The sequence below is a fragment of the Salinispora pacifica CNR114 genome, from assembly GCF_000514775.1.
Taxonomy (GTDB): domain Bacteria; phylum Actinomycetota; class Actinomycetes; order Mycobacteriales; family Micromonosporaceae; genus Micromonospora; species Micromonospora pacifica.
Map to the genome: position 1 here is coordinate 1 of NZ_AZWO01000041.1, position 42299 is coordinate 42299.

Consider the following 42299-nt stretch of genomic DNA (forward strand, 5'->3'; position numbering starts at 1 on the left):
GACTGTCGCTGGACCACTGGAGCACATCAACTCCACCAGCCTTGCCGGTCTGCCCAGTGCCGTGGGCACCGCCGGTTCCGTGCTGGCAGCCAATGCCGTCGGACGCATCTCCCAAACCCGTGGCCGCCACCCTGGCCTCGCCGCCGGCTATCTGGCCGGTGCCGTCGGTAGCGCGGGCGTCATCGCTGCCACCGTGGCTGGCGCTCCCATCCTGCTGTCCTGGCGAGAGCAGCCCGAACCTCTGGCGCGGCAACTTCAACAAGCTGGTCAAGTGGCCTGAGGCGGTCGCTGCCGTGGGTGTTCTGAACTGTACTTTCACGACCCTGCGGCACACCGGCAACACGCTCGCGTCGCGAGCGCCAGGCATGAGCCTGCGCGACATCATGGCGCGGATGGGTCACGACAGCCCCCGCGCCGCGCTGATCTACCAGCACGCCAACAGGGAGGCCGACCAGGGCATCGCCGACGCGATCGACCAGGCCGTCAAGGCGGCCCGGCGCAAGCCGAGCAAGCGCCGGGTCAAGCGGGCTACCGAGGGCGACGGACCGGCCACCCCGGCAAGCTAGTGGCCCATTCTTGTTTCAGCAGGACCTAGAACGACGGAAGCCCTGGCGGGACATCTGCCCTGACCAGGGCTTTCGTGCGTGGAGCGGGTGACGGGAATCGAACCCGCACTGTCAGCTTGGGAACAACGCGACAACCGTCCCACTTGATCTTGCACAGTTCCGGATGAGTACCGCTGAAATGCCCATACGTCTCAGCGGTATCCCAGCGCGTCCCGGACTCGGGCAGCCGATGCCGGACGGTTCCCCAACAAGTTAGCCAACGCAGGCGCACCTGATGTCGGATCGTCCTACTGCGACCAACGCTTAGACGGGCGGCAATCAACCGGCCAGCAGGGCGCGTGCCGCACCTATCACCCGATTCGTAGATCCGATGCTTCCGGTGTTGGATGTGGAGGGCCAGGTGACTCCTTGGGCGGCCAGCGTCAGGGGGTGTCGGCGCACCGCTGGAGGGCAGCGGCGTCGCGTACCAGCATCCGGCGGTAGCCGGTGGCGACGATGCCGGCCTTTCGCAAGTCGCGCAGGGCCTTCTGCAGCGTGATCTCAGCGGCGCCGCACATGGTCGCCAGCTCGTCCTGGGTCAGGTGGATGTCGACGACGATGCCGTCGCGGTCGCGATAGCCGTAGGCCGCAGCAATCTCCCAGAGGACCCGGGCCAGACGGATCTTGACAGGGTGGGCGGCGAAATCGACGCGGCGGCGGTTCGCGGAGCGAAGGCGGTTCGCGACGATGCCGGCCAGTTCCATGGCCGCGTCCGGGTATCCGCGCAGGAAGGCTCGGAGTTCGCTGCGCTGGATGATCCGGATCTTCGAGGTCCGGCACGTGGTCACGGTTGCCGAGCGCGGCTCGCCGTTGAGGGCGGACATCTCGCCGATCATGTCGCCCGAAACCCGGACGTCGATGAGGGCCTGGCGGCCGTCGGTCATCGCCACGGTGACCTTCGCAAGGGCGTCTTCCAAGAGGATCACGTGTGACTCCTGGACGCCCTCGCTCAGCAGCACCCGGGACGCCGTCGCGGTCCGCTCGACTCCCAGCCGGAGCAGCGCGCGGCGACTCGTTTCGTCGATGCGGCGCAATAGCGTGCCGGGTAGCCAGGGGGTGTCGGTCACGCTCCGCCTCCGCGCGGTCCAGGGTGCTGACTTTCTGAGCAGACCTGACTACAGCACGCCGTCCGCGTCCGCGCTACATGGCGATCGCCACGATGGTGGTAAGCGCCGTCAATATCCCGGCCGCGAACATGGCGACCGCCAGGGCGAGGCGGGCCCGCCGCACCAGGGAATGCTTGTCCACGGCGATACCGGCTAGGGCCGATACCAGGTCCCAGGCATCGTTGCGCTGCTCACGGACGCCGGTCGTCGCGGGTCGCGTGGCCGGGAAGGCGAAACGGTTGGCGCGGCCGGCCGGGGACAGGCGCGGCGACACCGCCGCCACCAGATGCCAGCCGCCGGCGGCCAGGGCGGCGAGCCAGACCACGGCCGCGACGGCGGTGACCGTCAGCAGGGGAGCACTGTCGCATCGGGCCAGGGTCGGTGCCTGCTGCAGGACGACGACAACCGAGCCGCCCAGCAGGCCAAGCATGATCCGTGCCTTGGCATCGGCGTGGCGGATGGTGGTCTGCAACGACGTAGCGGTGTACAGGGCGGAGTGGAGGTCGAGGTGGACGTCGGACTGATCGGCAACGGTCATGCCGTTAGTGCATCCTGCGACGCCGGAGAAGAAGGCATCTTCCTATGTCGTTGGGCCGAAGATCGGGTTCCGGACAACCCATAGAAGTACGTAGTTGGCTGGTGGCCACGTCGGTAGGAAGGAGGGCGACCGCATCCGTCATCGAAGGGCCCGTCATGCAGGATCCGCACCGCCGAGTCGTTGTCGCCGTTGACATGGAGAGCTACAGCAAGCGCAGCAACGTACTGCAACATCGCGCCCAGGTAGCGTTCAAGCAAATCATGGAAGAGGCCTGCGCCGAGGCCGGACTCGACCGCGACAGCTGGCGCGTCCAGCCGGGCGGCGACGGCGAGTTGGCCATCCTGCCGCCTCAGGTCAGCGAGCGCGCGGTCGTCGGGAGGCTCGCGCCGGTCGTCGATCGGCTGTTACGGGAACACAATCAAGGACTAGCGCCCGAGGCGAAAATCCGGCTGCGTCTCGCGGTCCACCAGGGACTCGTACATCTGGACGGCGCCAACGGCTTTCCCAGCGACGCGGTCGTGCATGTTTGCCGGTTGAACGACTCGCCGCAGCTCAAGCAGGCGCTACGGACGCACCGGGGCGCTAACGCCGCGCTGATCGTCTCAGACTCGGTGTACCACGACGTCATCGTGCACTACCAGGACCTTCGCCCGGACCAGTTCGCCAAGGTCACGGCCGAGATACCGGAGAACAACTTCGAAGCCACGGCGTGGATCCATGTGCCCGGCGAAACCACGGGCAACGGCGGTCCCCGGGCAGACGAGCCGCGCCCGGGGTCGCAGGTCCCGGTCCCCGCCGGCCAGGTCTTTCACGGCGTCACCACCCACGGGCCCACCCAGTTTGGCAACCACAACACCATGGGGAATCCCCGTGGATGACGAGCAAGCGCAGGAGCCGCCCGTCGCGTCGGAGTCTCCGCCGAAGCCCGAGGTACCGAAGGAGGACGACGCCCCTATCGACCCCGACGTGCTGAGAGCCGACCCAGACGTCACCGAGGAGTTGTTCGGGGCGCGCTACACCGGCCCGACCACCGTCGGGCCCACGCAGTCAGGCATGCGCTTCACCGATACAACCCCCTTCGGGCCGACGCAGTTCGGCACGCACAACACGATGAACAACTACAACTGGGAGAAGCCGCTCGATCCGATCATCGGCGAGCTTCCCGGCGTCGACAGTCTGCTGAAGGTCTATGCACCAGCCGACGCCGACGAGATGCTCGATTCCCTGCTGGCGGAGCGGTCGACGGTCTGCTTGCTCGGGCCCCGAAATTCGGGTCGATTCAGTACGGCTCGAGCCGCGCTCGCCCGCCGGTACGGATCCGACCACGTGCACGAGGTGGTGCTGCCCACCGGCGTACCGCCCGAGAGACTGACCGGGACGCCGGATCTGGTGGCGGTGGACAGCGGATTCGTGCTGAGGCTTGCGGAGGACGATCACCTCGCCGCAATGCGCAGGCTCGCGCCCCTGTTCCGCAGCCACAATTCGAGCCTCCTGCTGATCAAAGAAGGTCGGCTGCGGCAGTGGGACCAGCACGGTGGTGAGGTGCCGCACAGGGCACCCGATCCGATCGCCGTCTTCAACAACCATCTCGGTACGCAGCCGCCGGCCGTGCACCTGACGGTGGAGGAGTGCCGGGGCGCGGTGGACACAGAGCTCAAAGCGACTTACGGGCCCAAAGAGTGTGTCGCCCTCGCGGCGGCGATCACCGTCAAGCAGCCGTCGAACCCGGAGGCCTTGCACGCCATCCTCCAGCGTTCCCAGCCGAAGCGCCGGGAACGCGCCTCGGACATCATGCTGCCCAAGCCGGACGGGTCTACGGGGCGGCGCCGGGCGAGCCAGCACGAACGGGCCTTCCGATTGGCGTACGCGGTCTTCCGACGCCGCCCGTTGCACTACGTTTTCGAAGCCGCTGACCTGCTCCTTCAGGAGATTGACACCGCGGCACTTCGCCCGGACTGGGGCAACATGGCACTACAACATCCGGTCCAGCAGTTGCTCGGCGCGGAACTGGAGGACGACTGGCTGGCCGCCTGCGAACCGGGCACCGAGCGCACCGGGTCGTCCCGCACCGCGTGGATTCGCGATCCCGGACTGCGCGGCGCGATCATCGATGTGGCTTGGCACGACTTCGACGGCACCCGCCGATCTCTGCTGAGATGGCTCGATCGGCTGGGTAGAGACAATGACGAGGTCATGCAGCGAGCGGCCGCAGAGGCCGCCGGCCTGCTTGCGGATCTCGACTTCGTCCGGGTGTACAAGGATCTGATCGACGACTGGGCGAAGTCGCCAAGGAGAGCGGTCCGTCAGGCCGCGGCGTGGGCCCTGACTTACTCGGCGAAGGGTGGCGACGCAGCGCCGAAGGTGCGCGCCAAGCTCCGCGAGTGGTGTTCCGGGAATTACAAGTACCAGCACGACACGGCCGCGCGGGTCTACGCGAGCGGCCTCGAGCAGACGTTCCTGGCGTGGAGCATGTTGGACCTGTTGCGAATCGCCGAGGATCCGATGCAGGTGCCCCGCCATGCGGTTGCGGCGGCGGTGAATCAGCTCTACCGCCCCGAGCGGGCTGGCTGGATCATTGACGAGTTGGCTGGTTGGCCACTCGCCGCGCCATTCCGGGTGCATGTCGCGCGGGCTGTTGTGGCGCTGACCGCCCGGATCGAGGCGACGTCCCTCGACGGCCGGCCCGACCTGCTGCAACGGATCGTCGAAGGGCAGGTAGATCCAGAGGCACTCGGTCACCTCTGGCGCGGCGGGTTCTTCGACTCGGACTGCGCGCCGGTGTCCGCGACCACGCTCGCTTCGTGGATTCGCTACGCGGACGGCAATGACGACGTACGGATACATGTCGGCGCGCTGCTAGACGCGATCATCACGACCCCCGCGAACCGTCGGCGGGTCACCTTCTACCTAACTAGAACCCCCGAACTCGGCAACGGCATCCCGGAGTGGGTACGACTGGAAGGACGAACGACCCGTGAGCGTTGAGACCGGCCCGGTGGGGCCTTCAGTTAGTCGGTGGCTGCGCTTCAGTGCCTGGCTTGGCCGGATCTGGCGGGCGTTCATCCGCGCGTTGAGCCCGCCGGAGCCGTTGCCTCCGACACCGGTCTCACCCCCACCTCCTCCCCCGCAGGTGCGCGGACAGCGCACGTTACAGACACCCCTGGTGGTCCCGGCGAGTGGTTACGTCTTCACCTTTCGGGTGCACGCCACCTTTCACTGGTCGGCCGAGGGCGTCTACCAGGAGCAGTTGTCGAGTCTCATGGACGCCCTTGCGCCGTACCCGATCAGACGGCTGAAGGCGCTCGCGGCGCGACATGCGCGTAACCACGCACCCCACCACGCCCGGGAAATGGAACAGGAACTGCAGCAGGCGCTCATCGAGGGCGGCCCCTGGCCATTCGCCTTGCGGGGAATAGCGGCGACCTGCCGGCCGTACGTATGGGTGGAACTGGACGAGCAGGTCAAGGAGGCGGTCCGGCCGTACTGGGAGCAGTTGATCAGGCTGGATTGCGAGCATGATGTGCGGGTACGTCGCGCCGAGTACACCGAGCGGCTCAGCCGGCAGTGGACAGATATCCTGGCCGACCTGCTGGGCAGCCCTGCCGCCGCGGGTGCCGCTGAGATGACTGAGAAGGAGCTCGCCGAGGTGGTGGGTCGGATCGTCGCGGAGCAGCGGGCGGCCGGGGAGAAGCTCGAGGACATGATGGCGGAGAAGGCCAACAGCAGTGACATGCAAGAGCGTTCTGAGCATTTCGAGCAGCTGCGTGAGCGGTTGGAGCGCCGCGCCGACGGAGTCGTCCAGCCAGCCTCGACCACCCCAGCCGGCGATGGAGGCGGCCCGGTGTGAGTCAGGCTGGAAAGTCGACCCGACATGAGACGTCCGATCGGCGGGAAAGGGTCAGCACGCCGAGCGACATGTTGGGTAGTTCGTCCGGTAAGTGGCGTGAGCTCTAGCTCGCCAACCAAGCCGAGGTATAAGTGGCCGGCAAGTGGAGGTGCACTGAACGACGCCACGATCACACCGTCAGACTTCCGATCTGACGGTGGCACCCTTGGACTTCCGTCCGACCGCTTTGTCCGAATACCACACGGGTTGTGCGCCGCCGCTGGCCGGAATCTCGCAGCGGAACGAACAGCAATCGCGACTCATTCCTCAACAAGCGATCATCGCATATCGGTGGACACCGATTGTTCGGCCCGCAGAATCGAGTCCTGAGCAGGTAAACGTTGGAGCGGGTGACGGGAATCGAACCCGCACTGTCAGCTTGGGAACCATACAAGGACCCCTGATCACCGCTATCCGGCCGAGCTGAACCCTGCGGTGAGTGGCCTGGAGTGACCCCAGCCGGCCTGAGCTAATGGCACGCTAATGGCACGACTTGGAATCCACACAGTCCGAACTGAAACAGAGGGTGTGTGTCGAGCCGCCCCGCTCGCCCCGGTCGTGGGGGACACCTATCGCAGGTACTGTCCCCCATGTTTTCGCTGGTCAAGGCGGGTTGGGGGACACCAGGGACAGGAGGGACACCGGGGACTCGGGTGCCGGTGTCGGTGCTAGGTCGACCCCTCGTGGCGGAGACGTCTGCGCTGGTCACAGCACCGCATCCCGCAAGTGAGACACAGCCCCTGAAGCGCCACCATCAGAAACCAGTGCGACGGAGCACGCCACCGCCGGAGCCTAACCGGGCGCAACCGGAGCGTTTCAGGCTAGATCGGCTTCTCCCCCTTAAGCGCCGGTCCGACGTCAACCAGGTGAGCGTTCGGAATGAAGCCGCAGCTTCCCTGGTCTGCGAAGTTGAGCCCGGTTAGCTGAACTGCCTTGGCTCGTTGAAGCGCGAGACGGCGGCAATCCTCGCTCAGGTGCCGCGTTGCCCCTGATCTCGTGATCTGCTGCGGATGCTGACGATACAGCCAGGTCACCTTATCGACATTGCAACCATCTGCAATTTCAGACAAGGCGGCAAACATTGCGATATCCTCATCACCCGGCAACCCAACCCATCCGCCAATGGCGCGAAGCGATAGCGCTCGAAGCATTAGCCCAGCACAATGGATCGGCCAGTTTCCGCCATGCGACTCGGCCCAACGATTCACGCTTCCCGCTCTCACCGTGCCGTAGTCAAGAGCGGAATCCCATGGAACCCTGGAACCATCTGGCATCAGGTCATCGGCTTGCCCAACTGCCCAATGAATGCGATTGTCATCAAAAGCCGGTATGAGTGTGCCGAGCGCGCCAGGTAGCAGAACATCGTCCGAATCCAGTACCTGAATCAGATCCCCTGAAGCCCGGGAGAGGGCAAGGTTTCGCGTTGCCGCTGCACCCAGTTGCGCGCCGTTTGCCTCATACAGAACTGACTTTACGTTTGCGAACTTATGTGCCAGAGATGGCGCTGCGCCGTCTTCCTGGACGACCCACTCAAGCTGCCAACCAGTAGGAAGTTCCTGCTGCTCAACACCTGCGACCGTTTCCTTCAGATACGCCGCACCCGGCGCGTAAGCGGCTGTAATAATCGATAGGGTCGGCACGCTATTCCCACCTTTTGAGTTGATGGCTATACCGGATAGCCGTACGGTCGGCCGGATAGGTTGAGTCGGCAACCTCCACTACCCGTCCAAGAGTATCCACGGATCGGCTACGCAGACAGAGTAGCGGCACCCCAGGGTCCATGCCCCAATCCTGACGCTGACGGGTAGTTGGCTGAAGCGCAATTATTGAGTTGTCGAGCCGATCTATTTCTATGCCAACCGTGTGTAGTTGATGCCAGTGCCCACCGGGCCACGGCTCATTCTTCTCGTCTAGCAGCTCTGGGTTTTGCTCGACTAGCGAAACGGGCACGTGTGAAACACTTGAAAGGATTAAGCGACCGCCGTCTCTGTTTACGGTTCGATAGGAACGCCTGAGTAGCTCCGTGCCAACCTTCACATCGAATTCTGTCGCCAACTCCTGATCCGCCTGCACTCTTGAATACGTTGCAGTGAATCTAGTTTGGTTGATCGGCACACCGAGCGCCAACTCCACGGCACCTGTCGCTGCGCGCTCCTCTTCCGACTGAAGCGCCAGATCTTTCTGCGTTTGGGCGGCTTCCGGGCTGATCGATATAGCAAGTTCACTGCGGGTGGGTGGAATTCGCACCCGAGCTCGCGCCCCTCGGCTACTGGTAATGCGACCTTCACCTAGCAAAATTGCGATTGCTTCGCGGACTGTCCCGTCAGCGCAGCCCCAGCGCTCCTGAAGCTGCCGAACCGACGGCAAGGACTGCCCTGGCGCGTACTCACCGGACGCGATCCGCGCTCGAAGGTCGTCGGCGATCTGATCATGCAAGGGGACGGTGCCCAGCGTTCGGTCTGGCTCCATTTGTCGGATGCTACCAGCAGCTTCGGAACCTCGGTAGCGAAGTACTTGCGCGCTGAGCCAACATGCCCTAGCGTGCTTTTCACCTCGGTACCGAAGTACAGAGGTGCCAAGCCGGTCGGTGGCTCGGGGAACGGCGGCACGCGTTGCCGTACGCCCATGAGACGCCGGGTTCGGTTGATCTTTGACAACTCCACAGCGACTGGAACAAGTGCGCGTAGCTCGCTGAGCAGGAACTTTGCATTGAGCCGCATGGCGGTCGATCTCGGTAGGTCCCGGGTGAGCGGAGCGAGTGAGGCGGGTTGCGCGCACTGCACAACGACACCTGTACCTGCTGCTTCGAGCTGTACCGGAGGTTCCCGTGTTTGCAGAACCGTCTGCCGCTGACCTGGCGGCTATTGATCGTGAGTGGCCGTTGATCGCGGCCGAGCTGGACGTGCTCGACGCCGAGATCACGATGCTCTACGCCGAGGACCACGGCGGCCCGTCGCCGCTGGACTGGCGTCGGTTGCGCCGGGCCGAGGCTCGCGTGACCCGCGCCGCCGCCGACCTGAACGCCCGCACCGACGCGCACCGCGCGGCCTGATGTCGCGCATCCGCGCCGCCTACTGGGATCCGGACGGGGCACGGTACGGCATCCCCACCTACTGGTGGCGGGGTGCACCACCCGGCTACGCCACCCGCCGCCAACTACGCTCCGCCGGCCTACGCCCCGGTGGTCAGCCGGTCGCCGCTCAGGTGCTGTGGCGCGGCGTCGGCGGTACTCGCGTCGCGCATTTGTACCGACTCGACCTGGCCCGGCCCAAGCGCACTGCGTCGCCGGCCGTCCTGGCGGCGCTCGCCAAGGCGCTGACCGCCCGCCGCACCTGCCCCACCTGCCGGACCGTCCGCCCCTACTGCATCCCGCTCTCGCTCGGCGAGTGCGTCGACTGTGCCTACCCCATGGAGGAAGCAGCATGAACCGCACCTACACCCACCCCAGTGTCCTGAACGGCATCGCTGCCGGGGCGTCGTGGGCCGACCCGGAGATGGACCCGACCCGTATCGACTGGACCGCCCGCCGGGCTGTCGCAGCGATTCCGTTTCCCCTGGTCGACGGACGGCCGGTCAACCCGCACGCACCGACCGGCATCCGCTACGGCCGCAACGAGCTCGGCCACTGGGGAGAGGCTCAGGCCGCCGACGCGATCGTCACCGCAACGGATTCCGACGGTGACCGGTGGTTGCTGCTGATCGAGCGCGACGACAACCACGGATGGGCGCTGCCCGGCGGCCACGTCGACCCCGGCGAGACCCCCACCGCCGCCGCGTTTCGCGAGCTGACCGAGGAAACCGGACTTGTCGCCGACCCCACCGACCCGCGGATTACGACGCTGCCCGCCCGGTACGTGCCCGACCCGAGGGCCTCGGATGAGGCGTGGATGGTCACCACCCCTGTCCACATCGACCTCCGGTGCGGTTTCCGCATCCTGCCGGACGTGACCGGCGCCGACGACGCCCGCCGCGCCGACTGGCTCCCCGCCGACGACTACGACTGCCTACTGACCCACCTCGACGTGCTACACGGCGGCCGGCTGTTCCCAGCCCACCGCGACCTGATCGCGGACGCCCTCACTCACTGATCGGAGGTTTCCCCGATGACTGCCCCCACGCTGTCCGCGTACCCGAAACCGGTAAAAGACCTGGTGCCCGCCGCGCGGGACCTGGCCGCGCAGCTCGGCACGGTCCCGTCTCGCAACCGCATCAAAAAGGAGCTGCACGTAGGCGGGCCGAAAGCCGACGCGATCCTCGCTGAGCTGACCCGCACCCCACTGCCCGCGCCGCCGGCCGACAACGAGCCCACCCCGGAGCCCACCGACACGAGATCAGATCCGACCGAGCCCACCCCACCCGCCACGACCGACCCCGCCCCGACGGTGGAGCCAACACCGGCCGCCAATGACGCCCCAGAACCGGACATTACGCAGCCCACACCCGTCGCAGACCTGGGCACCAACATCACGCCCCGAACCGATCGCCGACCGATGGTGTGGCCGGTCGTGCTGATGGCCCTCGGCGCGTTCGTGGCCGTCTGGTCCGGATGGGTGGGGCTCGGCAAGCTCACCGGGTTCGGAAAGGTGGACCTGCTACCCGGGATCGTGGAACCGGGTTCGTGGGCCACCATCGACAGCGCGATCACGCTGCCGATCGGGGTGGAGGCGTACGCCGCGTACGCGCTGTACGTGTGGCTGTCCGGCCGAGTACCGCCCCGGGCACGGACATTCGCGAAGTGGTCCGCGCTCGGCTCCCTCGCGATCGGCGCGCTCGGCCAGGTCGCCTACCACCTTCTTGTCGCGGCCGGTGTCGAGTCCGCCCCGTGGTGGATCACCACCCTCGTGTCCTGCCTGCCCGTTGCTGTGCTCGGAATGGGTGCCGCCCTGGCGCACCTCGTTCGCTCGCACGACTGACCCCGCCCGGCGGCACAGCCCAAACGGCCTCAGAAACCAGTGCTGTGCCGCCGGCGCCCTTCACGGACAGGAGTCCGATCCGAATGGCCAAGCGTACCCGCCCTCCGGCTTGCACCTGCCAGAACACCGGCCGCTGCGGCTACTGCCCCTCCATCGCAGTCACGGCAACCCGTGAGGCCCGCCTCCCCGCCGGCAGCCGCGGCCAGGTCGCCGCTGACCGGATCGCCCGCCGCCACCGCCGATAGCCCCTGACCGCCTCCGTCCCCACCGGACCATCGCCGGTCCGGTGGGGCGCGGTGGCCGCCAGACCGCCTGGACGGCACAACCCAGAAGGGAACCACCGTGGGACGCATCAACCGCGCTTCCGGCAACGACCGCATCGATTGTCAGGTCGGTGAGGTCAAGGGCCGCAAAACCCCCAAGCCCCCCAAGCCCACCAAGCCCAGCACCGGGCGCGTCGAGAACATCCGCTCCGGCGGCGCCCGAGTCGGCTGGCAGGCCGACGAGATCCATGGCGACCTCACCATCCGCTAGCCCACCCTGCGTCGAAAGGACCCCTCACGTGTTCGGCACCAAGAAGGAGTACGGCCACCAGATCACCAAGTCGGGGCGGGTGGAGGTGGTCGAGACGACTCTGCCGCGGCACCTCCGCGGCTACGACGAGTACACCACTCAAACGATCACCGAAGGCCCCCTAACCCGCCTCCTGACCCGCCGCCGCCGATAGCCACTGACCGCCTCCGTCCAGCACCAGCCCCCCGCCCGGGGCTGGTGCTGGGTGGTGGCCGCCAGACCGTCTGGACGGCCGGAAGGGAGCGCCAGCGATGGCGAAGAAGGACTCGTACTACGTAGTCGCGACGGAGAACCACCCGGGCCGCAAGTGCCGATGGGCCACGGATGCACGCGACCTGAACGACGCCGAGCGGATCAAGGACAGCGTGGAGAAGACGGGCGGGTACCCCAAGGGGTCGACCGCACGGATCGTGAAGCGATGACCGGCGTACGCCGCCCGGCCAACTAACCCCACCCGGCGGCACAGCACTGGTTTCCATGCCTGTGGGCTGTGCCGCCGGCCCTCACCCCTGAGCCGCACCTACCGACCCCGGGGAGATGCCCCTCATGTTCGCAGACCCGACCGGCGCGCACGCCGCCGTGTTCGCAGCCGTGTTCGTTGCTCTCTATGTTGCTCACCAGGTGGGCGACCACTGGGTCCAGTCGCAGCGCCAGGCCGACCGTAAGGGCATGCCCGGGTGGCCGGGCCGCATCGCCTGCGCCACCCACGTCGCCACCTACACCCTCACGGCCCTGGTAGCGCTGGCGGTCCTGGCCGCCGGCACCGGGCTGCGCCTGGATCCGTGGGCGGTCAGCGTCGGACTGACCGTCTCGGCGGTGTCGCACTACGCCGCCGACCGGCGTACCCCGCTCAAGCGAATCGCCGACGCGCTCGGCTCGGCCCGCTTCTACGCCCTCGGCGCACCCCGCCCCGGCCGTGACGACAAGCCCTGCCTGGGAACCGGCGCCCACGCCTTGGACCAGTCCTGGCACATCGGGTTTCTGTTCGTATCCGCGCTGCTCATCGCGGCCTGACCGTCTCCGTCACCACCGGTCCTCACCCGGTGGTGTGCGGTGGCCGCCAGACCCTCTGGCCGCCGGAAGGGAACCGCAATGTTCGGTCGTACGACACCGCCGGCGGCGTCTGCTGCCGTGCATGTCCTGAACCCCCGCAAGAAAGCGCTGCGTGGGCTGTGTGGTGTGGACCTCACCGGCGAGGTGGAAATGCCGCCGGGAACCACGATCACCTGCCCGGTCTGCGCCCGCAAACACAAGTCCTGACCCCGCCCGGCGGCGCGGCCCTGGCCTCGCAAACCGCGCCGCGCCGCCGGCCCCCTACCGATCCCCTGACCTGTTGGAGGTTCCCCCATCATGACGTCCCCCCAAGACGAGCGTTTCGACTGGCAGGCCGCTGAGGCGGACCTGACCGACCCCACCACCACCGGCGGCGTGGATGCCGAGGTGGTGAACCTGGATGCCGCCCGGTCCCGCCGGCAGGCACCCACCCCGCCCGACGACGGCGACCTGGGCGAGACCGGCCCGCGTCTGGTGGATTCGCCGGCCGCGCAGCGGTCGCCGCGGTTCACGGTGGCGGGGTTGCAGGACGCGAAGCGTCGGCCGATTGTGCCGGCGTGGCTGCGCTCGCGTGCCGAGCTGCGCGACGCCGCCCGTTGGACGGTCGGGCACCTGTTCCACGCCGGAACGTTCCACCTGACCCGCACCCCCAAGTACGCCGGCAAGCTGGCATGGCGTGCCCCGCGCGGCGCGGGCCGACTGCTCGGCGGGTGGGGGCGCTGGCTGTTTGACCTGCAAGGTGAGCACGTGCGCCAGTTGACGGCGGACAAGGGCGACGCGGAGATGTACCTCAAGGTGTCGCGGCTGCGGGACCGGCGCGTCCGGTGGCGCGGCTTCATCACCGCCGCCGTCGTGCTGGGCGTGCTGCCCGCGCTGGGTATCGCCTACGCCCTCGCCCCGGCCGAGGCCCGTTACGCCACCCTCGCCGCACTGCTCGCCGCCCTCGGTGCGCTCGGCCGCCCGGCGGATAAGCCCCTGCTCGACACCGCCGTGGTCGTGCCCCGCGTGCAGAAACTCACCTCGGATGTGGTGGTACGGGCGTTGGGCAACCTCGGCATCACCGGCATCAACCAGGCGCTGTCCAAGGGCGACCGGGGCAAGGACTGGTTCCCCGCCCCGATCACCCGCGACGGCCCCGGCTGGCGCGCCGATGTGGAGCTGCCGAACGGGGTCACCGCGACCGAGGTCATCGAGAAGCGGGAAAAGCTCGCCGCCGGCCTCTCCCGCCCGCTCGGGTGTGTGTGGCCGGAGGGGCAGCCCGAGGTGCACCCCGGCCGACTTGTGCTCTGGGTTGGGGATCAGGACATGTCCAAGGCCCGGAAGCCGGTGTGGCCGCTGCTCAAGGCCGGCAGCGTGGACCTGTTCCGGCCGCAGCCGTTCGGCACCGACCCGCGCGGCCGATGGGTTGACCTCACGCTGATGTTCATGGCCATGGTCATCGGTTCCATCCCCCGCATGGGAAAGACCTTCACCCTGCGGGAGGTGCTGTTGATCGCGGCGTTGGACCCGCGTGCGGAGATCCACGCCTACGACCTCAAGGGCACCGGTGACCTGTCGGCGTTGGAGCAGGTCGCGCACCGCTACCGCGCCGGGGAGGAAGACGAGGACATCGAGTACGCGGTGGCCGGCATGCGGGAGCTGCGCGACGAGCTGCGCCGACGCGCCAAGGTGATCCGCGGCCTGCCCCGCGACCTCTGCCCCGAGAACAAGGTCACGCCTGAACTGGCCTCGAAGAAGTCGCTTGGCCTGCATCCGCTGGTCGTCGGGGTGGACGAGTGTCAGAAGTGGTTCGAGCACCCCGAGTACGGCAAGGAGTTGGAGGCCATCTCCACCGACCTTGTGAAGCGAGGGCCGGCGCTCGGGATCATCCCCGTGTTCGCCACCCAGCGGCCGGACGCCAAGAGCCTCCCGACCGGGATCAGCGCGAACGCATCGACGCGGTTCTGTCTCAAGGTGATGGGGCAGACCGAGAACGACATGGTGCTCGGTACCTCGCAGTACAAGCAGGGCATCCGCGCCACGATGTTCGCCTGGACGGACAAGGGCACGGGCTACTTCGTCGGTGAGGGCGCCGACGCCCGGATCACCACCACCGTCAACATCGACGGCCCCCTAGCCGAGAAGATCGCGGCTCGCGCCCGCATCGCTCGGGAGGCCGCCGGGCGGTTAACCGGGCACGCCCTCGGTGAGCAGCCCGCCAAGGTCCAGGCGCTGTCCTACAACCTGCTCGACGACATCACCGCCGTGGTGCCCGCCAGTGAGGCCAAGGTGTGGTGCCGCACCGTCGCGGCTCGGCTGGCCGAGCTGCGGCCCGAGGTCTACACCGGCTGGGACGGCGAGCAGGTGACCGTGGCGCTCAAGCCGTTCGGGGTGAAGGTCGGGCAGACGTGGGGCACCGACCCAGACACCGGCAAGGGTGCGAACCGGGGCGGTTTCGAACGCGCCGCGATCATCGCGACGATAGCCGAGCGTAACCGGAAGCGGGACGCGAGCTAACCCGGGTTTGGTCCTAGGTCTAGGAGCAGGCACCTCCTAGACCTAGGACCACCCCTAGGACGGCATCCGATACCTGATCAGGACGCTAGGAATCTAGCGGCCTCCCCCAACCACACCCGAAAACCGGCCCTGGAGGCTGTCATGACCCCCCGCACCCTGCTAACCACCGCCCCCTGCCTCACCCTCGCCGCGCTCACGCTCGGTTACCTCGCGCTGTGCGTGGCTGCGCCGTTCGGACGTTGCCGCACCTGCAAGGGCACCGGCCGCAAGCTGTCCGCGTTCGGCCGGCTGCGGCGGGAGTGCCGCCGCTGCGCCGGAACCGGGCTACGGCTGCGCGTCGGCCGACACGCCATCAACCACATCAAAGACGAGTACCAAGCGGCCAAGCGATGAGCCGTCGACCGCACGACGGGCACACCGAGTGGTGCGGCAAGGATCACCGCTGCGGCCTCGGTGAGCACCGGTCGGAAGAGATCGTGATCGACATCGCCGCCCGCGCCCGCGCCGTACTCGTACGAGTTCGCACCGCCGCCGGCCGGGAGCACGCCGAGGTTCGCGTCAGGGTCGCACTCGCCTCCGGTGAGGTGGCCGCACGGCGGCAGTTGGTGGGCTTGCTCGGCGACGTGCGCCAGGCCGTCACCCGCGCCGCGATCACCGGCCGATGACCGGCGGGCACTGGATCGGGGCGAGCAAAGCCCTCGGTCGTTTCGTATCAGTCGATCTGCCGTACCCGCACATCTGCGAACGAACCGTCGCCGCCGAAGACACCGCCTCCGGCCTGCCGTTGCAGGTCGCCCGGTGGGAGAAGGCCCGCTACTGCGCTGCGTGCGCCCACGAAAAGTACCAACGCCATCGCCGACCGATACCCGACATCCCACCTGCTGTCATGGAGAGGACCCGCACCATGTCGGACAACCCGCTGTTGACCGCCGCCCTCGGCCACGCCGAACGCGGCTGGCACGTCCTTCCGCTCCGTCCCGACGACAAGCGACCCGCGTTCCCCAACCACACCGCCGACGACTGCACCGGCCGCGACCCACGCTGCCGCGCCGGGCACGTCGGATGGGAGCCCCGCGCCACCACCGACCCCGACCGCATCCGCCGAGCCTGGACCGCCCGCCCCTACGGCATTGGCCTGGCGTGCGGGCCGTCCCACCTCGTGGTGGTCGATCTCGACACGCCGAAGGACGGCAGCGCCGGCCCGACCGGGCTGGATACCCTTACCGACCTCGCCCGGCAGCACGGGACCGGCATCGACGCCACGTACACCGTGACCACCGGACGAGGCGGCACCCACCTCTACTACCGGCACCCCGACGACGGCCCCGTCCTGCGCAACACCGCCGGAGAGCGTGGCAACGGCCTCGGCCCGATGGTCGACACCCGCGCCCACGGCGGCTACGTCGTCGCCGCCGGCTCCACCGTTGCCGGACGGCCCTACACCGTCGACCTAGACACCGACCCCGCACCGCTACCGGACTGGCTGGCCGGACTGCTCACCCCGGCTCCGCTGCCGCCGCAACGCCCGGTGGTGGTGGCACTGCCGAACGGGCGGGGACGGGCATTCGTGCGATCCGCTGTCGAACGGGAGTGCGCGCGGATCACCACCGCCCCGGACCACCACAACGACGCCCTGTACCTCGCCTCGGTGGCGCTCGGTCAGCTTGTCGCGGGCGGTTCCCTGTCCACCGACGAGGCGTCTACTGCGCTGGAACACGCGGGGATTTCCGCCGGACTGCGACACCGAGCGGTGCTGGCCACCATCGCCTCCGGATTCCGGGCAGGTGCCCGCCGCCCCCGGACGGTGGCCGCATGAGCGCCGAACCGAATGAGCGACCGAACCTGCACGTCGCTGGGCCGGACGATGCCGCCGAAGTGCTGTCGGCCGAGCAGGCGCGGCCAGCCCGGATCCGCACCTCGTGGTCCGCGGCCGACATCATGGCGATGACCTTCGCCCCGCCAAAGTGGGCCGTGCCCGGCGTGCTGTCCGAGGGCGTCAACCTGCTATGCGGACCACCGAAGGTCGGCAAATCGTGGATGTCGCTCGGCCTCGGTGTCGATGTCGCCCTCGGCGGTAAGGCGTTCGGGACGATCCCCGTCGAGCGTGGCCCGGTGCTGTACCTCGCCCTGGAAGACACCGCCCGCCGTCTGCAATCACGGCTGAGCAAGGTGCTGGGCCAGCGAAAGGCACCGGCCGGTCTCACCCTCGCCACCGAGTGCCCGCCCCTACCGCAAGGCGGAGACCGGGCCATCGCCGCGTGGCTAGACCGCAACCCATCCGCGCGCATGGTCATCATCGACGTGTTCGCCAAGCTACGCGGCAACTCCGCACCCGGCTCCTCCGCCTACGACGCCGACTACGCCGCCGTCGGCCGGGCGAAGAAGGTCGCCGACGACTACGGCGTCGCGTTCGTCCTGGTCCACCACGTACGCAAGGCCGGATCCGACGACTTCCTCACCGAGGTATCCGGCACCAACGGCCTCGCCGGAGCCGCCGACGCCACCCTCGTCCTCAAACGGGCACGCAACCAGGGCGACGGCGTGCTCCACGTGACCGGCCGCGATGTTGACGAAAACGAGTACGCCCTGAACTTCGACACCGCCGCCGGGGCGTGGCAGATGCTCGACGGCCCGGCCCAGGATCACCAGGTCGGCGAGACCCGCGCAGCGATCCTGCGGTTCCTGCGAACCACCCCCGGCAGCACACCCAAGGCCATCGCCGGCAGCGTCGGCCTTGCCTACGAAACTGTGAAGCGCACCTGTCAGCGAATGCTCGCCGACGGACAACTCGCCGCCGACACCGGCGGCCGGTACCGAGTCCCCGGTGTCCCCCCTGTCCCCGGTGTCCCCCAACCCACCCTGACCAGCGAAAACAAGGGGGACACCACGGGGACACCCGGACTCTGGCCGCAACCCTGACAAACACGCTGAAACAGCGGTGCAGCACGCTGTTTCAGCACAGGCCCTATGTAGAACCACCCAGATGCCTGAGATCTTGGCTCAGCGTGGCTCTCAGCGGCCCGCCCTGCGGCCTTTTGCCATCGCACTTCACCACCCCTCGCCGGACCGCCTTCACCAAAGGAACGACCGCGACGGGCGCTCTCAGCGCCTTGCCGCACCACCCCTGACGGACCGCACTGCCCGGAAAGGACACCCGATGGCTAAGCGGATCACCCAAAACGCGCCGGTACTGGAGCTACCCGCCGAATTGCTGACCATCCGAGAGGCCGCAAGCCGCATCGGCATGAGCGTGCGCTACGTCCGCCGCGCCGTCGCCGAGCGGCAGATCGCATTTCACCGCATCGGCCGGTCGATCCGGATCGACCCCGCCGACCTGGCTGCGTTCGTCCACGCCGGACGAGTCGAGCCCGTGACCGCAGAGTCCATCTGGCGCGAGTTAAGGAGCGTTGCCTGATAATGCCGAACAAGGACGGACACCGCCGCTACGGCAGCGTGCGCAAGTTGCCCTCCGGCCGCTACCAAGTTCGACACCTCGCGCCGGATGGCACGATGCGACCCGGGGATCAGACATTCGCCCGCAAAACCGAGGCCGAGCGGTATCTAACCCTGATTGAGGCGCAGATGGCCCGCAGGGAGTGGATCGACCCTAATCGAGGAAAGATCCAGTTGCAGGACTATGCGGAACGGTGGATCACCGAGCGGCCGAACCTGCGCCCCCGCACTGTCCATCTGTACCGATGGACGCTGGGCAAGCACATCACGCCGTACCTGGGCGGCGTGCCGCTTAACCGGATCGACACACCGATGGTCCGGGAGTGGCGCTCCCGTCTGCTCGCCGACGGCGTGTCGTTGACCATGGCCGCGAAGGCGTACCGACTGCTGCGCGCCATCCTGATGACAGCTGTGAAGGAGGACGAACTGATCAGGATCAACCCGTGCCGCGTTGTCGGTGCTGACCAGGAGAAGGCCGCCGAGCGGCCGGTGCTTACCGTTCCGCAGATCTTTGCCTTGGCCGAGCGGATGCCAGACCGTTTCCGGGCGCTGATCCTGGTTACCACGTTCGGATGCCTGCGATGGGGTGAAGTGGTCGCCCTGCAGCGGCAAGACGTCGACCTGGTTGCCGGCACGGTGCGCGTGCGGCAAGCATTCGTCGAACACCGAGGAACCGGCCTGATCCTCGGCCCGCCGAAATCCCGGGCCGGTGTGCGAACCATCGCGCTACCGAAGGCTGCTCTGCCCATACTGAAACAGCACGTGAGCAGCCACGTCGGCGAGGCACCGGAAGCATTCGTGTTTACCGGTGAGAACGGCCGGAATCTCTGGCGCGGCAACTTCAACAAGCTGGTCAAGTGGCCCGATGCGGTCGCCGCCGTGGGCGTGCCCGGACTGCACTTTCACGACCTGCGGCACACCGGCAACACGCTCGCGTCGCGAGCGCCGGGCGCGAGCCTGCGCGACATCATGGCGCGGATGGGTCACGACAGCCCTCGCGCCGCGCTGATCTACCAGCACGCCAACCGGGAGGCCGACCAGGGCATCGCCGACGCGATCGACCGGGCCGTCAAGGCGGCCCGGCGCAAGCCGAGCAAGCGCCGGGTCAAGCGGGCTACCGAGGGCGGCGGACCGGCCACCGAGGCACGCTAATGGCACGCTAATGGCACGAGCACCTGTTTCAGCCGTCTAGAACGACGGAAGCCCTGGCGGGACATCTGTCCTGACCAGGGCTTCCGTGCGTGGAGCGGGTGACGGGAATCGAACCCGCACTGTCAGCTTGGGAAGCTGATGTTCTGCCATTGAACTACACCCGCAAGCGGCACCACTGTACCCCAAGCACCGCGCGGCGCATATCCCGGCACCCGCCGACCCGAGCGGTCTGCGAGCGGCAGCAGTCACCGGAGCGGGCTGAACCCGTAACCGCGAAGGTCGGGCTCGGTGCAGTGGCTCCGGACGAGCCCCGCCAAGGGAGATGGAGCGAACTGCCGGTCAGGCCCTTCGGAGCCGGCTCAGCATTTTCAAAGTTGTCGATGTCTTGTAAGGTCTGCCTTACGTTTCCTGCCATGGCACGCACACCCCCCCGCTGTGCTGCCAGAAGGAGGTGGCCCATGGGCCTCCGACCCCTACTGTCCCGTCGAAGCGCCGGCATCGCGTCAACGTCGCTCGCGCTGCTCCTCGGCGCCGTCACGGCCGGCTACGTCCCGGCGCACGCGGCGCCGCTCGCGAACCACGCCGCGGAACACGCCGCGAGCGAGGAGTGCGAGCCGGTCCACGCCGACGCCAAGGCTCGGCCGGGCAGCATCACCGAACACGACCCGAACCACCTGACCGAAGCCCAGGTGGCAGCACGGGAGAATGAGCTGATCGAACTGGTGGAGATGCAGGTACGGCGCGAGGGCGCCGCCGCGTTCGCACCCGTGGCTCCCGCGTCGGTCGCCATCCCGGTGGTGGTGCATGTCATCCAGGAAAACAGCAGCCGGGCCGGCGGCAACATCCCGGACTCCATGATCTACTCACAGATCGACGTGCTGAACGACTCGTTCAGCGGGGCGACCGGTGGCGCCCCGACGGCCTTCAGCTTCGCACTCCAGTCGATCAACCGGGTCACGAACCCGAGCTGGTACCCGATCAACTACGGCTCATCGTCGGAACGGTCGATGAAGAGGTCGCTGCGCGTCGGCGGTGCGGAAACCCTCAACATCTACCTCGGTGACCTTTCGAGCGGCCTGCTCGGCTGGGCGACCTTCCCGCAGCGCTCGATAAGCAAGTTGGACGGCGTCGTCGTGCTGAACGAGTCGCTGCCGGGTGGCACCGCCACCAACTACAACCTCGGCGACACCGGCACCCACGAGGTTGGCCACTGGCTGAACCTTTACCACACCTTCCAGGGCGGCTGCAGTGGCTCCGGGGACGGGGTCAGCGACACCCCGGCCGAAGCCTCCCCCGCCTACCAGTGCCCCACCGGACGGGACACCTGCTCCTCGGCGGGCGTGGACCCGATCCACAACTTCATGGACTACACGTACGACTCCTGCATGTACGAATTCACTCCGGGCCAGGCCAGCCGCATGCTGACTGCCTGGAATGCGTATCGGGCCTAGCCCTCGACCGGTACGGTCCGCTGCCGGCTCCAAAGGTTTGGAGCCGGCAGCGGCGCGTGCAGGGCCGGCGCTCAGGCCGCCGCGCTGCCCTGATCGACGGTGGGGGCCGGCGAGCCGGCGCGTCGAGGCTGGCCGGGCTGACCCGACCCGGCCTGACCACCCGGCTCCAGCCAGACCTGAACCGCCGGTCTCGCCACGCCAGCGATGTCGTGCTGGGCGATCATCGCGACATCGATGCTGAACTCGAAGAGCCGCCAGTCGATGTCGTAGATCGCGCAGTGTCGGCGGGCCAAGCGGGTCACCCGGGCCGGATCCGTCACCAGCTGCGCCCGACCCGCGAGGTAGGCCTCGTCGTCGCTCTCCTCTGCGGGGAAGGAGTGCAGCGCGTAACGCCCGTCGCGCTCCAGGTCACGCCGCTTGGGCGAGTCAATCACGAAACAGAAGAGGCCCTCTTCGGCGAGCACCGGGGAGACCGGATGCACGCGAGGACCACCATCGGCGCGGACCGTGGCCAGGTAGCCCAGGCCCGGCCCGTACTGCTGGAGAAGCCGGCGTACCCCGTCGGCGAGGCGGGGTACGTCGGCGGCGAACTCGGACCAGGAAGCCATACCCCAGACCCTATCGAACGTGCGTTCGAATGCCCAGGCGAAATAGGCGCGTGTCGTCCCACTCGCTATGGTGGTCCGATGCTTCTCTCCGATCGTGACCTGGCCTCCGAGATCAAGGCCGGCACGCTGGCGCTGGAGCCGTTCGATCCCGCGCTGGTCCAGCCATCCAGCATCGACGTACGGCTGGACAAGCTCTTCCGGGTGTTCAACAACCACCTGTACACCCACATCGACCCGTCCCAGCAGCAGGACGACCTGACCTCGGCGGTCGAGGTGCCCGACGGCGAGCCATTCGTGCTGCACCCCGGCGAGTTCGTGCTCGCCTCCACCCTTGAGGTCATCTCGCTCGGGGACCAGCTCGCCGGCCGGCTGGAGGGCAAGAGCTCACTCGGCCGGCTCGGGCTGCTCACCCACTCGACCGCCGGCTTCATCGACCCGGGCTTCTCCGGCCACGTGACGCTGGAGCTCTCCAACGTGGCGAACCTGCCGATCATGCTCTGGCCCGGCATGAAGATCGGTCAGCTCTGCATCTTCCGCCTCTGCTCACCTGCCGAGCACCCATACGGATCGGCCGTCTACGGGTCCCGTTACCAGGGGCAGCGGGGCCCGACGCCCAGCCGCTCCTGGCAGAGTTGGCATACCTGGCCGACGCGCTGACGCCGGGCGACCAAGACGGCTACCCCACGGCTGAGCCGGCGACGCTCCCACGGGGCGAGCCGGCGGCGGCACCGCCGGGGACTGGCAGCGTCGGGACCGGCAGCTGGATACGACGAGGCCCCGGACGACCTGTCTCGTCCGGGGCCTCGGTCCAGTCGCCGGCTCAGCCCGGTCGACGGAAGCCGGCGATACTCGGCATGTTGTAGATGCTGGCGACCATGACCGGCTTGCCGGCCCGGGGCGCGTGCACCATCTGGCCGTTGCCCAGGTACAGGCCGACATGGTGCAGGTTGCTGGGGCTGGAGAAGAAGACAAGGTCACCAGGGCGCGCTTCGGATTGCGAAATCGCCGGGCCCTCGTTCCACTGGGCACCGGTGTAGTGCGTCAGGTAGACACCGGCCGCCTTGTACGCGTACTGCGTCAGCCCGGAGCAGTCGAACGAGTTGGGGCCGTTGGCCCCCCAGACGTACGGGTCACCCACCTGAGCGCAGGCGGTCCGGATGGCGATCCGGGCAGCTTCGGTCACGACACCGTTGATGGTGGGGCACTGCGGCGTCGACACCGTGGTCACTGGTAGTGAGTCCTTGAGCCGCTTGATCTCGGCGTCGATCTGCTTCTTTCTCGCCGCCAGCTCGCTCTCCTGCTTATCCTGCTTCGCAATCAGTTCATCGAGCGAATTCTTCTGGCCCTCATACTCTTTACGGATCGCCAGCACCTCCTCGAGCTGCCGGTTCTCCATAATGGCAACCCGATTCAGTAGGGCCAACTCCTCGCGGATCTCATTCGGGTCATCGCTCACCAGCAGCGCACCGAGTTCCCGCGACGGCCCACTGATGTAGTACTGCGAGGCCAGACCGCCCATCCGCTTCATCGCGGTCTCGCTCTGCTGCTGGAGCGGAGCGAGCTTCTCCGCCAGCTCCTCCGACTTCTCGCGGTTGGTCTTCAGCTCCGCCCGAACCTTGTTGTACTGCGCGATCGTGGGCTCCATCTCGCGCCACTGCTCGTCAATCGCGGCCTCGATCTCCTCCACGGTCGGCTCGGCGTACGCGGGAACCGCCAGCGCGCCGAGACTGACCGCCACCGCGGCGGCCGCGGCGAGCAGACCGTGCACGGCCCGACGCAATCCGCCCGAACGGCGTGGCCGTACCCAGTCCTGACGATGAGGGGGCGTGGTTGCCACCAGCACCGACTCCTTTTGCAACCCAGACCGCGGGGCGCCTCGGAACAAGGGGGGGTACGAGGCAGACGATCCACCGCAGCGCACGCACAACAATAGGTAGGGCCTGGTACGGAATCAAGGCAGGCGAGCGGGTTTCACCTCTACGTAGTCACTCGCCCACAAATAGTGCTGACCCCCCTCAAAATACGTACTGCCAATATACTTATATCCACAACCATTACCGTAAGTAGTCACGATTCAGTCGAGCTGATACGAAGCGACCGGCGGTGGCACCCCCATCGGGGTGCCACCGCCGTCCCGGTGTGGAAAGGGCTCTACCAGGTGCCGGCGCGGCACCTGGTAGAGCCCGTAATGGCTGGATCAGCCCGCGACCTGTGCACTCTTCTGGTCAACCGGTGGCTGCTCCGGGCGCACCGACCGGAGCAGGACGCTCGCCACGTCAACCACTTCGACCTGCTCACCAGCGCCCTTACCGTTCACGCCGTCGTTGAGCATCGTCGAGCAGAACGGGCAGCCGACCGCAACCGTCGCTGCGCCGGTCGACATGGCCTCCTCGACCCGATCCACGTTGATCCGCTTACCGATCTTCTCCTCCATCCACATGCGGGCGCCGCCGGCGCCACAGCAGAAGGAGCGCTCGCTGTTACGCGGCATCTCGGTCAGCTCGCCCTGGATCGCCGTTCCGAGCACCTCGCGCGGTGGGGCGAAGACCCGGTTGTGCCGGCCCAAATAGCAGGGGTCGTGGTAGGTGACGCCGCCATCGATCGGCTGCACCGGCGTCAGCGCGCCGGTGGCGACCAGGTGAGCCAGCAGCTGGGTGTGGTGTACCACCTCGAACTCACCACCGAGCTGCCCGTACTCGTTGCCCAGGGTGTTGAAACAGTGCGGACAGGTAGCGACGATCTTGCGCCGGCTCTGCTCCCGGCCCTCGAACGCCTCGTTCAGGGTCTCGACGTTCTGCTGGGCGAGCATCTGGAAGACGAACTCGTTGCCGATCCGACGGGCCGGATCCCCGGAGCAGGTCTCCCCCTCGCCCAGGATGGCGAAGGAGACGCCCGCCTCGTGCAGGAGCGTGGCGACCGCCCGGGTGGTCTTCTTGGCCCGGTCCTCGAAGGCTCCGGCGCAGCCAACCCAGAACAGGTACTCGAAGTCGTCAACCTCACCGACCCGCGGCACCTCGAAGTCGAGACCCTTGGTCCAGTCCTCCCGGGTGTTCTGCGGCGCACCCCACGGGTTGCCCTTGTTCTCCAGATTGCGCAGCATCACCCCGGCCTCCGAGGGGAAGCTGGACTCGATGAGCATCTGGTAGCGACGCATATCGACGATGTGGTCGACATGCTCGATGTCGACCGGGCACTGTTCGACGCAGGCCCCGCAGGTGGTGCAGGACCAGAGCACGTCCGGGTCGATGACACCGGACTCCTCGGCGCCGCCGATCAGCGGCTTCTCCGCCTCGGCGAGCGCCAGCGCGTCAACGTGGGCGAGCTGCCCGTCGGTCGCCTTCTCCGCACCGGTCAGATCCTTGCCGCCGCCGGCCAGCAGGTACGGGGCCTTCGCGTAGGCGTGATCGCGGAGGCTGAGCACCAACAGCTTCGGCGACAGCGGCTTACCGGTGTTCCACGCCGGACACTGGGACTGGCAGCGGCCACACTCGGTGCAGGTACTGAAGTCCAGCAGTCCCTTCCAGGTGAACTGCTCGACCTGGGCGACCCCGAACTGGTCCTTCTCCGGGTCCGCCTCCTCGAAGTCGAGGAGCTCGCCGTTACTGGTCATCGGCCGCAGCGCACCGAGCCCGGACCCCGGCCGACCCGGGTTGCGCTTGAAGAGGATGTTGGGGAAGGCCAGGAAGCGGTGCCAGGCGACTCCCATGGTCACGTTCAGCGAGATCACGATCAGCCAGGTCATCGAGATCGCAATCTTGATGACGGCGGCGACGCTGACCCCGGCCTCCCAGTCCGGTAGCAGGCCACCGACCGCGTGGCTGAGCGGTGCCGCCCAAACCGGGTACTCGAAGTGATCAGTAGCGACCTTGAAACCCCGGATGAGAAAACCCATCACCAGGACGCCGAGGATGACGGCCTCAACGAAGTAGCCCTGCCACATGGTTGAGCCCGTGAACCGGGACCTCCCACCGGGCCGGGTCGGTCGGTTGCGCAGCCGGATCGCGATCAACACCAGGATGCTGGCGATCCCGAGGATGCCGAGCCACTCGGTGACGAGACCGTAGACCGCCCAGTTCCCGACCAGCGGGAGTCCCCCGGTGGGGGAGACGACCTCGAAGTACGCCTCCAGCACCAGCAGCGACAGCACGATGAACCCGACCATCACGAACCAGTGCGCGGCTCCCACCAGACTCCAGCGAAGCATCCGGGTGTGCCCGGCGGTCTCCGCCAGCATCGTCCGCGTCCGCGTGGCCCAGTCGGTGAAGCGGGCCGGATCCGGCTGGCCCAGCCGGATCACCGCCACCATCTTCCTGACTGCCCGCACGGCGAGCCACACCGCCACCGCGGTGATGGCGGCCGCGACGATCGTGGTGGCGATCTGGACGCTGCCCATCGAGTCGGCCCTCCCGGTCTACTACTGCTCGAGCGGCTCGGCGATCGGTACCGGCCAGGACGCGGTCGGCGAAGCTCCTGCCGCGCACCCGGGCCCGGGCCGATCGTTGACCTTGCCTCACCCGGTCGTGCAGTGCAGCCTACGCGCAAGGTTACCCGGCGGTAACGTGACGCATCTCGCACCCGCAGCGATTCCGTCCTGCGCCACACCATAAGGTGCCGCGCCCGGCAGCGCCGATTGGGGCCAGGTCGACCGGGCTGGCTGGGCGGGCGCGCCGGCTCCGGCCGGCGCGCGGGTCAACGCGTGGTCAACGCCAGCGCGAGAGCAGGATCAGGGAGCCGACCATTGCGCCGAAGCCCACCGCGAGGTTCCAGTAACCCCACGACATGACCGGATACGCCTGCTCGGAGAGGTAGTAGACCACCAGCCAGCCGATGCCGGCGACGATGAGCGCGACCGCCGTGACCGGCAACCAGACCGGGCTAGGCTTACGCGTCGCCGCCGTCGCCGTCGGACGCACATCCGTCGGCGGGGTGTACACCTTCTTCTTACGGACCTGAGACTTGGGCACGACGCTCTCCAGAGGGGGTGACGACCTCGTCCGGCCTGACAACCGGGCGCGAGGGCGACGGTCCATGGCCAATAATGTTCGACAGCTAGCGTAGTCCGGAAGACCCGTTCAGGCCACGAAAGGTCTTCTCCAACACCCGGAGGGGTGATTGGAGCGGGCTGGCAGGCGACGAGGGGAGGGAACCCGTGGAGTACACATCCGGCGCGGCCTCCTGGCGGAAGGTGCTCCGGCGGGTCGTCGTCGCCCTCATCCGGCGCCCTCGGCAGCGCCGGCTCGGCTGGCCGGTCGGCGTACCATTGATCGCCGCTGCGGCCGGGCTGCTCTTCACCACCACCGCTACCACCGCCGGGGGCACCACCCTGCGCGAGGACCGGCGCCCCCAGCTCAACCAGCTCATCCAGGACCGCCACGCCGAGGTGGCGGCCAGCGAGCAGCGGGCGGCGGAGCTCCGCGCGACGGTCGAGGCCCGCACCGACGCCCTCGCCGGTTCGGACGGGACGATCCAGCAGCAGCAGGAGCGGGCGGCGGCCAGCCAGGAGCCGGCCGGCTTCACCGCCCTCACCGGCCCCGGGGTGACCGTGGAGCTCGACGACGCGCCGCGGCGCGGGGACGGCAACCTGCCCGCAGGCGCCACCAACGACGACCTGGTGGTGCACCAAGGCGACGTACAGGCCGTGGTGAACGCCCTCTGGGCCGGCGGCGCGGAGGCGATGTCAATCATGGATGTCCGCGTACTCGCCACCAGCGCGGTACGCTGCGTCGGTAACACCCTGCTACTCCATGGCCGGGTGTACTCCCCTCCATTCAAGATCGTAGCGATCGGTGACCCCGCTGCTCTCCAGCAGGCCCTCACCGAATCCGAGGGAGTCCGGTTGTTCAGAGACCTGGCGAACACCTACAAGCTCGGCTACAAGGAGACTGACTCCACCGTGACGGTGCCGGCGTTTGAGGGCTCAGCCGCCCTCCGTTGGACGACGGTGCCCGAATGACCAGGGCACCGGAGAACTGGCAACCCGATCGGGACAACGACGAGACGGCGTTCCTGCCGCGGCTGGAGCGCCCCGGGCAGCAGCCCCGGCACGATGCGGAGCAGCCGCTACCCCCGCCGGGAGCCCCGCCCCAGCCGTCCGCCCCAGCCCCACCGGGCCAGCCGTCCGCCCCAGCCCCACCGAGCCAGCCGATCCAGCTGCCGGGGTTGGCCGGCGCGCCGCAGCGCCCGCCGAGCCAGTCACCACGACACTCGGCCGGCCCCGCCTCAGCACCTCCAACCGGCTCAGCCTTCGACGCTGCGTACCCGCCCACGCCGACGGCACCAGCGCCACCACCGAGGGAACCAGCGCCACCGACGGCACCAGCGGCCGAGCGGCTACTCGACCAGCCGACCGCAGCCCATCGGGAACTTCGGCCCGAAACCCCACCCCACTCGTCGGGACCACCCACCCCTTCCCCCGCAGCGAGCCCGGGCCACCCGCGCCGGCCAGCGTGGGACCGCACCCCGTCGACGGCTGACGCCCCCACCGCCTTCATTCCCACCACACCGCCGCGGGCCGCGACCCCGAACGCTGACACCGCCCCGGAGGCCGGCACCGCTCCGGAGGCTGACACCGCCCCGGAGGCTGACACCGCCCCGAACGCTGACACCGCCCCGAAGGCCAGCCCGGTCCCCGATACCCCCCGGGGCACTGGCTCCGCCGCCGATCCGGCGGCCACCGCGCTCATCCCGCGAGTGGCCAGCCGTCCTCCTCCGCCACTCGACTCCACCGCCCTGATGGGCGCGGTGCCCCAGCCGCCGCGGGACGCGGACGCCACGACCGAACCCGCCGGCGGGGAGCCGGCCCAGCCGCGCCGGGGCGAGCGGGTGGTCAAGCTACGCCCAGAGCAGTCCGGCGACGGCTACAAGAGCGTCTACTCGGAGATGACTCGGCCGACGTTCCGGTCCCGCTTCCGCACCGGCGTCCGCGCCGCCGGAGAGGTACTCATCACCTTCGGCATAGTGGTGCTCCTCTTCGCCGGGTACGAGATCTGGGGGAAGTCGGTGATCGTCAACGCCCACCAGAACGACCTCAGCCAGCAGCTTGCCGAGGCGTGGGGGCCGACCGGTGACCCCACGGTGACGCCCTCCGCTGCTTCCTCGTCCGCCCCCGCCTCGCCGACCGTGCAGGGCACTCCGATCGCCGGCCTGTACATTCCACAGCTCGACAAGAACTGGATTGTCGTCGAGGGGGTGACCCAGAAGGACCTCCGATACGCCCCGGGCCACTATCCGACGAGTGCCCTCCCCGGCCAGCCCGGCAACTTCTCCATCGCGGGACACCGGAACCGGGCCACCTTCTGGCGACTCGACGAGCTGAAGGATGGCGACGTGATCGTCGCCGAGGATCGCGACAACTGGCACATCTACCGCGTCACTCGCAATCACATCGTCAAACCGAGCGAGGTGTCCGTGGTGGCGCCGGTTCCCGGCGACCCGGGTGCCGAGCCGACCGACGCGATGCTCACCCTGACCACCTGCCACCCGAAGTTCGACAACTACGAACGCCTGATCATCCACGCGAAGCTGGACCGGACCCAGGCCAAGTCGGTGGGTCGCCCGGCGGAACTGGGGGGCTGAGGAGATGTACGCCTGGATCTGGCGGAAGTTGCCGTTCGGACTTCCCGGCAAGCTGGCCGGCAGCGTCCTGTTGACGACGGCCGCAGTCGCCCTGCTCTGGTACGTAATCTTCCCCTGGGCTGAGCCGCTGCTCCCCTTCGACGATGTACAGGTCGGTCAGGAAACGGGAGATTCTGGGGACCCGAGTGCTCCCGGCTATCCGCCGCCCGGCGACGGACCGGCACCAACCGAGGACGGGCACGACCTGCCGTACGACACGGACGAGAACAACCCGCCCCCCTCCCCGGAAGAGTGACCCGTGCGCATCCTGGTCATCGACAACTACGACTCGTTCGTCTTCAACCTGGTGCAGTACCTGGGTCAGCTCGGCGCCGACTGCGAGGTACGCCGCAACGACGAGATCAGCGTCGCGGAGGTCGGGCAGGCGAAGGCCAATGGCGTCCTGCTCTCCCCCGGTCCGGGTAGCCCGGATCGCGCCGGCATCTGCCTGGACATCATCCGGGAGTACGCCGGGGTGCTCCCCCTCTTCGGTGTCTGCCTCGGCCACCAGGCGATCGGGGAGGCGTTCGGCGCCACCGTCGCCCAGGCTCCGGAGCTGCTGCACGGCAAGACCTCGGAGGTCCGGCACCAGGGCGTGGGGGTACTGGCCGGCCTACCGAAGGTGTTCACCGCGACCCGCTACCACTCGCTCACTCTCGTGCCGGGGACGTTGCCGGCCGAGTTGGAGGTCACCGGTTGGACCAGCTCCGGTGTGGTGATGGCGATGCGCCACCGGACGTTGCCGATCGAGGGAGTGCAGTTTCACCCCGAGTCGGTCCTGACCGAGGGCGGGCACCTGATGCTGGCGAACTGGTTGGCGTCCTGCGGCTTCCCGGAGGCGCTGGAGCGCGCCCCCGCGCTGGCGGCCGAGGTCGACGCACGCCGACGTACCGCCTTCAGCACCACCTAACCGACGATCAACAGCGCCGCACCTCAATCACCGTCGCCCGGCGGCGTCTCGGTCGGCTCCGGCGTCGGCGTCGGCGTCTCGGTCGGCTCCGGCGTCGGGGGCTCGGTCGGCTCCTCCAGCACCGTCACCGTGATGGTCACCGTCTTGCCCCTCGCAAGCTTGGTGTTCGGACCCGGGTTCTGGTTCGTCACCCGGCCTTCCTCGCCCGGCGGCACCGGCTGGCCCTCCCTGACGTCAACCTTGTAGCCGGCGTTCTCGAGCTCCCGCTTGGCATCCTCAACATAGGACTGCACCACGTTCGGTACGGTGCCGATGTTGCCCTTGGAGACGGTCAGTGTGACCACCTCCCCCTCCGCCGCCTGGCTGCCCTCATCCGGCGTCACCCGCAGGACGGTGCCCGCCGGCTCCGCGTCGTCGACCTCCTCCCGCGCGACCTCGAAGCCGGCATTCTCCAGCTGCCGTTTCGCGTTGTCGTAGGTGGAGCCGACCAGGGTGTCCGGAATCGTCACCGTCGCCGGCCCAGCGCAGATGAAGATCGTGACAACGTCGTCCGGGGCCAGCCGCTCACCCTGGGCTGGCTCCTGGTTGGCCACCTCCCCCTTGGTGCAGTCGTTGTCGCGGACCTCCCGGCCGGTATTCGGCACCAGGCTGGCTTCCTTGATCGCCGCGAACGCCTGCTCCTGGGTCAGCCCGGTTACCGGCGGGACCGTGGCCCGCTCGGGTTCTTCGGGCAGGAGGGCCACCACCGCCAGCGCGGCCACCGCGAGTACGCCGAGCGCGGCGAAGGTGGCGATCAGCCACGACGATGCCCGACGCCGACGTGGGTCGCCGACCCGGGCTGGTATCTGTTGGGTACGTGGACCGGGCGCGGCGGCCGGGTATCCGGCGCCGGCCGGGGCGAGTTGGGTGGCCTCCTCCTCCCGCAGGACCGGGGTCGCCATGACCGGCCGTCCGGCGGCGGCACGCAGCAGGTCCGCCCGCATCTCGCCGGCGCTCTGGTAGCGGTTGAGCGGGTTCTTCGACAGCGCCTTGAGGATGATCGCGTCGACAGCCGGGGGGACCTCCGGGTTGAGGTCGCTGGGCGTCGGTGGCGTCTCCCGAACATGCTGGTACGCGACGCTGACCGGGCTGTCCCCGACAAACGGCGGGTGCCCGCAGAGCAACTCGAAGAGCACACAGCCGGCGGCGTAGACATCCGAGCGGGCGTCCACCGACTCGCCGCGGGCCTGCTCGGGTGAGAGGTACTGGGCGGTGCCGATCACGGCGCTGGTCTGCGTCATCGTGGTCGCGCCGCTGGCCAGCGCCCGGGCGATCCCGAAGTCCATCACCTTGACCTGGCCGGTCTGGGTGAGCATGACGTTGCCGGGCTTGATGTCCCGGTGGATGATGCTGTGCCGGTGGCTGAACTCCAGCGCCGCACACATGTCGGCGCAGATCTCCAGCGCCCGCCGCGGCTGGAGCCGCCCCTCGGCGCCCAGCACCTCCTTCAGGGTCCGCCCGCCGACGAACTCCATGACGATGAACGGCAGGGTCTCCCCGGTCGGTGCCTGCTCCTCGCCGGTGTCGTAGACGGCGACGATGGCCGGGTGGTTGAGGGAGGCCGCGTTCTGCGCCTCCCGTCGGAACCGCATCTGGAAGGTGGCGTCGCGGGCCAGGTCGGCCCGGAGCATCTTGATCGCAACATCCCGACCCAGTCGCAGGTCACGACCGCGATGCACCTCGGCCATGCCGCCGTAGCCGATAAGCTCGCCGACCTGGTAGCGGCCACCGAGCAGGCGGGCCTGCGCTGTCATCGCGTCTGTCGTCCTTCGCTCGTCGTCGTCTCGTCGCCGCCCGTCGCGGGCAGTTGCAGTTGACGGTACGACGTTTGGTCTGAATCGTCGCGTCCGTCGAGCCGGAGTTCGCCGGACGTTCCCGTCGACTGCCCCGGCCGGGCCGCGGGCCCGGCAAACACCTCGTCCCAAACGTAGGAAACCATGCGAAAGCAGGTCAGGACCAGAGCGGCCAGGAGGAGGACAAGGAGCAGTCTCCCGAACCGGGACCGGCGGGACCGCGGAGCCGGTGTTGGGGGGTGCCCGAGCCGCGCGGACGCCAGCGGCACGGCCGCAACCGGGGACCACTGCGCCTGCGGTCGCGGGGCCAGCGGCGGGGAAGGCTGCGGCGGGGAAGGCTGCGGCGGCCCCGGCGAGCGGGAAGCCTGCGGCGGCCGGGCGACGACCGGCGGCGGCACCTTGGCCCGGCCCGGCGCCGGCGCGGCCGGCGCCGGCGCGGCCGGCGCCGGCGAAACCACGCTGGCCCGACCCGGCACCGCCGAAACCGGTCGGACCGGCGCTGGCGAAACCACGCTAGCCCGACCCGGTGGTGCAGGCGCCGGCGAAACCACACTGGCCCGACCCGGCACCGCCGAGACCGGACTGGCCTGGCCCGCCGCCCGGGCAGACTGGGAGAGCTGGGCCTTCAGTTGTCGAGCCACTCCGGCCAACGCCGCCGCGCTCGGCCAGCGGTCCGCCGGGTCCTTCGCCATGGCCCGCTCCACCACCGCCCGCACCTGCGGCGGAATGTCGGCAGGCAGCGCCCGAGGTGTATCCCGGACGTGCTGCAGGGCAATCTCGAGTGGGTTGTCGCCCGCAAACGGCCGCCGGCCGGAGAGACACTGGTAGGCGACCACACCGAGGGCGTACACATCCGAGGCCGGGGTGGCGACCGCTCCGGTGGCCTGCTCCGGTGAGATGTACGAGGCGGTACCGAGTACCGAGCCGGCGGCGGTGAGCTGGGCCACCAGGTCGGATCGGGCGATACCGAAGTCGGTGAGTACCAGGGTGCCGTTCGGCCGGACCAGGAGATTGCCGGGCTTCACGTCCCGGTGCACGATGCCCTCCAGGTGGGCGGCGTGCAACGCGTCGGCAGCCTGGGCTACCAGGGCCATCGTCCGGGCGGAGGTGAGCCGGCCGACCCGGTTCAGGGTGGCCAGGAGCGCTTCTCCCTCCACGTGCTCCATCACCAGGAAAGCGATCTGCTGGTCGCTGCCGAAGTCGTAGATGTCAACGACACCGGGGTGGTTGATGGTCGCCATCGTGCGCGCCTCGCCCCGGAACCGCTCGGCGAAGTCAGGATCGTCCAGCAGGGCGGGCAGGAGACTCTTCACGGCGACTGTCCGGCCGAGCACCTCGTCGGTGCCGCGCCAGACATCGCCCATGCCGCCGCTGGCGATCCGCTCGTCGAGACGGTAGCGGTTGCCGAGCTTCACCCCCGTACTGAGCACGTCAGCGGCTCCCCGGTGAGGCGATCGCCGCCCGCATGATCTGCCCGGCGATCCGCGCGGCCTCGGCGCTGCCGCCGTCGCCGGACTCCTCCAGCAGGACACAGACCGCGGAGACCGGGTTGCCGTCCTCGTCGAGTGCGAAGCCGATGAACCAACCGTGATCGGGAGTGTCCGGACCAGACTCCGCCGTGCCGGTCTTGCCGCCGACGGTGTAGCCACTGATCCGGGCGTTCCGGCCGGTGCCGTTCTGGACGACACTCTCCATCATCTCCCGCAGGTCGGCGGCGACCTGGTCACTGACCGGCTGGCGCAACTCGTCGGGCTCGGCGGTGTAGTAGTTGGTGGTGCGATCAGCACCGAGGATCTGACTGACCAGGTACGGACGCATCTGGCTGCCGTCGTTGGCGACCGTGGCGGCGATCAGAGCACCCTGGAGCGGCGTCATCCGGACATCCCGCTGGCCGATGGAGGACTGGGCGAGGGCAGCCTGGTCAACGCTGCCGTCGGGGTTCTCCATGCCGCCGGTCCGACTGGCCGCGACCGGTTCGCCATCCTCACCGAGCCGGCCGACGGTCAAGTCGTCCTGCTCGAAGCCGAACTGCCGGGCCTTCTCCTTGAGCGTGTCCGCGCCGAGGCGTACGCCGAGCTGGGCAAAGCCGGTGTTACACGACTCGGTCACCGCGTTCATCAGGGTGACCTCCTCCTCCGGACAGATGGAGGGGGCCGCGTTTTCGATCGGCTTGCCCGAGGTCGGCGGCGTCCAACTGGGCCCGGCGGGGATCTTCGTGTCCTGGGTGACACCGTTCTCGAGCGCGGCGGCGGCCGTCACGATCTTGAAGGTGGAGCCCGGCGGGAGCACCTCGCCGAGCGCCCGGTTCTTCAGCGGACCGTCCGGGTTCTGCTGCAGCTTGTTGTAGGCCGTCGTGGCCTCGTCCGAGTCGTGGCTGGCCAGTGGGTTCGGGTCGAAGCTCGGCATCGAGACCAGCGCCTGCACCGCCCCGGTACGCGGATCGAGGGCGATGGCCGCGCCCTTGCTGACCCCCGCACGGTTGTCCCGCAGCTGCTCGTACGCGACGTCCTGCGCCTGCTCGGAGATGGTGAGCAGGACGTTCGCGCCGGCGGTCTCGTCGCCGGTGACCAGGTCCCGCAGCCGGTCGCCGATCAGCTGGTCGCTGGTGCCGGCCAGGAACGCGTTCTCCGCCTCCTCGATGCCGGTGTCGGCCAGGTTGACCGGCTTGTAGCCGATCGCGTGGGCGTACTTCTCCCCGCCGGGATAGGTGCGCAGGTACTCCAGCTCCCCGTCGGTCTCCTTACTCACCGCGAACGCCGTACCGCCGGCCTCGATGTTGCCGCGCTTGCGCTCGTATTCGGCGACCTGGACCCGGCCGTTGTAGTCGCTGTTGCGGTAGTCGTCGGCCTTGTAGGCCTGAATCCAGTTCAGGTTCGCGAAGAGAAGCCCGAACAGGACCATCACGACGAGACCCACCCGGCGCAGTGGTGCGTTCACGGTCTGATCACCTCCGTCGGGGCACCGTGTAGCTGCTCCGGTGGGCCGCCCGTCGGTCGGGTCGACGGAGCGCCTCCGCCGGTCACCGGCCGGCGGGCAGCATCGGAGACCCGGAGCAGGATCGCGATGAGTAGCCAGTTCGCCATCAGTGACGAACCGCCGGCGGAGAGGAACGGCGTGGTCTGGCCGGTGAGCGGAATCAGACCGCTGATCCCGCCAACGATCACGAAGACCTGGAGCCCGAGGGTGAACGCCAGACCGCCGGCGAGCAGCTTGCCGAACGAGTCGTGAACCGCCAGTGCGGCGCGCAGCCCCCGCTCGACGATGAGCAGGTAGACCACCAGCAGGGCGGAGAGACCGAAGAGACCGATCTCCTCACCGAGGCCGGCGAAGATGAAGTCGTTCTGCACTTCGGGCAGCTTGAGCGGCTGGCCGGCGCCGGGCCCGGCGCCGAACATTCCTCCGCTACCAAGGGCGAGCAATCCCTGCACCAGCTGGTAGCCGTCGTTGTACGGGTCGGCGAACGGGTCCAGCCAGATGTTGGCCCGTAGGTAGAAGTTGGCGAACGGACCACCGACCACGTCGCCCAACACGTACGCCAGATAGGCGCCGCCGAAGAAGAGCACCAAGCCGATGAGGAGCCAGCTCACCCGTTCGGTGGCGATGTAGAGCGTCGCCACGAACATGCCGAAGTAGAGCAGGGAGGTGCCCAGGTCCTTCTCGAAGACCAGCACCAGGAGGCTGATCAGCCAGACCACCACGACCGGCCCGAGGTCCCGGCCCCGGGGGAGATCGACACCGAGAAACCGGCGACTGGCCAGGGAGAGGACCTCCCGCTTGCGCACCAGGTAGTACGCGAAGAAGGCGAGCAGCGCGAGCTTGGCGAACTCGCCGGGCTGGATGGAGAGACCACCGACCCGGATCCAGAGCTTCGCACCGTTGATCTCGGAAATGCTCCGCGGTAGCACCGCCGGGATCATCACCAGCACGATGCCGGCGAGACCCAGGGTGTACGCGTACCGAGAGATCGAGCGGTGGTCTCGGACGACAGCGAGCAGCCCGGCGGCGAGGGCGACCGAGATCAGTGTCCAGGCGAGTTGACGCCCGCCGGTGCCGGCGAAGGTCGCCAGTTCGGCACGCTCGGCCGGGGTGGCGCGGGCCAGGTCCAGCCGGTGCAGGAAGCCGACACCGAGGCCGTTAAGGAGGGCGACGGACGGCAACAGGGCCGGGTCGGCGAAGGGAGCCAGGAACCGGATCACCACGTGCAGGCCGAGGAAGACCGCGCTGAGCGCGGCGGCCGGCACCCAGAAGCTCGGCGTGACCGTGTCGAGCACGCTGGCTTCGACCATCGCCCCGTACGCGGCCACCAGCACCATGGCGAGTAACAGCAGCGACAGCTCGGCGTTACGCCGGGACCGGGCCAGCCGCACGCCGCTCTGCCCGCCCGTGGTCGTGGGCGGGGATGTCGACGTGGCCGCTACGGTCACTGAATGTCCTGACAGATCAAGCCGGCGCTCACTCGGGCGACCGGCAGGCGGCCGGATCAACAGCCGGCGGCGGGATGGCGGGCAAGGCGTCGGGCGAGGGGGTCGGTTCGGTCGGCTCGCCGGTTGCCGGCGTGCTCGGGGTGGCGGAGGCCGCCGGAGGTGTACTCGAAACGGTGGCCGGCGTTGACGCATCGAGCTCCCCGGTCGGGCTCGGCGCCGCTGGCGGGGTCGGACTGGGGCTCGGGGGACAGGTCGGCTTCAGGTTGGGATTGGTCGGAGTATCAGCGGTCAGCTCGGCGAGCCGGCGCTCCGCATCCGCCTCACTCTTGGCAGGGATGCCCTGTTTGACCTGTTCCTGTGCGGCGAGCGTGAGGTCGTCCAGCTCGGCGGAGCTGGTCGAGTGCACGGCAGAGAGGTCGATGCCGGCGATCTGACCCTCGACGCCACGGAACACCGCGACCTGGCCGCTCCCCGTGGCTCCGACGTAGTACTGCCGCTGGGTGTAGCTCCACCAACCGTAGAGCGTTCCGCCCAGCAGGACGAGCAGGGCGAGACTCATCGCCGCGAGGCGGATCGGCCGGCGGCGGCCGCGCTCCGGCTCGTCGTCCCCGGCAGTCGACTCGTCCGGCGGCTCCGGCGGCGCCCCGGAGAGCGCCGAGGCGCGGGCCGCGGGGGTGGAGTCATCGGCCGAGGTCGCCATGCCCCGGTCCCGGGAGGCGGCGCCACCGACGATCGGGCTCGCCTCGACGATGTCCTGGTCGGTCGCGTCGGCGATGATCACGGTGATGTTGTCCGGCCCGCCACCGCGCAGCGCGAGCTGGACCAACCGCTCCACGCAATGCTGCGGGTCGGCGTACTCCCGCATCGTCTCCACGATCGTCTCTGCGCTCACCACGCCCGAGAGACCGTCGCTACAGATCAGGTACCGGTCGCCGGCGAGGACCTGGCGCACCGAGTACTCCGCGTCGATGTCCCGGCCATCGAGGGCCCGGGTCAGCAGCGACCGCTGGGGGTGGCTGCTCGCCTCCTCGGCGCTGATCCGGCCCTCGTCAACAAGCATCTGGACGTACGTGTCGTCCTTGGTTATCTGGGCGAACTCGCCGGCACGCAGCAGGTAGGCACGAGAGTCGCCAATGTGCACCATGCCCAGCTTGCTGCCGGAGAAGAGGATCGCGGTGAGTGTCGTGCCCATCCCCTCCAGCTGCGGATTGGCGTCAACCGTCTCGCGTAGCTGTTGGGTGGCGTTGGTGACAGCCGAACGAAGGGCATCCACGAGGGCGTTACCCGGGACATCCTCGTCCAGCGGCGCCATGGCGCCGATGACAATGTTGCTGGCGACATCACCGGCGGCCATACCGCCCATACCGTCAGCGACGGCGAGCAGCCGTGGCCCGGCATAGACGGAGTCCTGGTTGCCGTCTCGGATCAGCCCGCGGTCGCTGTGGGCCGCATAGCGGAGGGTCAGAGTCATGGCCGTAATTCGAGTGAGGTGCGCCCGATGCGGATCGGCACGCCGAGGGGGACGGGGGTAGGTCCGGTGACCTTAGCGCGATCCAGGTAGGTGCCGTTAGTCGAGCCAAGGTCCTCAACGAACCACTGCCCGTCGCGGGGCACGAGCCGGGCGTGTCGCGCGGAGGCGTAATCGTCGGTAATCACGAGGGTGGAATCCTCAGCCCGACCGATTGTGATCTGCGCTTCACCGAGGGTAATGCGAGTGCCGGCCAGCTGGCCGGCGGTCACCACCAGCTGGCGGGCTGCCTTTCCCCGCTTCACCCGGGCCGGCTTACCGCCCTGACCAAGGACGGCTCCGACTCCCCGGGGGGCCGCTACCAGCCGGCCGGAGCGGGCACCCGCGAAGAGGTCCCGGCGGATCACCCCGACCACCGTGAAGACGAAAATCCACAGCAGGATCAGGAACCCGAACCGGGCAACGGTGACGACGAGTTCCGGCAAGGCGGATCAGCCATCCACGCGGAAGGTCAGGGTCGTGGTGCCGAGCTGGACCATGTCGCCGGGGTTCAAGGCAACCGCGGAGACCCGCTGACCGTTGACCATCGTGCCGTTGGTCGACCCGAGGTCGGTCAGCACGACCTGCCCACCATCAAAATCCAGCCGGGCGTGTCGCCGCGAGATGCCGACATCGGGTAGGCGCAGGGTGGCCTGGTCGCCGCGGCCGATCACGGTCGTCCCCAGCTGGAGCGGGTAGGTCCGCCCGTCACCGGAGACCAACCGCACGTTGGGGCCGCCACCCTGACCGGGCGGCGGGCCGTAGCCACCCCCCTGGTCGTACGCGGGGTAGGCCGGCGGGCCGGCGTCGTAACCCGGCGGGCCGGCGTCGTAGCCCGGCCCCGAAACCGGGGCGACCTCGCCGCCGGTATAGACCTCGGCGGTGACCCGGAACATGCCGGTGTCGAGCCCCTCCCCTCGTTCGACCTCGACGATCACATCGCCGTAGACCGTCCACGCCTGCTCGCCGATGAACTCCGCCTGCGACTGGGCCAGCTCCTGGGCCAGCGCGGCAGCGTACGGCGCCAGGCGACTGTGGTCGTATGGCGAGAGATCGATCACGTAGCGGTTGGGCACCAACGTGCGCCCACCGGCCAAAATCGCCTTGTGCGCCTCGGCCTCCCGCTGCATGGCGTTGAGGATCTCCACGGGGTGGACCACCCCTTTGAAGACCTTGGCGAAAGCCCCTTCGACCAGGCCTTCCAGACGCTTCTCAAAGCGTTGCAGCACGCTCACCGGCTCCTCCTCGGGTCCCGAGGACATGATGGTATCCGGCCGACGAGCGTGCAGCTCACACGCCGCTCGGCCGCGCTTGTCCCGGCCCGTTCGGCGGGCCGGTTCCGTCGTGCTAGTCTTTCGTCCGCCACAAACGGTGGCCTTCCTACGAGGGTAACCGTTGGTGGCAAGCGCGAGGAGCCACGTAGAATGTCCCGAGCCCGGCGGCGCAGCCGGAGGGCCGGACACCAGGTGTCTCCGGTTGAAGCCACGGGGAAGTGGCGGAATGGCAGACGCGCACGGTTCAGGTCCGTGTGCCCGAAAGGGCGTGGGGGTTCAACTCCCCCCTTCCCCACCAGACGAGGGCTCCGCAATAGCGGGGCCCTCGCGCCGTCTCGGGGCACGTCGTACGTCACGCTATGCTCCGATCGTTCTTGACTCCGACGGACCAGGAGTGACGTGTGAGTGTCGCATTCGTGACCGGATCGGGAGGTCTCATTGGTTCCGAAGCGGTCCGGCATTTCGCCGGCCTCGGTCTCGATGTCGTCGGAATTGACAATGACATGCGGCAGGAGTTCTTCGGCGCGGAGGCCTCGACCGCGTGGAACGTCCGACGGCTCACCGAGGAGCTGGGGGCCGCCTACTCGCACCAGAACATCGACATCCGCGACCGGGACGCCCTCGCGAAGCTCTTCCGCCGGTACGGCCGCGACACCGCCGTGGTGATCCACACCGCCGCACAGCCGTCGCACGACTGGGCCGTCCGCGACCCGTTCACCGACTTCGACGTCAACGCCGCCGGCACCCTCAATGTGCTGCAGAACGTCCGCGAGCACTGCGCCGAGGCACCGGTCATCCACTGCTCCACAAACAAGGTCTACGGCGACCGGCCGAACAGCCTGCCGCTGGTCGAGTTGGCGACCCGGTGGGAGATCGAGCCCGGGCACCCGTACGAACAGGGCATCCGGGAGGACATGTCGATCGACGCCTGCCTACACTCGATCTTCGGCGCCTCCAAGGTGGCGGCGGACGTGATGGTGCAGGAGTACGGCCGTTACTTCGACATGCGGACGGCCTGCTTCCGCGGTGGCACCCTGACCGGGCCCGCGCACGCCGCCACCGAGCTGCACGGTTTTCTCGGGTACGTGATGCGGGCCAACATGGAGCGCCGGAAATACAAGATCTTCGGATACCAGGGCAAGCAGGTCCGGGACGCGATTCACAGCTCGGACGTGGTCTCGGCATTCGAGTCGTTCTTCCGTGACCCGCGCTCCGCCGCCGTCTACAACCTGGGCGGCGGCCGGCACTCCAACACCTCGATGCGCGAGGCCTTCGCCCTGGCCCAGCAGATCACCGGGCAGGAGATGGACTCCGAGTACGTCGAGGCGAACCGAATCGGCGACCACAAGTGGTGGATCGGCTCGAACGAAGCCTTCCACGCCGACTACCCGGACTGGAAGCAGGTCTACGACGTGCCCATGATCATGCGGGAGATCTACGAGGCCAACGTCGACAAGTGGGTTCCGCAGTCATGACCCCCCGGTGCAAGCGGAACGTGCTCGGCGTCCTCATTGATGTCACCGACTACGCCACCGCCACCGAGACGGTCGTGACCGCGGCGCACGAGCGGCAACCGCTGGCGCTGACCGCCCTGGCCGTACACGGCGTGATGACCGGGGTGCTCGACCCCGCACACAATGCCCGGTTGAACTCGTTCGACGTGGTCACTCCGGATGGACAGCCGGTGCGCTGGGCGCTCAACGTGCTGCACCGGGCCGGGTTGACCGACCGGGTCTACGGCCCCACACTCACCCTGCATGTGTTGTCCCGCTTCGCCGACGAGGGCCTTCCGGTCTATCTCTACGGCTCCACCGAGGAGACGCTCGCAACGCTGGTGCCGGCACTGGAGCGAATGTTTCCCGCGCTGAAGCTCGCCGGGGTGGAGCCGTCCAAGTTCCGACCGGTGCAACCCGGCGAGGCGGTCGAGATCGCCGACCGGATTCGGGACAGCGGGGCCCGACTCGTCCTGATCGGGCTGGGCTGCCCGCGGCAGGAGATTTTCGCGTACGCCATGCGACCGCTGCTGGACATGCCGCTGATGGCGGTCGGTGCGGCCTTCGACTACCACGCGGGTCTGCTGCGGCAGCCGCCACCGTGGATGCAGCGGGCCGGCCTGGAGTGGCTTTGGCGACTCGGTCTGGAACCGAAGCGGCTCTGGCGTCGTTACCTGATCCTCAACCCGGCCTACCTGGCCCGGCTGGCCGCACAGAAGACCGGCCTGTGGAAGGCGGAGCCGCCGGAACCCGCCACCGACCAGCCCACCAGCTTCGCCGTCTGAGGGAGGATTCGACACGGCACGGGCCCCTCCCGGAGTCTTCGGAAAGGGCCCCGCCCGGCGAAATCAGATCAGACCGTCAGGGTCCAGGTGTCGATGTAGCCGATGTCCCCGCGGTAAATATCCTGGACCCGAAGGTTCCAGGTCCCCTCGGCCGCCTCGCTGGAGAGGTTCACCGTGTAGGTCTCGTTGACGTTGTCGGCGGAGTCGGAGAGGTTGTTGGTCTTCAGTCGGTAGGACGAGCCGTCCGGCGCGATCAGGTCGATGACGAGGTCACCCCGCCAGGTGTGGGGGATGTCCACCGCCACGGTCGAGGAGGCGGAGGCGTCCCGGTCGCAGCCGGCGATGGCGATCGAGCTGGTCACCGCGGAACCGGCGTCCGGAATCGCCACGTCGGTGTCGTTGGTGCCGGAGCAGCCCGGCGGCGGAGGCGGCGGCGTGGTGCCGCCGTCACCGACGTAGAGAAGCTTGTTCGGCGAGCCACTGCCCGGCGAGCCAATCGCGCCGTCGGTGGCGTTGTCGACCAGTGCGTCCCGAATCTGCTGCGGGGTGTACGACGGGTTGGCCGACAGGACCAGCGCCGCGGCACCCGCGACGTGCGGCGACGCCATCGACGTGCCGCTGATCGT

Annotated in this window: 44 protein-coding genes, 2 tRNA genes and 1 pseudogene; 30 read left to right on the forward strand and 17 right to left on the reverse strand. The window is 68.5% G+C overall.

The annotated features are described in order from the left end of the window. Together B118_RS33125 and B118_RS33130 are read left to right on the forward strand one after the other, a co-directional pair. Nucleotides 1–280, forward strand: a pseudogene (locus B118_RS33125) (hypothetical protein); the annotation flags it as partial. An 85-nt stretch (nucleotides 281–365) separates the two neighbouring features. Further along, complete coding sequence (locus tag B118_RS33130) at nucleotides 366–566, forward strand: hypothetical protein (protein ID WP_238324067.1); 201 nt, start codon at nucleotides 366–368, stop codon at nucleotides 564–566. A gap of 422 nt (nucleotides 567–988) precedes the next feature. On the opposite strand, the gene B118_RS0120970 is transcribed toward B118_RS33130, so the two are convergent. Both B118_RS0120970 and B118_RS0120975 read right to left on the reverse strand, forming a co-directional pair. Beyond that, entirely contained in the window at nucleotides 989–1672 is a 684-nt protein-coding gene (locus B118_RS0120970; RefSeq protein ID WP_027648625.1) for a Crp/Fnr family transcriptional regulator, read from the reverse strand. Nucleotides 1673–1745: 73 nt separating this feature from the next. Then, nucleotides 1746–2249, reverse strand: coding sequence for a Pycsar system effector family protein (locus tag B118_RS0120975; RefSeq protein WP_027648626.1), 504 nt, complete (start codon nucleotides 2247–2249; stop codon nucleotides 1746–1748). Nucleotides 2250–2404: 155 nt separating this feature from the next. On the opposite strand from B118_RS0120975, the gene B118_RS0120980 reads away from it, so the two are divergent. The 3 genes from B118_RS0120980 to B118_RS0120990 all read left to right on the forward strand — a co-directional run bounded on the left by B118_RS0120980 (nucleotide 2405) and on the right by B118_RS0120990 (nucleotide 6096). Next, a complete protein-coding gene (locus B118_RS0120980; protein ID WP_027648627.1) occupies nucleotides 2405–3127 on the forward strand; it encodes a hypothetical protein in 723 nt (240 codons plus the stop codon). Next, the gene (locus B118_RS0120985) at nucleotides 3120–5234 is read left to right on the forward strand and encodes a hypothetical protein (protein WP_028193365.1); all 2115 of its coding nucleotides are present in this window, start codon (nucleotides 3120–3122) and stop codon (nucleotides 5232–5234) included. Before B118_RS0120980 ends, B118_RS0120985 begins: the two co-directional genes overlap by 8 nt. Nucleotides 5235–5379: 145 nt before the next feature. Continuing rightward, on the forward strand, nucleotides 5380–6096 hold the full coding sequence (locus tag B118_RS0120990) for a hypothetical protein (protein ID WP_050576948.1): 717 nt from the start codon (nucleotides 5380–5382) through the stop codon (nucleotides 6094–6096). A gap of 860 nt (nucleotides 6097–6956) precedes the next feature. Here B118_RS0120990 and B118_RS30895 read toward each other — a convergent pair. Next, a complete protein-coding gene (locus tag B118_RS30895; RefSeq protein WP_080678120.1) occupies nucleotides 6957–7775 on the reverse strand; it encodes a glycosyltransferase family 2 protein in 819 nt (272 codons plus the stop codon). A 1-nt stretch (nucleotide 7776) separates the two neighbouring features. Continuing rightward, entirely contained in the window at nucleotides 7777–8604 is an 828-nt protein-coding gene (locus tag B118_RS30900) for a GntR family transcriptional regulator (RefSeq protein WP_080678121.1), read from the reverse strand. A 358-nt stretch (nucleotides 8605–8962) separates the two neighbouring features. Between B118_RS30900 and B118_RS0121000 the strand changes: the two genes are divergently transcribed. The 16 genes from B118_RS0121000 (at nucleotide 8963) to B118_RS0121075 (ending at nucleotide 19775) form a co-directional block, all read left to right on the forward strand. Continuing rightward, the gene (locus B118_RS0121000; protein WP_028193366.1) at nucleotides 8963–9187 is read left to right on the forward strand and encodes a DUF6284 family protein; all 225 of its coding nucleotides are present in this window, start codon (nucleotides 8963–8965) and stop codon (nucleotides 9185–9187) included. Further along, nucleotides 9187–9561 carry an RRQRL motif-containing zinc-binding protein gene (locus tag B118_RS0121005; RefSeq protein ID WP_028191229.1) on the forward strand — a complete coding sequence of 125 codons (375 nt, stop codon included), beginning with the start codon at nucleotides 9187–9189 and terminating at the stop codon, nucleotides 9559–9561. The genes B118_RS0121000 and B118_RS0121005 overlap by 1 nt, the downstream gene beginning before the upstream one ends. Beyond that, nucleotides 9558–10223 (forward strand): NUDIX domain-containing protein, encoded by a 666-nt coding sequence (locus tag B118_RS0121010; protein WP_028193367.1) that lies wholly within the window; start codon nucleotides 9558–9560, stop codon nucleotides 10221–10223. The genes B118_RS0121005 and B118_RS0121010 overlap by 4 nt, the downstream gene beginning before the upstream one ends. Nucleotides 10224–10238: 15 nt before the next feature. After that, entirely contained in the window at nucleotides 10239–11048 is an 810-nt protein-coding gene (locus tag B118_RS0121015) for a hypothetical protein (RefSeq protein WP_028193368.1), read from the forward strand. A gap of 342 nt (nucleotides 11049–11390) precedes the next feature. Beyond that, on the forward strand, nucleotides 11391–11582 hold the full coding sequence (locus tag B118_RS0121020; protein WP_028193369.1) for a hypothetical protein: 192 nt from the start codon (nucleotides 11391–11393) through the stop codon (nucleotides 11580–11582). A 28-nt stretch (nucleotides 11583–11610) separates the two neighbouring features. Then, nucleotides 11611–11775 carry a hypothetical protein gene (locus B118_RS32515; protein WP_202902351.1) on the forward strand — a complete coding sequence of 55 codons (165 nt, stop codon included), beginning with the start codon at nucleotides 11611–11613 and terminating at the stop codon, nucleotides 11773–11775. 97 nt (nucleotides 11776–11872) lie between these two features. Next, the gene (locus B118_RS32520; RefSeq protein ID WP_202902352.1) at nucleotides 11873–12043 is read left to right on the forward strand and encodes a hypothetical protein; all 171 of its coding nucleotides are present in this window, start codon (nucleotides 11873–11875) and stop codon (nucleotides 12041–12043) included. Nucleotides 12044–12167: 124 nt separating this feature from the next. Continuing rightward, nucleotides 12168–12635, forward strand: coding sequence for a DUF3307 domain-containing protein (locus tag B118_RS0121035; RefSeq protein ID WP_028193370.1), 468 nt, complete (start codon nucleotides 12168–12170; stop codon nucleotides 12633–12635). Nucleotides 12636–12713: 78 nt separating this feature from the next. Beyond that, a complete protein-coding gene (locus tag B118_RS31935; RefSeq protein WP_155256587.1) occupies nucleotides 12714–12881 on the forward strand; it encodes a hypothetical protein in 168 nt (55 codons plus the stop codon). A 90-nt stretch (nucleotides 12882–12971) separates the two neighbouring features. Then, the gene (locus tag B118_RS0121045) at nucleotides 12972–15170 is read left to right on the forward strand and encodes a cell division protein FtsK (RefSeq protein WP_028193371.1); all 2199 of its coding nucleotides are present in this window, start codon (nucleotides 12972–12974) and stop codon (nucleotides 15168–15170) included. A 141-nt stretch (nucleotides 15171–15311) separates the two neighbouring features. Further along, nucleotides 15312–15563: a hypothetical protein gene (locus B118_RS0121050; protein ID WP_028193372.1), complete on the forward strand. Its 252-nt coding sequence runs from the start codon at nucleotides 15312–15314 to the stop codon at nucleotides 15561–15563. Continuing rightward, nucleotides 15560–15835 carry a hypothetical protein gene (locus B118_RS0121055; RefSeq protein ID WP_028193373.1) on the forward strand — a complete coding sequence of 92 codons (276 nt, stop codon included), beginning with the start codon at nucleotides 15560–15562 and terminating at the stop codon, nucleotides 15833–15835. The genes B118_RS0121050 and B118_RS0121055 overlap by 4 nt, the downstream gene beginning before the upstream one ends. Further along, complete coding sequence (locus B118_RS0121060; protein WP_028193374.1) at nucleotides 15832–16986, forward strand: bifunctional DNA primase/polymerase; 1155 nt, start codon at nucleotides 15832–15834, stop codon at nucleotides 16984–16986. The genes B118_RS0121055 and B118_RS0121060 overlap by 4 nt, the downstream gene beginning before the upstream one ends. Then, nucleotides 16983–18089: an AAA family ATPase gene (locus B118_RS0121065; protein WP_028193375.1), complete on the forward strand. Its 1107-nt coding sequence runs from the start codon at nucleotides 16983–16985 to the stop codon at nucleotides 18087–18089. Before B118_RS0121060 ends, B118_RS0121065 begins: the two co-directional genes overlap by 4 nt. Nucleotides 18090–18327: 238 nt before the next feature. Then, nucleotides 18328–18585, forward strand: coding sequence for an excisionase family DNA-binding protein (locus B118_RS0121070; RefSeq protein WP_028193376.1), 258 nt, complete (start codon nucleotides 18328–18330; stop codon nucleotides 18583–18585). Between the two features lie 2 nt (nucleotides 18586–18587). Then, the gene (locus B118_RS0121075; RefSeq protein ID WP_028193377.1) at nucleotides 18588–19775 is read left to right on the forward strand and encodes a tyrosine-type recombinase/integrase; all 1188 of its coding nucleotides are present in this window, start codon (nucleotides 18588–18590) and stop codon (nucleotides 19773–19775) included. A 90-nt stretch (nucleotides 19776–19865) separates the two neighbouring features. Here the strand turns inward: B118_RS0121075 and B118_RS0121080 are convergent. Then, nucleotides 19866–19939: transfer RNA gene (locus tag B118_RS0121080), tRNA-Gly, on the reverse strand. Nucleotides 19940–20233: 294 nt separating this feature from the next. Here B118_RS0121080 and B118_RS0121085 point away from each other — a divergent pair. Further along, nucleotides 20234–21226, forward strand: coding sequence for a zinc metalloprotease (locus B118_RS0121085; RefSeq protein WP_018221825.1), 993 nt, complete (start codon nucleotides 20234–20236; stop codon nucleotides 21224–21226). 71 nt (nucleotides 21227–21297) lie between these two features. On the opposite strand, the gene B118_RS0121090 is transcribed toward B118_RS0121085, so the two are convergent. Then, complete coding sequence (locus B118_RS0121090; RefSeq protein WP_018221826.1) at nucleotides 21298–21834, reverse strand: pyridoxamine 5'-phosphate oxidase family protein; 537 nt, start codon at nucleotides 21832–21834, stop codon at nucleotides 21298–21300. Between the two features lie 78 nt (nucleotides 21835–21912). On the opposite strand from B118_RS0121090, the gene dcd reads away from it, so the two are divergent. Next, nucleotides 21913–22491 carry a dCTP deaminase gene (gene dcd / locus B118_RS0121095; protein ID WP_018221827.1) on the forward strand — a complete coding sequence of 193 codons (579 nt, stop codon included), beginning with the start codon at nucleotides 21913–21915 and terminating at the stop codon, nucleotides 22489–22491. A 163-nt stretch (nucleotides 22492–22654) separates the two neighbouring features. Here the strand turns inward: dcd and B118_RS0121100 are convergent, their stop codons facing one another. From B118_RS0121100 to B118_RS0121110, 3 genes are all read right to left on the reverse strand, one after another. Next, on the reverse strand, nucleotides 22655–23671 hold the full coding sequence (locus B118_RS0121100; protein ID WP_196230351.1) for a C40 family peptidase: 1017 nt from the start codon (nucleotides 23669–23671) through the stop codon (nucleotides 22655–22657). Nucleotides 23672–24031: 360 nt separating this feature from the next. Continuing rightward, nucleotides 24032–26227 carry a (Fe-S)-binding protein gene (locus tag B118_RS0121105; RefSeq protein WP_018812747.1) on the reverse strand — a complete coding sequence of 732 codons (2196 nt, stop codon included), beginning with the start codon at nucleotides 26225–26227 and terminating at the stop codon, nucleotides 24032–24034. A 307-nt stretch (nucleotides 26228–26534) separates the two neighbouring features. Continuing rightward, nucleotides 26535–26798: a cell division protein CrgA gene (locus tag B118_RS0121110; protein ID WP_018217839.1), complete on the reverse strand. Its 264-nt coding sequence runs from the start codon at nucleotides 26796–26798 to the stop codon at nucleotides 26535–26537. A gap of 185 nt (nucleotides 26799–26983) precedes the next feature. On the opposite strand from B118_RS0121110, the gene B118_RS0121115 reads away from it, so the two are divergent. The 4 genes from B118_RS0121115 to B118_RS0121130 are packed head-to-tail and all read left to right on the forward strand — an operon-like array spanning nucleotide 26984 to nucleotide 30358. Beyond that, a complete protein-coding gene (locus tag B118_RS0121115) occupies nucleotides 26984–27787 on the forward strand; it encodes a DUF881 domain-containing protein (protein WP_018812746.1) in 804 nt (267 codons plus the stop codon). Further along, nucleotides 27784–29409, forward strand: coding sequence for a class E sortase (locus B118_RS30915; protein ID WP_080678122.1), 1626 nt, complete (start codon nucleotides 27784–27786; stop codon nucleotides 29407–29409). Before B118_RS0121115 ends, B118_RS30915 begins: the two co-directional genes overlap by 4 nt. A 4-nt stretch (nucleotides 29410–29413) precedes the next feature. Further along, entirely contained in the window at nucleotides 29414–29704 is a 291-nt protein-coding gene (locus B118_RS0121125; RefSeq protein WP_018828877.1) for a hypothetical protein, read from the forward strand. 3 nt (nucleotides 29705–29707) lie between these two features. Next, nucleotides 29708–30358: an aminodeoxychorismate/anthranilate synthase component II gene (locus B118_RS0121130; RefSeq protein WP_028185424.1), complete on the forward strand. Its 651-nt coding sequence runs from the start codon at nucleotides 29708–29710 to the stop codon at nucleotides 30356–30358. Between the two features lie 23 nt (nucleotides 30359–30381). On the opposite strand, the gene pknB is transcribed toward B118_RS0121130, so the two are convergent. Genes pknB through B118_RS0121165 form a run of 7 tightly spaced genes read right to left on the reverse strand, consistent with a single transcriptional unit; the run spans nucleotide 30382 to nucleotide 39383 of the window. Further along, complete coding sequence (pknB, locus tag B118_RS0121135; protein WP_028185423.1) at nucleotides 30382–32151, reverse strand: Stk1 family PASTA domain-containing Ser/Thr kinase; 1770 nt, start codon at nucleotides 32149–32151, stop codon at nucleotides 30382–30384. Beyond that, the gene (locus B118_RS0121140) at nucleotides 32148–33620 is read right to left on the reverse strand and encodes a serine/threonine-protein kinase (RefSeq protein WP_028193378.1); all 1473 of its coding nucleotides are present in this window, start codon (nucleotides 33618–33620) and stop codon (nucleotides 32148–32150) included. The genes pknB and B118_RS0121140 overlap by 4 nt, the downstream gene beginning before the upstream one ends. A 1-nt stretch (nucleotide 33621) precedes the next feature. Further along, the gene (locus tag B118_RS0121145) at nucleotides 33622–35127 is read right to left on the reverse strand and encodes a peptidoglycan D,D-transpeptidase FtsI family protein (protein ID WP_018221836.1); all 1506 of its coding nucleotides are present in this window, start codon (nucleotides 35125–35127) and stop codon (nucleotides 33622–33624) included. After that, on the reverse strand, nucleotides 35124–36614 hold the full coding sequence (locus B118_RS0121150; protein ID WP_026185548.1) for an FtsW/RodA/SpoVE family cell cycle protein: 1491 nt from the start codon (nucleotides 36612–36614) through the stop codon (nucleotides 35124–35126). Before B118_RS0121150 ends, B118_RS0121145 begins: the two co-directional genes overlap by 4 nt. 28 nt (nucleotides 36615–36642) lie before the next feature. After that, nucleotides 36643–38085: a PP2C family serine/threonine-protein phosphatase gene (locus B118_RS0121155; RefSeq protein ID WP_028193379.1), complete on the reverse strand. Its 1443-nt coding sequence runs from the start codon at nucleotides 38083–38085 to the stop codon at nucleotides 36643–36645. Further along, nucleotides 38082–38567, reverse strand: a complete 486-nt coding sequence (locus tag B118_RS0121160) for an FHA domain-containing protein FhaB/FipA (RefSeq protein WP_018217829.1) — start codon at nucleotides 38565–38567, stop codon at nucleotides 38082–38084. Before B118_RS0121160 ends, B118_RS0121155 begins: the two co-directional genes overlap by 4 nt. Nucleotides 38568–38573: 6 nt before the next feature. Next, on the reverse strand, nucleotides 38574–39383 hold the full coding sequence (locus tag B118_RS0121165) for an FhaA domain-containing protein (RefSeq protein ID WP_018221839.1): 810 nt from the start codon (nucleotides 39381–39383) through the stop codon (nucleotides 38574–38576). Nucleotides 39384–39607: 224 nt separating this feature from the next. Between B118_RS0121165 and B118_RS0121170 the strand changes: the two genes are divergently transcribed. From B118_RS0121170 to B118_RS0121180, 3 genes are all read left to right on the forward strand, one after another. Next, nucleotides 39608–39693: transfer RNA gene (locus tag B118_RS0121170), tRNA-Leu, on the forward strand. 103 nt (nucleotides 39694–39796) lie between these two features. Further along, nucleotides 39797–40870 carry an NAD-dependent epimerase/dehydratase family protein gene (locus B118_RS0121175; protein ID WP_027658480.1) on the forward strand — a complete coding sequence of 358 codons (1074 nt, stop codon included), beginning with the start codon at nucleotides 39797–39799 and terminating at the stop codon, nucleotides 40868–40870. Further along, the gene (locus B118_RS0121180; protein WP_018221841.1) at nucleotides 40867–41673 is read left to right on the forward strand and encodes a WecB/TagA/CpsF family glycosyltransferase; all 807 of its coding nucleotides are present in this window, start codon (nucleotides 40867–40869) and stop codon (nucleotides 41671–41673) included. Before B118_RS0121175 ends, B118_RS0121180 begins: the two co-directional genes overlap by 4 nt. Nucleotides 41674–41741: 68 nt before the next feature. Here the strand turns inward: B118_RS0121180 and B118_RS0121185 are convergent. After that, on the reverse strand, nucleotides 41742–42299 hold a 558-nt coding region (locus tag B118_RS0121185), incomplete at its 5' end, for a proprotein convertase P-domain-containing protein (RefSeq protein WP_018812742.1).

What these genes read in the sequence shown, in the direction of transcription:
- B118_RS33130 (WP_238324067.1), top strand. Translation starts at nt 366, where the DNA reads ATGAGCCTGCGCGACATCATGGCGCGGATGGGTCACGACAGCCCCCGC.
- B118_RS0120975 (WP_027648626.1), bottom strand. Translation starts at nt 2,249, where the DNA reads ATGACCGTTGCCGATCAGTCCGACGTCCACCTCGACCTCCACTCCGCC.
- B118_RS0120980 (WP_027648627.1), top strand. Translation starts at nt 2,405, where the DNA reads ATGCAGGATCCGCACCGCCGAGTCGTTGTCGCCGTTGACATGGAGAGC.
- B118_RS30900 (WP_080678121.1), bottom strand. Translation starts at nt 8,604, where the DNA reads ATGGAGCCAGACCGAACGCTGGGCACCGTCCCCTTGCATGATCAGATC.
- B118_RS0121005 (WP_028191229.1), top strand. Translation starts at nt 9,187, where the DNA reads ATGTCGCGCATCCGCGCCGCCTACTGGGATCCGGACGGGGCACGGTAC.
- B118_RS0121010 (WP_028193367.1), top strand. Translation starts at nt 9,558, where the DNA reads ATGAACCGCACCTACACCCACCCCAGTGTCCTGAACGGCATCGCTGCC.
- B118_RS0121015 (WP_028193368.1), top strand. Translation starts at nt 10,239, where the DNA reads ATGACTGCCCCCACGCTGTCCGCGTACCCGAAACCGGTAAAAGACCTG.
- B118_RS32520 (WP_202902352.1), top strand. Translation starts at nt 11,873, where the DNA reads ATGGCGAAGAAGGACTCGTACTACGTAGTCGCGACGGAGAACCACCCG.
- B118_RS0121035 (WP_028193370.1), top strand. Translation starts at nt 12,168, where the DNA reads ATGTTCGCAGACCCGACCGGCGCGCACGCCGCCGTGTTCGCAGCCGTG.
- B118_RS31935 (WP_155256587.1), top strand. Translation starts at nt 12,714, where the DNA reads ATGTTCGGTCGTACGACACCGCCGGCGGCGTCTGCTGCCGTGCATGTC.
- B118_RS0121045 (WP_028193371.1), top strand. Translation starts at nt 12,972, where the DNA reads ATGACGTCCCCCCAAGACGAGCGTTTCGACTGGCAGGCCGCTGAGGCG.
- B118_RS0121050 (WP_028193372.1), top strand. Translation starts at nt 15,312, where the DNA reads ATGACCCCCCGCACCCTGCTAACCACCGCCCCCTGCCTCACCCTCGCC.
- B118_RS0121055 (WP_028193373.1), top strand. Translation starts at nt 15,560, where the DNA reads ATGAGCCGTCGACCGCACGACGGGCACACCGAGTGGTGCGGCAAGGAT.
- B118_RS0121060 (WP_028193374.1), top strand. Translation starts at nt 15,832, where the DNA reads ATGACCGGCGGGCACTGGATCGGGGCGAGCAAAGCCCTCGGTCGTTTC.
- B118_RS0121065 (WP_028193375.1), top strand. Translation starts at nt 16,983, where the DNA reads ATGAGCGCCGAACCGAATGAGCGACCGAACCTGCACGTCGCTGGGCCG.
- B118_RS0121070 (WP_028193376.1), top strand. Translation starts at nt 18,328, where the DNA reads ATGGCTAAGCGGATCACCCAAAACGCGCCGGTACTGGAGCTACCCGCC.
- B118_RS0121075 (WP_028193377.1), top strand. Translation starts at nt 18,588, where the DNA reads ATGCCGAACAAGGACGGACACCGCCGCTACGGCAGCGTGCGCAAGTTG.
- B118_RS0121085 (WP_018221825.1), top strand. Translation starts at nt 20,234, where the DNA reads ATGGGCCTCCGACCCCTACTGTCCCGTCGAAGCGCCGGCATCGCGTCA.
- B118_RS0121090 (WP_018221826.1), bottom strand. Translation starts at nt 21,834, where the DNA reads ATGGCTTCCTGGTCCGAGTTCGCCGCCGACGTACCCCGCCTCGCCGAC.
- dcd (WP_018221827.1), top strand. Translation starts at nt 21,913, where the DNA reads ATGCTTCTCTCCGATCGTGACCTGGCCTCCGAGATCAAGGCCGGCACG.
- B118_RS0121105 (WP_018812747.1), bottom strand. Translation starts at nt 26,227, where the DNA reads ATGGGCAGCGTCCAGATCGCCACCACGATCGTCGCGGCCGCCATCACC.
- B118_RS30915 (WP_080678122.1), top strand. Translation starts at nt 27,784, where the DNA reads ATGACCAGGGCACCGGAGAACTGGCAACCCGATCGGGACAACGACGAG.
- B118_RS0121125 (WP_018828877.1), top strand. Translation starts at nt 29,414, where the DNA reads ATGTACGCCTGGATCTGGCGGAAGTTGCCGTTCGGACTTCCCGGCAAG.
- pknB (WP_028185423.1), bottom strand. Translation starts at nt 32,151, where the DNA reads ATGACAGCGCAGGCCCGCCTGCTCGGTGGCCGCTACCAGGTCGGCGAG.
- B118_RS0121155 (WP_028193379.1), bottom strand. Translation starts at nt 38,085, where the DNA reads ATGACTCTGACCCTCCGCTATGCGGCCCACAGCGACCGCGGGCTGATC.
- B118_RS0121165 (WP_018221839.1), bottom strand. Translation starts at nt 39,383, where the DNA reads ATGTCCTCGGGACCCGAGGAGGAGCCGGTGAGCGTGCTGCAACGCTTT.
- B118_RS0121180 (WP_018221841.1), top strand. Translation starts at nt 40,867, where the DNA reads ATGACCCCCCGGTGCAAGCGGAACGTGCTCGGCGTCCTCATTGATGTC.